Origin of the sequence: Pseudomonas sp. 313 (assembly GCF_000316965.1) — a bacterium.
Taxonomy (GTDB): Bacteria; Pseudomonadota; Gammaproteobacteria; order Pseudomonadales; family Pseudomonadaceae; genus Chryseomonas; species Chryseomonas benzopyrenica.
Genome location: NZ_ANBZ01000029.1, coordinates 1 through 50323 on the forward strand (window position 1 = coordinate 1; position 50323 = coordinate 50323).

Here is a 50323-nt window from a genome sequence, read left to right on the forward strand (position 1 = left end):
AGGCCTGACGCCGAGGCAATAGCCGTTGGGCTTCGCTACGCTCAACCCAACCTACCGCTGAACGCCTACGCAGACAGCTCCCACTCCCGTCGGGGAGCGGGTTGGGGTGAGGGCGTCCCGCTTGGCGGTATGATCAACTGCCTGATCGTGGCCCCGTGCCCGGCAATACCTCATCTACCCAGGAAAACCCATGACCGTCCACGGCTATCACGACCTGAGATTCGAATCCGTCCGCGAAGCCTTCGCCGAGTTGCTGGCCGCCGGCCAGACCCGCGGGGCGGCGCTGTGCGTCCAGGTCGGTGGTGAAACCGTGCTGGATCTCTGGGGCGGGATGGCCGACAAGGACGGCCAGACGCCGTGGCACACCGATACCCTGCTCAATCTGTTCTCCTGCACCAAGGCCTTCACCACGGTGGCGGCGTTGCAGTTGGTGGAGGAGGGCAAGCTGGCCCTCGATGCCCCGGTCGCCGAACGCTGGCCGGCATTCGCTGCGGCCGGCAAGGCCGACATCACTCTGCGCCAGTTGCTTAGTCATCGCTCCGGCGTCTCCGCCTTGCGCGAACGCCTGGCGGGTGACGCCCTGTACGACTGGGACACCATGACCGCCGCGGTCGCCGCCGAGGCACCCTGGTGGACGCCCGGCACCGCCCATGGCTATGCCCCTATCACCTTTGGCTGGCTGCTGGGTGAACTGATCCGTCGCGCCGACGGCCGTGGTCCGGGCGAGGCCATCGTGGCCCGGACCGCCAGGCGCCTGGATCTGGATTTCCACATCGGTCTGCCGGCGAGCGAAGACGCGCGCGTCGCCCATATCGTACGCGGCAAGGGGGTGCTGGGTGATGCCGCCGCGCAGCGCCTGCTCAAGACCACCATGAGCGATCCGGGCGCCTTGCCGACCCTGGCCTTTGGCAATCCATCCGGCGTGCTCACCAGCACCAACAAGGCGGAGTGGCGCCGCTTCCATCAGCCGGCCGCCAACGGCCACGGCCATGCACGCAGCCTGGCCGGCTTCTATGCCGGCCTGCTGGCTGGCGATCTGCTGGAATGGGAGACCTTGAGCGAGGCTTTGGTGGAGCACAGTCAGGGCGAAGACCGTACGCTCTTGACGCCGACCCGCTTCGGCCTAGGCTTCATGCTCGATCAACCGGACCAGGCCAACGCCACCTATGGCCTCGGGCCTCAGGCCTTCGGCCATCCGGGGGCGGGCGGCTCGACCGGCTTCGCCGATCCGGAGCGCGAGGTGGCCTTCGGCTTCGTCACCAACACCCTGGGACCCTATGTATTGATGGATCCGCGCGCCCAGGCCCTGGCACGCGCGGTAGGGGAGTGTCTTTGAGGCGCTGGGCTAGCGGGCGATGGCCGTCTCGATGTCCTTGAATTCGATCACCCGGACATAGGGCGCGATCTCGCCGCTGATAGAGAAGTGCGCGCCGATCACCGTGACCTCCACGCCTTCGTTTTCCACCAGGTATTGCACCACCTCGTGGAAATCGCCGTCGCCCGCCACCAGGTAGAGCTTCTTCCAGCCGCGCTTGGCATGGGAGCGCATCAGGTTGAAGGCCAGGCCGACATCGACGCCTTTCTGGCTCTTGGTGGTGTACTGCTCGCCCGTCACCGGATGCAGGATCGGCCCTCCGCCCGCCGAGGTAGGCCATTCGTGGGCCTTGCTCTGCAGCCAGTAGAGCTTGACCCTCAGGCCTGCACCCTTGGGCGGCGCCGAGCTGAGAAACTTGTTGAAGTTGGTCTGGGCGACGGTGGGCGGGTCGCTATCGCAGTTGAAGTAGTAGGCGTCGCCTATGGGTTCGCCCGCATCCTCTTCGATGAAGAGCCGTAGTTTGAGATAGTCGAATTTGGCGCCGTATACCGAGCCGTTCCAGGCGCTCAGGGCGTAGGCACCGTCGACAAACCAGGCGACGCCCGTTCGAGTTGTAGTTGCCATCGTATTGCTGGGACCAGGTCTTTTACCGTTGATGGGCGCACACCCGCACGCGGGATGCGCGGCGTCTATTGTGGGCTTAATTCCCGGTTTTCGCTGCAGCTAACGAGCGGCATCTTCCGATACCGCGAGCTAGAGCGGCTGCGGACGGGGGAGCGGACGGGGGAGCGGCCTTTGGATCGCCGTTTGCGTCGTGCCAGGTCGCCAGCGCCCGCATGATCGCCTAGCCATCGCGGGTGACAACTGGCATAGGTGAGGTCACGTCACAGTGGCTTCCCGCCCATCGTTGGCGTGGGCTGCATCGACGATCAGCGCCGGCTGCAGCAGCCGGATTCGTGGTGCCACATGGTAGGCCCCGTCGTCGTTATGCCTCAGGTAGAGACGCTGGCAGCCCAGGCACCGCCATAGCGTGCTCTGGTTGTAGGGATGGAAGCGCGGAGCGATGGGGGCGGCATTCGACCAGTAGTGGGTGCCTGCCGGATGATACTCCTCGAGGATCGCCTCCTCAGGCGCGTGGCGCCCCAGGGTGCCGATCTGCGCAAAGTCCGTTTCCCGGTAGCCCACCGGCCAGGCGGTCCATCCCGAAAGATCCCGCTGCTGGCAGCGGCACGCCTGCGTGATGGCGTCGGACCTGGCGGCCAGGTCCTTGAGCGTCGCGACATCGACGAAGCCTTCCATGATCAAGCCTCCTGCTGGCCTGGTGCCTTTGCTGGAAACGGATGCGGGCTCACGGCTGACCCCTTTTGTCGCTTCGGGCCCTCGGAGAACCATCGAGTGGGGTACGCAGGACCGAGCGGATTTTCCCCTTGTCTTGAGCAAGGACACGCCACTGGTCGGCATACACGCAAATTTCGTGACTCCACCGCTTTGCCCGGCGTAGGTTTGCGGCCACAATCTCGAAACTACTTTAAGTTCACTCATGCCGCCGGCTCTGGCCGGGGCATTGATTCACTCTGTCCTCCGGCTCGCCGATGGGAAACTTTGCATGAAGCTGATCAAATCCACCACCCTCATTCTCTGCATGGGCGTATCCGCCTGCAGTTCCTTCCAGGGCACTGGAGACCAGGCCACCGCGCCTGCCAAGCCGGGCACTGCTCAAGCCAGCACCGCCGCCAACGGCGGACACTGGTGGTGGCCGTTCGGCGGTAGCGACAAGGCTGCCGAACCGGTCAAGCCGGTGGCCAAGGCCGCCGAGCCAAAGGCCGACACCAAGGTCGTGGCGAAGGCACCGGCGGCCAAGCCGGAGCAGGCCGCTGTGGCGGGTGAGAAGGGCGGTCACTGGTGGTGGCCCTTCGGTAGCGAAGACGTCAAGCCCGTCGCCAAGGCGGAAGCGCTCAAGCCGGTACCGGTCAAGGTCAGCAAGGCCTGGCTGGACGAGCACGAGCAGAAGCTGCGCGTGGCCGTGGCCGGCAGCAACGTCAAGGTCGAACGTCGCGATGATGCGCTGGTGCTGGTGGCGCCGGTCGATAGCTCCTTCAACCCGGATCGCGCCGAGATGCTGCTGCCGGTGATGCTCGGCCCGCTGTCGCGCTCGGCCAAGTCGGTGAGCGTGGACGAAGACAGCGCCGTCATCGTGCTTGGTTTCAGCGACAGCACCGGTGCCGCGGCGCTCAACGACAAGATCAGCCTGCAGCGCGCCCAGGCCGTGGCGGCCATCTTCCGTCTCAGCGGCTACAGCGGCAATCGCCTGATCGTGCGTGGTCTGGCCGCCGCCCACCCGCGTGCCGACAACACCACCGCCGCTGGCCGTGCCGTCAATCGCCGGGTCGAGGTGCTGATCCAGCCGCGCGCGACCGTGCTGGCCAGTCTGCAGTCCTTGGCGGCGCGCTAGCTACAAAGCTTGTCCTGAAGCAGGCGAGCCAGGCGGGGCTTGGTTAAGCTAGGTCGATACCGACCTAGCAGGAGACTTCCATGTCACCGTCCCTCGCCGATATGCGTCGCGACTATACCCGCGACGGCCTGACCGAAGCCCAGGCACCCGCGGATCCCTATGCCCTGTTCGGGCAGTGGTTCGAAGAGGCGGTACGCACCGAGCAGCCGCCCGTCGAAGCCAACGCCTGCTGGCTGGCTACCGTCGATGACGAGGGGCAGCCCCATTGCCGCGTGCTGTTGCTCAAGGGCGTCGATCCCCAGGGCTTCGTCTTCTACACCAACTACGACAGCGCCAAGGGCCAGCAAATGGCCAGGCAGCCGCGCGCGGCCATGACCTTCTTCTGGCCGGCGCTGGAACGCCAGGTGCGCATCGAAGGCCTGGTGGAGCAGGTGTCGGCCGAGGAGTCCGACGCCTACTACCGGGTCCGCCCACTGGGCAGTCGCCTGGGGGCCTGGGCCTCGCCGCAGAGCCAGGTCATCGCCGACCGTCACGAACTGGAGCAGCGTCTGGCCTCGGTGCAACAGCGCTTCGCCGACGGCGAGCCGAGCCGACCGCCGTTCTGGGGTGGCTATCGCCTGAGGCCCCAGCGCATCGAATTCTGGCAGGGCCGCTCCAGTCGCCTCCATGATCGGCTGGACTACCAGCGCCTTGACGGTGAGTGGCAGCGCCAGCGCCTGGCGCCTTAAGGCGTTCGCAAGGTACCCGGGTTACAGTCACCGGAAACCTCCCTGGATGCCCTGGGTCAAGGATAATAGCGATCTGCGCCTGCATCCTTGTGGGTGCGGCCAGTGTCTTTCAACTGCCCTTGGAGTTGCCCCATGAACAGAGTCCTTCAGCTCGCCGCCTCCCTGACCGCCGTCGCCCTGCTGGCCGGCTGCGCCTCGGATCAGTCCGGCGATGTCTATTCGCGTGACGAGGCCCGGCAGGTGCAGACGGTCCGTACCGGTACCATCACCGCCCTGCGTCCGGTCACCATCGAGGGCACCAAGTCGCCCATCGGGGCCGGGGCTGGTGCCGTGGTCGGTGGTATTGGCGGGAGTGCCATCGGCGGTGGCCGTGGCAGTTTCGTGACCGCCATCATCGGTGCGGTGGCGGGCGGCCTGCTGGGCTCGGCCACCGAAGAGGGCTTTACCAAGGCCAACGGCGTCGAGATCACCGTGAAGGAAGATGACGGCGGCTCGCGTGCCTATGTGCAGGCGGTCAACAAGGGTGAGATCTTCCGCGTCGGCGAGCGGGTGCGCATCCTGACCGTCAACGGCACCAGCCGCGTCGCGCCCAACTGATTTCTCGGGCGTACCGGAAGGTACGTCCTTGCCCTTCCAGAGCGGGTGTCCGAATCGCTAGACTGCGGGTCGGACGCCCGTTTGCGTTTTCGCCCGTAAATAGTTGTCGCCTGGGCGCAATGCCGCGTCTGGAGGTCGTCCTACAATCCCCCTCAGTCACCGCCGTGATCGGCAGGAGAAATCCCGATGTCCGCTTCTCAACCCAACGTGCAACGCGCCGCCTTCGATGAGGTGATGGTCCCGACCTACGCCCCTGCCGCGTTCATTCCGGTGCGAGGAGAGGGCTCCCGCGTCTGGGACCAGGCCGATCGCGAGTACGTGGATTTCGCCGGCGGCATCGCCGTCAGCGCCCTGGGCCATGGCCATCCGGCGCTGATCAACGCCCTGACCGAGCAGGCCGGCAAGCTCTGGCACGTCTCCAACATCTACACCAACGAACCCGCCCTGCGTCTGGCGCGCAAGCTGGTGGATCACACCTTCGCCGACCGGGTGTTCTTCGCCAACTCCGGCGCCGAAGCCAACGAGGCGGCCTGCAAGCTGGCCCGGCGCTATGGCCATGACGTCAGCGGCGGCAGCCGCTACGAGATCGTCGCCGCCACCAACAGCTTCCACGGCCGTACCCTGTTCACCGTCAGCGTCGGTGGCCAGCCCAAGTATTCCGATGGTTTCGGTCCCAAGATCGAAGGCATCCGCCATGTGCCCTTCAACGACCTGGCCGCTCTCGAAGCCGTGGTGTCGGACAAGACCTGCGCCGTCATCCTCGAACCCATCCAGGGCGAGGGCGGCGTACTGCCGGCCGACCAGGCCTACCTCGAAGGCGCCCGCCGCCTGTGCGACGCCCAGGGCGCGCTGCTGATCTTCGACGAGGTGCAGAGCGGCGTCGGTCGTAGCGGTCATCTCTATGCCTACCAGCACTATGGCGTGGTGCCGGACATCCTCACCACCGCCAAGAGCATCGGCGGTGGCTTCCCGCTGGCGGCCATGCTGACCACCGACAAGGTCGCCCAGCATTTCAGCGCGGGCGTGCATGGCAGCACCTACGGCGGCAATCCGCTGGGCTGCGCCGTCGGCGCCGCGCTGCTGGACATCGTCGCCACACCGGAAACCCTGGCTGGCGTAGCCGCTCGCCATCAGCGCTTTGTCGCCGGCCTGGAGCAGCTCAACGCCCGCTATAGCCTATTCGAGCAGGTTCGCGGCCTGGGTCTGCTGATCGGCGCCGTGCTCAACGACAGCTGGAAGGGGCGTGCCAAGGACATCGTCACCGCCGCCAACGAGGAAGGCCTGATGATCCTCCAGGCCGGCCCGGACGTGCTGCGCATGGCGCCAAGCCTGATCATCCCCGAGGCGGACATCGACGAAGGCCTGGCCCGCCTGGATCGCGCCCTGGCGCGCCTCACCCAAGGCTAATCTCCGGACGCGGGACGCGTACCGCTGGCATCCAGGGATGGATCCGTACACAAGGAGTTCTCATGCTGGTAATGCGCCCTGCGCGCGCGGCGGATCTGCCCCTGGTCCAGCGGCTCGCCGCGGATAGCCCGGTTGGCGTCACCTCGCTGCCCGACAACCCCGAACGGTTGCGCGACAAGATCCGCACCTCGGAGTCGTCGCTGGCGGCCGAGGTGGGCTTTCATGGCGAGGAGAGCTATTTCTTCGTGCTCGAAGACACCACCAGCGGCGAGCTGCTGGGCTGTTCGGCCATCGTCGCCTCGGCGGGCTTCTCCGAACCCTTCTACAGCTTTCGCAACGAGACCTTCATCCATGCCTCGCGCGAGCTGAAGATCCACAACAAGGTGCATGTGCTGTCGCTCTGCCATGACCTGACCGGCAACAGCGTGCTGAGCAGCTTCTACGTCCAGCGCCCGCTGCTCGACACCCCCCACGCCGAACTCAACTCCCGTGCCCGGCTGCTGTTCATGGCCGCCCACCCGGCGCGTTTCGCCGAGACGGTGGTGGTGGAGATCGTCGGCCTGGCGGACGATGACGGCGAATCGCCGTTCTGGAACGGGGTAGGGCGCAACTTCTTCGACATGGACTACGCCGCCGCGGAGCGCCTGTCGGGGCAGAGGAGCCGCACCTTTCTCGCCGAGTTGATGCCGACCTATCCGCTCTATGTGCCCCTGCTGCCCGACAGCGCCCAGGAAGCCATGGGCCAGGTGCACCCGCGCGCGCAGATCACCTTCGACATCCTCAGTCGCGAAGGCTTCGAGACCGACAACTACATCGACATCTTCGATGGCGGCCCGACCCTGCACGCCCGCACCACGGCCATCCGCTCCATCGCCGAGAGCCGCCTGGCGCCGGTGAGAGAAGGTACTCCGGCCGGCGATGAGGCACCCTGGTTCCTGGTCGCCAATGACGGCCTGGAAAACTTCCGGGCGCTGGCCACGCCGCTGCGCTGGACGCCTGGCGAAGCCGTCGTCCTTTCCCCCGAGCAGATCGCCACCCTGGAGATCGCCGAAGGCGACCGGGTTCGTCTGGTAGCGCTGTAGCCGATTCTAGCGTCTTTGGAGGTCCGATGATCGTCCGTCCCGTCACCCGTGCCGATGTGCCCGCGCTGCTGCAACTGGCGCAGGCGGCCGGCGCCGGCCTCACCACCCTGCCGGCCAGCGAAGAACGCCTGGCGCAGCGGGTGGAAAATGCCGAGCGCAGTTTCCTGCAGCAGGTTGAAGCCGCCGATGCGGACTATCTCTTCGCCCTCGAAGAGGACGGCGAAGTCATCGGCATCGCCGGGATCGCCGCCGCCCTGGGGTTGCGCGAGCCCTGGTACAACTACCGGGTCGGCCTGACGGTGAGCGCCTCGCGCGAACTGGACATCCACCGGCAGATTCCCACGCTGTTCCTGGCCAACGACATGACCGGCAGCTCCGAACTCTGCTCGTTGTTCTTGCGCGCGGATCGGCGTGGTGGCGCGGCTGGGCGCCTGCTGTCCAAGTCGCGCTTCCTGTTCATCGCCGAATTCCGCGAGTTGTTCGCCGAGCGCCTCATCGCCGAGTTGCGCGGCATGTCCGACGACCAGGGCCAATCGCCGTTCTGGGAGGGCCTCGGGCGGCACTTCTTCAAGATGGAATTCTCCCAGGCCGACTATCTCACCGGCATCGGCAACCGCGGCTTCATCGCCGAGCTGATGCCGCGCTTTCCGCTCTACACCTGCTTTCTGTCTCCAGAGGCGCGCCAGGTGATTGGCAAGGTACATCCGGACACCGAAGCCGCCCGCCGCCTGCTGGAGGCCGAAGGCTTCAACTACCAGGGCTATGTCGACATCTTCGATGCCGGCCCGACCCTGGAGGCGGAAACCGCCAAGGTGCGCGCGATCCGCGACAGCCAGCGCCTGGTGCTGGCGGTGGGCACGCCTGGCGATGACGCCGAGGTGTATCTGATCCACAACCGCAAGTGCCAGGACTGCCGCATCACCAGCGCCCGCGCGCGCCTGGCTGCCGGCACCCTGGTGGTCGACTTGGCCACCGCCCGCGAGTTGCGCCTGATGGCCGGCGCCCAGGTGCGCGCCGTGCGCCTGATGCCCTGAGGAGAGTCCATGGATAGCCTGTACATAGCTGGCCAGTGGCGCCCCGGTAGGGGCGAGGTGTTCAGCTCGCTCGATCCGTACGACGGTATCTCGCTCTGGCAGGGCGCCGCTGCGGATGCCGGCGATGTCGACCAGGCGATCGTCGCGGCGCGCCAGGCCTTTCCCGCCTGGGAAAGACGCGGCCAGGCCGCGCGCCTGGAGATCCTGCAGGCCTTCGCCCAGGTGCTGCAGCAACGCCGCCCGGCGCTGACCCATGCCCTGGCCGAGGAAACCGGCAAGCCGCTGTGGGAAGCTGATACCGAGATCGGCAGCATGATCGCCAAGGTGGCCATCTCCGCCCAGGCGGAAGCCGCGCGTAACGGCGAACGTGCGGCGACGGTAGCCGATGCCCGCAGCGTGACGCGCCATCGTCCCCATGGCGTCCTGGCGATCTTTGGCCCCTACAACTTTCCCGGCCATCTGCCCAATGGGCATATCGTGCCGGCGCTGCTGGCCGGCAATACGCTGGTGTTCAAGCCTAGCGAGCTGACGCCGCGCTTCGCTGCCCTGACCCTGGAGTGCTGGATCGCCGCCGGGCTGCCAGCGGGCGTGCTCAATTTGATTCAAGGAGGGCGTGCCACGGGTGAGGCCCTGGCCGCGCATCCCGGTCTGGACGGTATCCTCTTCACCGGTTCCAGCGCCACGGGCGCGGCCCTGCACCGCCTCAATGCGGACCGTCCGCAGCGGCTGCTGGCACTGGAGATGGGCGGCAACAATCCGCTGGTGGTAGCGCCGGTGGCCGATCTGGACGCCGCCGTGGTGACCATCGTTCAGTCGGCCTTCCTTTCCGCCGGGCAGCGCTGTACCTGTGCCCGTCGCCTGCTTGTGCCCCAGGGTGACTGGGGCGATGCGCTGCTGGCGCGTCTGGCAAGCGTCAGCGCGGGTCTCAGTACCGGCCGCTTCGACGCCGATCCGGCGCCTTTCATGGGCACCGTCATCTCTCTCGCCGCTGCCCAGACCCTGCTGCGGACCCAGGCTCAGCGCCTGGCACAGGGTGGCCGCGCGCTGCTGGAGATGCGTCAGCCGGATGCGACGCGCGCGCTCCTTACCCCGGGCATCCTCGATGCCTCGGGGATCTCTGAATTGCCCGACGAGGAAGTCTTCGGTCCGCTGCTGCAGGTCCAGCGCTATACGGACTTCGACCATGCGCTGGCGCTGGCCAATGCCACCCGCTTCGGTCTGGCGGCCGGGTTGCTGGCCGACGATCCAGCCACCTACGAACGGTTCTGGCAGGGCGTGCGCGCTGGCATCGTTAACTGGAATCGTCCGCTTACCGGTGCGGCCAGCGCGGCGCCCTTCGGCGGCGTCGGCGCCTCCGGCAATCATCGTCCCAGCGCCTACTACGCCGCGGACTACTGCGCCTTCCCGGTCGCCTCGCTGGAGAGCGACGCCCTGAGCCTGCCTGCCCAATTGCCCCCAGGATTACACCTATGAGTCACCTCGCTCTCGCTGCGCGGGAGGTCAATTTCGACGGCCTGGTCGGTCCGACCCACAACTATGCGGGCCTGTCCTATGGCAACGTGGCCTCCCAGGCCAGCAAGCAGCAGTGTTCGAATCCGCGCGAGGCGGCACGTCAGGGCCTGGCCAAGATGCAGGCGCTGATGGAGCTGGGCTTCGAGCAGGGGGTCCTCGCGCCCCACGAGCGGCCCGACATCGCCTCGCTGCGCCGCCTGGGCTTCGCCGGCAGCGATGCCCAGGTGCTGGAAAGCGCCGCGCGCGAAGCCTTGCCGCTGCTGCTGTCCGCCAGCTCCGCTTCGGCCATGTGGACCGCCAACGCCGCCACCGTCAGCCCCAGCGCCGACACCCATGATGGCCGGGTGCATTTCACCCCGGCCAACCTGGCCTGCAAATTTCACCGCAGCCTCGAACCGACCACCACGGCGCGCATCCTCCAGGCGATGTTTCGCGATCCTGCGCATTTCCAGCACCATGCGCCGCTGCCCTCGGTGGCCCAGTTCGGCGACGAGGGCGCGGCCAACCACACCCGCTTCAGCCACGACCACGGCGCCCCGGGCGTGGAGTTCTTCGTCTTTGGCCGTAGCGCCTTCGATCCGCGCTATCCCGAGCCCCATCGCTATCCAGCTCGCCAGACTCTGGAAGCCTCCCAGGCCATCGCCCGGCTGCACGGGCTGAGCGAGGAGGGCGTGGTGTTCGCCCAGCAGAATCCGGCGGTGGTGGACCAGGGCGTCTTCCACAACGACGTCATCTCGGTGGGCAACGCCCAGGTGCTGTTCCATCACGAAGACGCCTTTCTTGACAGCGACCGCGTGCTGGACGAACTGCAAGGCAAGCTCGCCAGGCGCGGCGGCCAGCTGCAGCGCCTCTGCGTGCGCCGCAGTGAGATCAGCGTCGGCGACGCCGTGCGTTCCTACCTGTTCAACAGCCAGTTGCTGGATCGGCCGGGGCAGGGCGCGCTGCTGGTGGTACCCGACGAGTGCCGGCAGAATCCGGCGGTGTGGGATTACCTGCAGGCCCAGGTCAATAGCGCGGGGCCCCTGGGCGAGGTCAAGGTGTTCGATCTCAAGCAAAGCATGCAGAACGGCGGTGGCCCCGCCTGCCTCCGGCTACGGGTGGCCCTCAAGCGCGACGAGCTGGCGGCGGTGAATCCAGGGGTGCGCTTCACGCCGACGCTGCACACCCAACTACTCGACTGGGTGGACCGCCACTACCGCGACCGCCTGGCACCCGCGGATCTCGCCGATCCTCAGCTGCTGGGCGAGGTCCGTACCGCCCTCGACGAGCTGACCCAGTTGCTGGGCCTCGGCTCGGTCTATCCCTTTCAATTGACCTGACGTCCGGAGTTCCCATGAGCAACCGTCTCGATCTCATCCTCGAACCTACCGCCGACGAGCAGCAGACGCTGCAAGTCCAGCGCCTGGCCATCCGCCTGGCCGGCCGCGACCTCTGGCTGGAAGCCGACGGCAGCGGCGGTCTCAACATCTTCGCCGACTCCCAGGACGACGAAGAACAGACCCCGGTCCTGGTGCTGCGGCCCCAGGCCCTCAATGCCCTGGGGCTGTCCATCGCCCTGGAAACCTTCGCCGACGAAGGCGATGAGAATCATGTGCATGACGCCGATTGCGGTTGCGGCCACGATCATTGAGTATCTAGCTCCGACACGTCGCTCAGCGGAGTAGAGCATGGCTGCATCTGAACGTTATCGGTTGGCGCTTGGCCGCCTGCTGGACCTGACCCTGGCCGGCCGCGAGCCGACCGAGAAGATTCAACTGACTGCCGACGGCACCCGTCTCCACTGGCTGACCGAAGGCGTGCTGGAAGTCACTCCGCCGGTGGCGCGCGACAACCACCTGGACCTGCTGCTCTCGGCGGGTATCCATGGCAACGAGACGGCGCCCATGGAGCTGCTCGACGAGTTGCTCGGCGGCATCGCCAGCGGAGCCCTGCGTCCTGCCTGCCGAATGCTGTTCATGTTCGGCAATCCCGATGCCATGCGCCGCGGCACCCGCTATGTCGAGCAGGATCTGAATCGCTTGTTCAACGGTCGCCATGCCCAGGCCGAAGGCTCCGAGGCCCAACGTGCCAACGATCTGGAGCGCCTGTCCGCGCAGTTCTTCAGCAAGCCTGATCGGGCCCGACTGCACTACGACCTGCACACCGCGCTGCGCGCCTCGGCGCTGCCGCGCTTCGCCCTCTATCCCTGGAGTGCCGGGCGCGAGCATTCGGAAGCCGAGTTGCAGCGCCTGGAAGCCGCCGGCATCGAAGCCGTGCTGCTCTATGACAAACCCGGTATCACCTTCAGCGCCTACACCTACGCCGAATGCCAGGCCGAAGCCCTGACCCTGGAGCTGGGCCAGGCCCGTCCCTTCGGCGAGAACAGCGAACTCGACCTGAGCCGCCTGCGGCTGCTGCTCGAAGCCCTGATCGAAGGCCGTGAAGCCGAACTGCCGCCGCCGGATTCCTCGCTGCTGAGATTCCGGGTCGCGCGCCAGGTGTACAAGTCCAGTCCGCGCTTCCAGCTGCACCTGGCCGACGACGTGGCCAACTTCTCGCCGCTGCGCCAGGGTTCGCTGCTGGCCGAGGACGGCAGCGAGCGCTGGATCGTCGACGAGGCCGAGGCACGCATCATCTTCCCCAACCCCAAGGTCGCCGTCGGCCTGCGGGCCGGGCTCATCGTGGTCCCGGCATAAGGAGCGACCTGCATGATCGATCTGCGCAGCGATACCGTCACCCAGCCCACGCCGGCCATGCGCCAGGCGATGCTGGACGCCGAACTCGGCGATGACGTCTATGGCGAAGACCCGACCGTCACCCGGCTGGAGCAGCGTCTGGCGGGCGATCTCGGCCTGGAGGCCGGACTCTTCGTGCCCAGCGGCACCATGAGCAATCTGCTCGGCCTGCTGGCGCACTGCGAGCGGGGCGACGAATACCTCGTCGGCCAGCAGGCGCACACCTACAAGTACGAAGGCGGGGGCGCCGCGGTGCTCGGCTCCATCCAGCCGCAGCCCATCGAGATGGCCGCCGACGGCAGCCTGGACCTCGACCTGGTGCGCAGCTACATCAAGGCCGATGACTTCCACTTCGCCCGCACGCGATTGCTGGCGCTGGAAAACACCATGCATGGCAAGGTCCTGCCGCTGGCCTATCTGGCGGCGGCACGCGCCTTTACCCGGGAGCACGGTTTGGCCCTGCACCTGGACGGCGCGCGGCTGTACAACGCTGCGGTCAAGCTGGGCGTACCGGTGCGCGAGATCAGCCAGCATTTCGATTCGGTGTCGATCTGCCTGTCCAAGGGCCTCGGTGCGCCGGTGGGTTCGGTGCTCTGCGGCGATGCCACCCTGATCGCCAAGGCGCGTCGCTGGCGCAAGGTGGTCGGTGGCGGTATGCGCCAGGCCGGCATGCTTGCTGCGGCGGGGCTGCATGCCCTCGATCACCAGGTCGAGCGTCTGGCCGAAGACCACGCCCATGCCGCCCAGCTCGGCACTGCCCTGGCCGAACTCGGCTACCAGGTGGAGCCGGTGCAGACCAATATGGTCTACCTCGCCATGGGTAACGAAGCACCCGCCCTGCAGGCCTTCCTCGCCGAGCGCGGCATTCGTATCAGTCCGGCTCCACGCCTGCGGCTGGTCACCCATCTGGACGTCAGCGCCGCCGATATCGAGGCGGCCGTCGCCGCTTTCGCCGCCTACCGCCGCCGCTAAGTCTTCCGACGACGTTTTTCCTGCGCAACCGGGGCGACACCGGGGCGCAGGCGTCGATATACTCCCAGACATGCGTGTCCGTTTTCCGCACGTGCCGCGTCTGCGGCGCCCGCTCCGTTCGTCTCGTCTGCGATCCAGTCGGATGCCCGTCACGCGCGTCGAAAAGCCCATTGTCTGGAATGAATATGAAAAGCGCCGAAATCCGTGAAGCCTTCCTCCGCTTCTTCGAAGAGAAGGGGCACACCCGGGTCGCCTCCAGTTCGCTGATCCCCGCGAACGATCCGACCCTGCTGTTCACCAACGCCGGTATGAACCAGTTCAAGGACTGCTTCCTCGGCATGGAAAAGCGCAGCTACACCCGCGCCGCCACCAGCCAGAAGTGCGTGCGCGCGGGCGGCAAGCACAACGACCTGGAGAACGTCGGCTACACGGCGCGTCACCACACCTTCTTCGAGATGCTGGGCAACTTCAGCTTCGGCGACTACTTCAAGCGCGACGCCATCACCTTCGCCTGGGAATTCCTCACCTCGCCGCAGTGGCTGGGTCTGCCCCGGGAAAAGCTCTGGGTCACCGTCTACGCCACTGATGACGAGGCCTACGACATCTGGACCAAGGAAGTCGGGGTGCCCGCGGCGCAGATGGTGCGCATCGGCGACAACAAGGGCGCGCCCTATGCGTCGGACAACTTCTGGACCATGGGCGACACCGGTCCCTGTGGCCCCTGCACCGAGATCTTCTTCGACCATGGCCCCGAGATCTGGGGCGGCCCGCCCGGTTCGCCGGAAGAAGACGGTGATCGCTACATCGAGATCTGGAACAACGTCTTCATGCAGTTCAATCGCACCGCCGACGGCGTCCTGCATCCGCTGCCGGCGCCCAGCGTCGACACCGGCATGGGCCTGGAGCGAGTAAGCGCTGTGCTGCAGCACGTGCATTCGAACTACGAGATCGACCTGTTCCAGAATCTGCTGGCGGCTTCGGCCGAGGCCATCGGCTGCGCCAACGACGAGGCCCCGTCGCTCAAGGTGGTGGCCGACCACATCCGTTCCTGCAGCTTCCTCATCGCCGACGGCGTGCTGCCGTCCAATGAAGGCCGCGGCTACGTGCTGCGTCGCATCATTCGCCGCGCCTGCCGCCACGGCAACAAGCTGGGCGCCAAGGGCACCTTCTTCCACAGGATCGTCGCCGCCCTGGTGGCCGAGATGGGTCAGGCCTATCCCGAGCTGGTCCAGCAGCAGGCGCACATCGAGCGCGTGCTGCGCACCGAGGAAGAACAGTTCGCCAAGACCCTGGAGCAGGGCCTGAAGATCCTCGAACAGGATCTGGCGCAGCTTCAGGGCGACACCATCCCCGGTGACGTGGTGTTCAAGCTCTATGACACCTACGGCTTCCCGGTCGACCTGACCAACGACATCGCCCGCGAGCGCAACCTGAACCTCGACGAGGCCGGCTTCGAACGCGAGATGGAGGCCCAGCGCGAGCGGGCCCGTTCCGCGAGCGCCTTTGGCGTGGACTACAACAGCCTGGTCAAGGTCGAGGGCGAAACCCGTTTTCTCGGCTACGACACCACCAGCGCCTCGGGCATCATCGTCGCCCTCTACCGTGCCGGTCAGCCGGTCGATAGCCTGGCCGAAGGCGAAGAGGGCGTGGTCATCCTCGACCAGACACCGTTCTACGGTGAATCCGGTGGCCAGGTCGGCGATACCGGTTTCCTGGAAAGCGCCGGCGTTGGCTTTGCCGTGCGCGACACCACCAAGACCCAGGGCGCCTTCCTGCACCATGGCGTGGTGACCAAGGGCAGCCTCAACGTCGGCACCGCGCTCATGGCCCAGGTGGATGCCGGTCGCCGCCAGGGTATCGCCCTGAACCACTCCGGTACCCACCTGCTGCACGCCGCGCTGCGCCAGGTGCTGGGCGACCATGTCCACCAGAAGGGCTCCCTGGTCAACGACCAGCGCCTGAGATTCGACTTCAGCCACTTCGAGGCCATCAGGCCCGAGGAGCTCAAGCGCATCGAGACCATCGTCAACGAAGAGATCCGCAAGAACAGCGCGGTGACCACCGAGGTCATGGCCATCGACGAGGCCAAGGCCCGTGGCGCCATGGCGCTGTTCGGCGAGAAGTACGGCGACGTGGTACGCGTGGTCGGCATGGGCGGTGAATTCTCCGTCGAGCTGTGCGGCGGTACCCACGTCGCCCAGACCGGCGACATCGGCCTGCTCAAGCTGGTCAGCGAAGGTGGCGTGGCCTCCGGCGTACGCCGCGTGGAAGCCATCACCGGCACCGCGGCCCTGGCCTACCTCAACGGCGCCGAGGAGCAACTGCGCGAAGCCGCCAGCCTGCTCAAGGGCAGTCGCGACAACGTGCTGGACAAGCTGGCCGCGCTGGTCGAGCGCAATCGCCAGCTGGAGAAGGAAATCGAGCAGCTCAAGGCCAAGGCCGCCAGTGCCTCGGCCGGTGACCTGGTGGACCAGGCGCAGGATGTTAAGGGCGCCAAGGTGCTCACCGCGCGTCTCGACGGCCTCGACGGCAAGGCGCTGCTGGCGCTGGTCGACCAGCTCAAGAACAAGCTGGGCAGCGGCATGATCCTGCTCGGTGGCGAAGCCGACGGCAAGGTGGTGCTGGTGGCCGGCGTCACCGCCGACCTGACCGCCAAGCTCAAGGCCGGCGAGCTGATGAAGCGCGCCGCGGCCGTGGTCGGGGGCAAGGGCGGTGGTCGTCCTGACATGGCCCAGGGCGGCGGCACCGATGCCAGCCAGCTCGCAGCGGCCCTGGCCTGTGCCGGCCAGTACGCCGAGGAAAGCCTCTAAGAGCGCTGCGGGTCGCCGGGGAGGGCGGCCCGCTTCCTCCCTCAACAACATGAATCAGATTTTTCTGCGGACGGGCAGCAAGCAATGGCATTGATCGTACAGAAATTCGGCGGTACCTCGGTGGGTACGGTGGAGCGTATCGAGCAGGTCGCCGACAAGGTGAAACGCTTCCACGAAGCGGGCGACCAGATCGTCGTGGTGGTGTCGGCCATGAGTGGCGAGACCAATCGCCTCATCGGCCTCGCCAAGCAGATCATGGAGCAACCCGATCCGCGCGAGCTGGATGTCATGGTCTCCACCGGCGAGCAGGTCACCATCGGCCTGCTGACCATGGCGCTGCTCAAGCGCGGCGTCCAGGCGGTCTCCTACACGGGCAGCCAGGTGCGCATCCTCACCGACAGCGCCCACACCAAGGCACGTATCCAGCAGATCGACGATGCCCGCATCCGCGCCGACCTCAAGGCACGCAAGGTCGTGGTCGTGGCCGGCTTCCAGGGCGTCGACGAGCAGGGCAACATCACCACCCTGGGCCGTGGTGGCTCCGACACCACGGGCGTGGCCCTGGCGGCCGCGCTGAAGGCCGACGAATGCCAGATCTACACCGACGTCGACGGCGTCTACACCACCGATCCGCGCGTGGTGCCCCAGGCCCAGCGGCTGGACAAGATCACCTTCGAGGAAATGCTGGAAATGGCCAGCCTCGGCTCCAAGGTGCTGCAGATCCGCTCGGTGGAATTCGCCGGCAAATACAACGTGCCGCTGCGCGTGCTGCACAGCTTTCAGGAGGGTCCGGGCACCCTCATTACCCTTGATGAAGAGGAATCCATGGAACAGCCGATCATCTCCGGCATCGCCTTCAACCGTGACGAAGCCAAGCTGACCATTCGCGGTGTGCCGGATACCCCCGGCGTGGCCTTCAAGATCCTCGGCCCGATCAGCGCGGCCAACATCGAAGTCGACATGATCGTGCAGAACGTCGCGCACGATAACACCACCGACTTCACCTTTACCGTGCACCGTAACGACTACCAGGCGGCCCTGGAGATCCTCAAGCGCACCGGTGTCGAGATCGGTGCCCGTGAGTCCGTGGGCGACAGCAAGATCGCCAAGGTCTCCATCGTCGGCGTCGGCATGAGATCCCACGCCGGCGTGGCCAGCCAGATGTTCGAAGCCCTGGCCAAGGAGAGCATCAACATCCAGATGATCTCCACCTCCGAGATCAAGGTGTCGGTGGTCATCGAGGAGAAATACCTCGAGCTGGCCGTTCGCGCGCTGCACACCGCTTTCGAGCTCGACGCCCCCGCACGCGGCGCCGAGTGACCCGCCAAGCGAGGTCCCTGCCACAGGGGCCTCATCTATCGCGGCTCTTGCGGAACTTTACTTGCATGGACAGAGGTCAATAGCGACTAGAGGGTCCATTCAGGGATCGTTTCGGTTCATACGTGCAGACTGAGTTAAAGCTTAAGGAGAATGGAATGCTTATTTTGACTCGTCGGGTTGGTGAGACCCTGATGGTGGGTGACGAAGTCACCGTGACGGTACTGGGAGTCAAGGGCAACCAGGTCCGCATTGGCGTCAATGCACCCAAGGAAGTCGCGGTTCATCGCGAGGAAATCTACCAGCGCATCCAGAAGGAAAAGGACCAAGAACCAAACCACTGATTTTTTTTGAATTTTTCTCTTTGCAAACGGGCAAACCTTCGATATAGTTTCGCCCCGTTGCGGTGAGGTGGCCGAGTGGCCGAAGGCGCTCCCCTGCTAAGGGAGTACACCTCAAAAGGGTGTCGAGGGTTCGAATCCCTCCCTCACCGCCATTTGCTTCAAACTGGCTCCGCTGTACTGACCAAATGGTAAGTACCTGATAAACAAGCAAATTTGCTTGACACATCAGAAACGGAAGCTAGAATACGCAGCTTCAACGCACTCGTAGCTCAGCTGGATAGAGTACTCGGCTACGAACCGAGCGGTCGGAGGTTCGAATCCTCCCGAGTGCGCCAAATCGACGAAGCTTCTGGCTTCAGCAGTACCAGCGGTGTTCTGGCTAAACTCACCGAAACGCACTCGTAGCTCAGCTGGATAGAGTACTCGGCTACGAACCGAGCGGTCGGAGGTTCGAATCCTCCCGAGTGCGCCAAACATGAAGAAGGGCCTGCAGCGATGCAGGCCCTTTTTTATTGTCCGCGGATTCATGCCAGTATCCGCGACCGATGACCTGGCCAGGATCCCGTTCGGCCTGGCCTTCCGTCTTTCGACCTTGCCCGCGAGAGGGTCTCATCATGCAGTGGGACAGACCGACGCCCCATCTCCTGCCGCTGCGCATCGGTGCCGAGCACATCGACGGCCTGGGCCATGCCAACAATGCCGTCTACGTCAGCTGGCTCGAACAGTGCGCCTGGCAGCATTCGGCGGCCCTGGGCCTGGACCTGGCCACCTTCCAGCGCCTGGATCGCGCCATGGCCGTGGTGCGCCACGAGATCGACTACCTCAGCAGCGGTTACCAGGACGATGAGCTGGTGCTCGGCACCTGGCTGGTGGACTGGGATCGCCGTCTGCGCATGACCCGGCAATTCCAGCTGCAGCGTCCCGCCGATGGCGTGACCCTGCTGCGCGCCCGGACGACCTTCGTCTGCATCGAGCTGTCTTCCGGCAAGCCCAAGCGTATGCCGCCTGAGTTCCTGGCCGGTTACGGTCAGGCGCTGCCCGGCGAGGACGTCTGACCATGGAGATCGCCCTGGCGCCCATGGAGGGACTCGTCGACGACATCCTGCGCGAGTTGCTGACCGAAGTCGGTGGACTCGACTGGTGCGTGAGCGAATTCATCCGTGTCTGCGATCGCCTGCTGCCGGCGGCGGCCTTCGCCAAGCTGGCGCCGGAGCTGGGGCAGGGTGCGCGTACGCCATCGGGCACCCCCATGCGGGTGCAACTGCTGGGCTCGGATCCGGCCTGCCTGGCCGACAATGCGGCCTTCGCCTGCACCCTGGGCGCACCGGTGATCGACCTCAACTTCGGCTGCCCGGCCAAGACCGTCAACAAGTCCCGCGGCGGCGCGGTGCTGCTCAAGGAGCCGGAACTGCTCAACCGGATCGTCGAGAACGTGCGTCAGGCCGTTCCGGCGCACATTCCGGTCACCGCCAAGATGCGCCTGGGCTATGACAGTCCGAACAGCGCCCTGGCCTGCGCCGAGGCCCTGGCGGAAGGCGGTGCGGCGCAACTGGTGGTCCATGCACGAACCAAGGTCGAGGGCTATCGGCCGCCGGCGCACTGGGAGTGGGTGGCGCGGGTGGCCGACCGGGTGTCCGTACCGGTGCTGGCCAATGGCGAGATCTGGACTCTGGATGATTACTGGCGCTGCCGCAGTGTCAGCGGTCAGGCCTCGGTCATGCTGGGCCGCGGCCTGGTCTCGCGACCGGATCTGGCGCTGCAGATCGCCGCTGCCGTACGCGGCGAGGAGACGGCTGTGCAAAGCTGGGCCGAGATCCTGCCGCGAGTGCAGCGCTTCTGGGTCATGGCGCAGCGCAAGCTGGCGCCGCGCTACGCCCCAGGGCGCCTCAAACAGTGGCTGGGCATGCTGACGCGCAGCTATCCCGAGGCGGCGGCTCTGTTCGCCCAGGTGCGGCGTGAATCCGACTGCGCTCTGATCGACCGCCTGCTCGGCATGGCCGGGCAAAACCCGGGCAATCTTGATCTCGATCAAGAACGCCGGCTGCAACTCGTCTAGTCTGCAGCGAGTGGTGACGACGGAGCGTCGTCGCTCGAGCACGCAAGGCACTTCAGGCGACCCCCAGGTCGCCTTTTTTTCGTCCGGGCGACCCGCTGGAACTTCGCTCGGGTCGCGCGGCCTATGCTGGATCCCCTGCAGACCAAGAGCCAACGTGCGCCTACCCTGGACGGTCTTTCTCGCACCCACGCCGGCGGCGCTCCTCTTTGCCGGCAAGACCCTGTTCGCCGCCGGACTGGCGCTCTGGCTGGCCTTTCGTTTCAGCCTCGAGCAACCGGTCTGGGCCTGCATGACGGTGATGATCGTCTCCCAGCCGCTGTCCGGCATGGTGCTGGCCAAGGGATTGTTCCGCCTGCTCGGCACCCTCGCTGGCACCTGCATGGCGGTGGTACTCATGGGCTTCTTCGCCCAGACCCCCTGGCTGTTCCTGCTGGTCCTGGCGGGTTGGATGGCCCTCTGCACGGCCGCCTCGACCCTGCTGCGCAACCATGTCGCCTATGGCTTCGTCCTGGCCGGCTATACGGTGGCGATCATCGGTCTGCCCGCCATCGCCCATCCGCTGACGGTGTTCGACCAGGCGGTGGCCCGCTGTACCGAGATCTGCCTGGGCATCGTCGTGGCCTCGGCGGTCAGCGCGCTGTTCTGGCCGCAGCGCGTGGAGCAGAATCTGGCCGCTCAGGCGCGGCGCACCTGGGAGCAGGGCGTGGCCGCCGCGCGGGCGGAGCTGGCGGAGGCCCAGGACGCCACCCAGGGCCTGCTGGCCATGCTCGGCCAGGTGGTGGCGGTGGACGCCCAGCGCGACCATGCCTGGTTCGAAGGCCAGCGTGGCCGGCAGCGTGCCCGGGCGCTGCGCCTGCTCTCGCGCGACCTGCTCAGCCTGCTGCGCACCGCTCGCGGCGCCATGCGCCAGTGGCGTGGCCTGGACGAGTCGCGAAGGGGCGCGCTGCAGCCCTGGCGCGACGAACTGCTGGTGACCCTGGCCGACCCCCAGGCTCCCGCTCTGGAGGCCCTCCTGCAGCGTCTGCGAGAGGCTGCCGGCACCGCCCCGGAGCTGGACAACGACCAGCGCTACCTGCTGGCCCGCTTCGCCATCCTGCTGGACAAGATTTTGCTCGCCGGTCGAGCCCTGGACAGCGTCCATACGGCGCAGCTCAGCGCCGTGGCGCCCTCGGCATTGGCCCGCCATCGCGATGTCCAGACGGCGCTGCTCTATGGCCTGCGCAGCGCCTGTGCGCTGCTGGCCGTGGGCGTCTTCTGGCTGGCCAGTGCCTGGCCCTCGGCGCCGGGTGCCATGCTCATGGCCGGCGTCATCTGCAGTCTGTTCGCCAATCGCGACAACGCCGCGACCATAGGTCTCGGGTTCCTGCGCGGCATCCTCTATGCCGCACCGGTCGCCATCCTCGTCAGCCAGGTGCTGTTGCCGCAGATCAGTGGCTATCCGCTGCTGTGCCTGGTACTGGGGGTTCCGCTGTTCTTTGCCGCCCTGGGGATGGCCGGTCCACCCAGCGTGGTGGGCACCGCGACGGCCTTCGCCATCCACCTGCTGGTGCTGGTTTCGCCCAACAATCACGGCCAGGTGGAAATGGGCGCCTTGCTCAACCAGTTGCAGAGTCTGCTGATCGGGGTGGGCGCAGCGGTGCTGATGTTCCGGCTGATCAGCCTGCGGACGCCGCGGCGTACCAGTCGCCGGATCCTGGAGGCCACCACCTACGACCTGCAGCGACTGACCAGGGTCCCTCTGGCCAATGCCGAGACCTGGTTCGGTGGACGCATGGCGGATCGCCTGTTGCTGCTGGCGCGGCATATCGATCAGCTGTCGGCGGGCGAGCGCGGGCGCTGGGAGCAGGGATTGCTGGCGCTGGACCTGGGCAACGAATTGCTGCACCTGCGCGCCTGCCTGGCCGATGCCCAGGGCGAGGTGGAGCGGGCGCGGGATGCCTTTCTCGCGCGCTTTGCCGAACAGCTGGAAGTGGGCTTCGGTGACCTCCAGCCGGGCGCGCTGGACGCCGCAGCGGAGCGTTTGCGCCAGGCGCTGGACCAGGCGCCGGACGATGAGCCGCATCGACTGGCGCGCGGTGCCATCGGCCAGCTCCAGCAGACCTGGCGCAGCTGTTGTCTAGAGGCGGTAGTGGAGGAGGGCGCGGATGAATCTGCATGAATGGGCCATCGGCGGGGTCTACCTGGGGCCGCTGTTCGTCTATGGCGTCCTGGCGCTATTGCTGACGGCCCTCTCGCTGTGGCTGTTGCAGCGCAGCGGCCTCGGCCGCCATCTCTGGCACGGCGCCCTGTTCGGCTGCGCGCTGTTCGTGCTCTGGCTGGCCGGCATCGTGGCCGTGCTGGCCACCTGAGCCCTATGACAAGAGGATCGCAAAGGCGATGCACAAGACCCTGCGTGTGGCGATAACCCTGATCGTGGTACTGCTCGCCATCCTGGCCGGCACCTGGCTGTGGCATTTCTATCTCTATACGCCCTGGACGCGCGATGCGCGGGTACGGGCCGATGTGGTGGTGGTCGCGCCCGACGTGTCCGGCTGGGTGACCCGTCTGGCGGTGGTGGACAACCAATTGGTCAAGCCGGGAGATCTGCTCCTGCAGATCGATCAGCAGCGTTATCAGGCCAATCTCGCCCATGCCAAGGCGGTGGCCGAGACGCGCCAGCAACAACTGCGTCTGCGCGAGAGCGAGGCGGCCCGGCGCCAGCGCCTGGGTACCAGCGCCATCAGCGCCGAGGACCGCGAGACCGCCCAGGTCAATGTCGCCGTCGCCCGCAGCCAGTACCAGGAAGCCCTGAGCGATGTGAACCTGGCCCAGATCAACCTGGATCGCAGCCGGGTGCTGGCGCCGCGGGAAGGGCGGATCACCAACCTCAGATTCGCCGAGGGCAACTATGTGCAGACCGGCCAGGCGGTGATGGCGCTGGTGGATACCAAGTCCTTCTACGTCATGGCCTATTTCGAGGAGACCAAGATCCCCTCTATCCACCCCGGTGATGCGGTACGGGTGCGCCTGATGAATCAGGCGGCGCCGCTGCAGGGCCGGGTGGCGAGCATCAGCAGCGGCATCACCGATCGCAATGCGGCGAACGATGCCCAGTTGCTGGCCAACGTCGAGCCGACCTTCAACTGGGTGCGCCTGGCGCAACGCATTCCGGTGCGCATCGAACTGCTGGACGTACCGGCGGATATCCACCTCAGCGCCGGCATGACGGCGAGCGTCTCGGTGCTCGATGGCGAGGGTCACCACCCGCTGCAGGGCTGGCGTCGGCTCTGGGATTACTGAGGTCGGAGAAGGTACGACTAAAGTCGTCTGGAAGCCTTACCGGGCGGGCCTAGAGTAGAGCTCGACGCTCCCGTCATGCTGTAAGGAACAACAATAATGAATGACAGCACCTACCGGCGGATTGAAGCCAGTCCGCGTTTCCAAGAACTGGTGACCAAGCGCGGGCGCTTTGCCTGGACGCTCTCCGCCATCATGCTCGGACTCTATTCCGCCTTCATTCTCCTGATCGCCTTCGCCCCCAGGGTCCTCGGCACCCGTATCCATGCGGAGACCGCCATGACCTGGGGCATTCCCCTAGGCGTCGGTCTGATCCTGTCGGCCTTCGTCCTGACCGGTATCTATGTACGCCGGGCCAATGGCGAATTCGATCGGCTCAACGCGGAAATCCTCCGGGAGGTGCAGCCATGAGACGTCTTTCCCTGGCCGCTGCACTGCTGGCCCTCTCGCCTTCGCTGTGGGCGGCCGACGCCATCAGCGGCGCGGTCCAGCGCCAACCCCTGAACGTCTCAGCCATCCTGATGTTCGTGGCCTTCGTCGGCGCCACCCTGGGTATCACCTACTGGGCATCCAAGCGCAACCGCTCGGCGGCGGACTACTACGCCGCTGGCGGGCGCATCACCGGTTTCCAGAATGGTCTGGCCATCGCCGGTGACTACATGTCGGCCGCCTCTTTCCTGGGCATTTCCGCCCTGGTGTTCACCTCCGGCTACGACGGCCTGATCTACTCCATCGGCTTCCTGGTGGGCTGGCCGATCATCCTGTTCCTGATCGCCGAGCGCCTGCGCAACCTGGGCAAGTACACCTTCGCCGACGTGGCGTCCTATCGCCTCAAGCAAAAGGACATCCGTACCCTGTCCGCCTGCGGTTCGCTGGTGGTGGTCGCCCTCTACCTGATCGCCCAGATGGTCGGTGCCGGCAAGCTGATCCAGCTGCTGTTCGGCCTGGACTACACCCTGGCCGTGGTGCTGGTGGGCATCCTCATGGTGCTCTACGTCCTCTTCGGCGGCATGCTGGCCACCACCTGGGTGCAGATCATCAAGGCGGTGCTGCTGCTGTCCGGCGCCAGCTTCATGGCCTTCATGGTGATGAAGCACGTCGGCTTCGACTTCAACCGACTGTTCGCCGAAGCCATCGCCGTGCATCCGAAAGGCGAGGCCATCATGAGCCCCGGCGGCCTGGTGAAGGATCCGATCTCGGCCTTCTCCCTGGGTCTGGCGCTGATGTTCGGCACCGCCGGCCTGCCGCACATCCTGATGCGCTTCTTCACCGTGAGCGACGCCAAGGAAGCCCGCAAGAGCGTGTTCTACGCCACCGGCTTCATCGGCTACTTCTACATCCTGACCTTCATCATCGGCTTTGGCGCCATCCTGCTGGTCAGCACCAACCCGGCCTTCAAGGACGCCGCCGGCGCCCTGCTGGGCGGCAACAACATGGCGGCGGTGCACCTGGCCAACGCCGTGGGCGGCAGCATCTTCCTGGGCTTCATCTCGGCGGTGGCCTTCGCCACCATCCTGGCGGTGGTGGCCGGTCTGACCCTGGCCGGTGCTTCGGCGGTCTCCCATGACCTCTACGCCAGCGTGATCAAGAAGGGCAAGGCCAACGAGAAGGACGAGATTCGCGTCTCCAAGATGACCACCGTGGCGCTGGGCGTAGTCGCCATTGCCCTGGGCATCCTCTTCGAGAAGCAGAACATCGCCTTCATGGTGGGCCTGGCCTTCTCCATCGCCGCCAGCTGCAACTTCCCCATCCTGCTGCTCTCGATGTACTGGAAGCGCTTGACCACGCGGGGCGCCATGATCGGTGGCTGGCTCGGCCTGATCACCGCGGTGGCCCTGATGGTGCTCGGCCCGACCATCTGGGTGACCATCCTCGGTCATGCCAAGCCGATCTACCCCTATGAATACCCGGCGCTGTTCTCCATCGCCGTGGCCTTCATCGGCATCTGGTTCTTCTCCATCACCGACAAGTCGGCGGCTGCCGAAGAAGAGCGCGCGCGCTTCTACCCGCAGTTCGTCAGATCCCAGACCGGCCTGGGGGCCAGCGGCGCCGTCTCGCACTGATAGATACCTGCACCAAGACCGAGCCCGGATCCCTGATCCGGGCTTTTTTTTGCCGGGAACACCGGTGGATCGAGGGATGGCAGAGGTCGCCTGACGACTTCGGAATTTTCCGCCGCTGGCGCGGGTCCATGGAACAGGCCCGTCGCTTCGTAGCAACCTGTTACGACGGCGGTCGACCCCTGGCCTTCATGGAGAATGGCAGATGACTCTCTCGACCATCCTGGTTCTGGTGCTGCTGGTCCTGCTCATCGGCGGACTTCCGGTGTTCCCCCATTCGCGCAGCTGGGGCTATGGCCCGTCCGGCATCGTGGGCACCATCCTGGTGGTCCTGCTGGTGCTGCTCTTGCTCGGCATGATCTAGGCCGTAGCCGCGGCCTGAAAATGCCCCACAAGGGTGCATTGGACAAAGGTCTTGCCCAATGCGGTGCAGCGCGGTAACGTCGGCTTTCCGGCCTGCCTTGCCGAGTGCTGTAAACAAAACCGGCGTCTGCGTGAGCAGACGCCGGTTTTGTTTTGCGCGTCAGTTGGCGACCGCGCCGTCCTGGCGGCTGCGCAGATAGAGATCCAGCACGACCTCGTCCAGGATGGAGGAGGCACCCCAGGGACGGCTGCTGTTGAGGATGGCGACCACCACCCAGTTGCGGGCATTGGCGTCCCGGACGAAGCCTGCCAGGGCGCGCACGTTGTTCAGGGTGCCGGTCTTCATGTGCGCCTGGCCGGTCAGCGGCGAATTCTTCATGCGTTTGCGCAGGGTGCCGTCCATGCCGGCCAGCGGCAGCGAGGAGATGAACTCCGGCCCATAGGGGCTCTGCCAGGCCGATCTGAGGATCTCCGCCATCTCCCGCGCGCTGACCCGCTCGGCGCGGGACAGGCCCGAGCCGTTCTCCATGATCAGGTGGCTGGCATTGATGCCCTTGCGCGCCAGCCACGAGCGGATGACCCGCAGCGCCGCCTTGCCGTCGTCGGCATCCGCCGAGGTGCGGAATTGCGCGCCGATGGACAGGAACAGCTGCTGGGCCATGGTGTTGTTGCTGTACTTGTTGATGTCGCGAATGATCTCCACCACATCGGGCGAGAAGGCCCGCGCCAGTACCTCGGCGTTGCGCGGCACGCTGCCCTCGCGGGTGCGGCCCTTGATGCTGCCGCCCAGCTCCTGCCAGATGGCCCGCACTGCGCCGGCGGTGTAGGCCGGGTGATCGAGCAGCGACAGATAGCTCTGGGCGTTGCAGCCGTCCGGCAACTGGCCGCTGACGATGAGGCTAGTGCTGCCATCGGCCTGGGGCACCGGATTGAAACGCACATCCGGCCAGGCGGGGCAGCCGCTCTTGCCAGTGGCGCGCATCTGGTTATCGATGTTGACGTTGGTCAGCGGTGGATCCATGGAGACGCTGACGCGGCCATCGGCCGAGCGCACCACCATGCGTACCGATTTCAGGTTCACCAGCAGCGAATCCGGCCCCACCAGGAAGGTCTTGTTCTCGTCTTCGCCGTCATCGTTGAAGGCCGGCAGATTGGGTTTCACGAAGCGGCCACGATCCAGCACCAGGTCGCCGGTGACCTCCAGCACGCCATTGGCGCGCAGGTCGCGCATGAGCAGCCAGAGGCGCTCCATGTTCAGCTTGGGATCGCCGCCACCCTTGAGATAGAGGTTGCCGTTGAGGATGCCGTCCTTGAGGGTGCCGTCGGTATAGAACTCGGTCCTCCACTGGTAGGTGGGGCCCAGCAGTTCCAGGGCGGCATAGGTGGTGATCAGCTTCATGGTCGACGCCGGATTCACCGAGACGTCGGCGTTGTAGTAGTCGTTTTCGCCCGGGCCGTCGAGGGGCAGCATCACCAGCGACAGATCGCTACCGGGAATCTTGTTGGTCTGCATCGCCTTTTCGATTCGCGGCGGCAGGTAGGAGGTATCGGCACTGACGGGCAGGGAAAAGCCCAGGGCGCAGCAGCTCAGCAGCAGGCCCAGAGATCGGAAAGTCTTTCGCATCGGGACACACACCTTGGCAGGGTACCGGCCTAGTTGAAGAGAAAAGGGGCCGATAGACGTCGGAGTGCGGGCATTATGCAGTAAGGAGGGCGGGACGAGCCAATCCCAAGGGGCAGCACGCAGACAAAGAAACGACCGCCTTGGCGGTCGTGTCTGGAAAGGGCGGGATCAGTTGTAGCCCGTGGCGTCCTTGGTGCGGTCCGGACTGTTGGGCGAAGGCGGATCGCGTCCGTCATCGGTCTTGGCGTGCTCGGTGCGCAGGGGCTTTTCGTCCTTGGGCAGTTCGCGTTCGTCGGCTTTGCGCTTTTCTTCGGCCATGGGATCCTCGTCTGCTTGATTGCCGGTCAAGGTGTGACCGGTGCAGGCGTTTCGCCGTTCCCCTGGGGCGAGGAGTGGTCGGTGAACACGCCGGCGGCCTGCAATTGCCGCAGGGCCTCGTTGACCTGCCGCGCGAAGGTGTCCTCGATGGCGGTGCCGGCCTGATGGCTGGCGGCCAGGGGCAGGAACCAGACCCCCATCCAGGTGCGCACCGAGCTGGCATTGCGCACGCGGGTGGGCGTGCTGCCCCCCGGCGCCAGCCACTCGGCGGTCAGTACATAGTCGTCCCTGGCGGTACCCGGGACGAGAAAGAAGGTGGCACCAGTGATCAGGCCGCTGGCAATGGCCGCGGCATAGGAGGTGCTGTTGTAGAGCTTGAGGCGCAGCAAGGCGTCGTCCGGCCTGCCGGGCTCCGGCACCAGGATGATACGGTCGAACAGCTGGGAGTGCTCCAGGACTTGGCGCAGCCTGGGCTTCAGGCCTTCGCGGGCCACGGCGATGGAGGTCGCCTCCTTGGCGTCTTCGACCTCGCCTCGATAGAAATTGAACTCCACCAGGACATTGGGGCGCTGCTGTCGCTCGCTTGCGGGAGCGCGGAACGGCTGGGAAGGGAGTTCGTCACCGGGAAAGGCGGCGCAACCGGCGAGCAGGAGCAGGAAGAGCAGGGCAGCGAAGGTTTTCACAAGACGCACCTCATCCCTAGGTCGCTATTGCGAACGTTGGTTGGCCGACGTCCGCGCAAAAAAAAGCCCAACCGGGGGTTGGGCTTTTTCGAGAAGGCGGGTGATTAGATCACCTGCACCTCATCGGCCTGCAGGCCTTTCTGGCCTTGCACGACCAGGAAGGAAACGGCCTGGCCTTCTTGCAGGCTCTTGAAGCCGTTACCCTGAATGGAACGGTAGTGAACGAACACGTCCGGGCCGCTCTGGGGGGTGATGAAGCCGAAGCCTTTCTCGTCGTTGAACCACTTGACGGTGCCAGTTTGGCGAGTAGACATGGATTTCTCCTTGAATAAGATGACGTTGTTGTCCGAAGGACGACAGTTTTGAAACGAGGAGAAACCCATGCCGCGAAAGCTGGCCCTGATGTACTCCAGGTTCTCGACAGGTGAGCCGCTTTGTAGAGACAGCCTCACCTGACAGCGATGGATGGTCTCAGACTGGCTTGCGCAAAACAAGACCTTTGAGCTGCTCGATGTTGACTTTAGCGACCATGGTCGAAGTGGTGGCTAGAGCGGGCAAATGGCTGTTGGCGCAGGGGAGGCGTATCGCAATCCTGGGCATGGGCCTGTCGACTGCCGAAAAGGATCCGTGCTGAATCGTTTCCCTGACGCAAGGTGTCGTTGGCCGAGTCGCTGGGCAGTGCATCGTGCCCGGCAATCAGTAGTGCGTGAGGGCTGATTATTCAGGTTTTCAGGAGCCTGTGAGGATCTGTCTCTTCCACCCTATCGTGTTGCCCACCAGCATTCTGCCAAGGCCATCGTTCGGGGTTCCAGGCGGCGCGATTCGGCCAGCTGAGGTTTATCCGGAGTCTTTTCGTGACCGGTATGGTACCCAAGAGCGGGTCCCGGCTAGGGGAAGGTTTTCAGCCGGTCGAAGCAAACGCTCAGCGGTCGCGGGCAAAGGCTTTTCGTTTTCGCTGTCGCCATAGGCCAGTGGTGTCGAAACGGTGACGGCCTGCTCAATGCGGGTAGTGGCTAGATGCTATTATTTCGTTCGATTCATTACCCCGAACCGCAAGGGTTCAAGGATTTACCGTGAAAAACGGTCTCGAATGCGCAGGACGCGCATTGGGCCACGGACTCGCCGGATACCGGGTCGAGCTTCGTCGCCTGAACCTCAATGAAATACTGGTAGCTGTCTACCATGCCCAGCAGTCGATCAAGCTGACCCAGCGAATAGTGACCAACGAGCAGGCTACCAATCCGTTCTTGCTGAATGCGGTGGTGGCAGCCATGCGGGTCGAGGCTGACACCGTTGGTCTCTTCATCGAGATTCCACTCGCCGATGATTGCCTGACCGCCTGAATCTGGCGGTCACTGGATGCGGGTTGAGTTGGTGGGAAGGCATCTATCGAGCAAGCGCCGATCACTTTCATGCAGGCAGCGCTGCCCGGACGTCAGCAGGCTCCATCCGCTGTGAACGGCAGGTAGGTCTCCAGCAGGGTATGGCGCCAAACCGTGCCGGGATAGCGTCGCATCGGGTCGAGGTTCGCTACCCGGGCGACACCCGGCGGCCATCAAGGCTTCGCACGATGCTGAGCGATCCTTTCAAGGGGCCAGGGTAGCGAGCAAGCAGTGGCTTTGCTGATCGCGGTAAAATGCACCGCTTTCTACAGGAGTCTCCACTCATGGCCTTGTTGGGTCGCTTCAACAGCTTGCAGATTTTGCGCAATACCCCCATCGGCCTGTTCCTGGATGCCGGCAACGACGGCGAGGTGCTGCTGCCGCGTCGCTATGCGCCGAGGGACGAACCCTGCGCCGAAGGCGACTGGCTCAACGTCTTCCTCTATCTGGACAGCGAAGACCGCCTGATCGCCACCACCGAGAAGCCGAAGGTACAGGTCGGCGGATTCGCCAGCCTGCGGGTGGTAGAGGTGGGTCGGGTAGGGATCTTCCTCGACTGGGGGCTGCCCAAGGACCTGCTGTTGCCGCACTCCGAAGAGAAGCGGCCGCTGCAGGTGGGCGATCACTGCGTGGTGCACGTGCATCTGGACACCCGCACCCGGCGGATCGTCGCCACCGCGCGGCTGGATCGCTATCTGGATCGCGAGCAGGCGCGCTACAAGGTCGGCCAACCGGTACCGCTGCTGGTCGTCGAGCAGACCGACCTCGGCTATAAGGTGATCGTCGACAACAAGCACTGGGGGCTGGTGCATCGCAACGAGGCCTTCAAGCCGCTGCGCCTGGGCCAGCGCGAGCGCGGCTTCATTCGCGAGATACGGGCGGACGGCAAGATCAGCCTGACCCTGCAGCCCCAGGGGGCCGCCGCCGGTACCGATCTCGCCGAGCAGATCATCAGCTTGGCCAAGGCGCGGGGAGGGGTGCTGGAACTCAGCGACAGCAGTCCGCCGGCCCTGATCCATCAGCTGTTCGGCGTCAGCAAGGGCAACTTCAAGAAGGCCATCGGCCATCTCTATCGCCAGGGCCGGATCGTTATCGAGGACGACCGGATTTCTGTACGCGAGGACGCCGCGGACTAGCGCCGCGACGCGGCGTCAGATCGCTGTCGTGGCTGGGTTGCACCAGGGATTCGGGATCGAAGGCGCGGGCTCGCTCGTCCGGCCCGGCTTCGCGTTCCAGATCGCCGACCAGGCGGGTGATGCGGTCGGCCAGCTTTTCCGAACTCAGGCTCTCGCGCAGTCGCTCGACCATGAGTGGCAGGGCGAAGGGCGAGGGATGGTCCAGGGTGACCAGGCGCAGGGGTAGGGCGCCGGTCCGGGTCAGGGTCTGCTGCAAGCGGTCGGCATCGAGTTCCTGACGCAGGACCTCGGTCTGGGCCTGGCCGAGCAGCAGGTTGTCGGGATCGTATTGGCGAAACACCTGATAGAAGAGGCTGCTGCTGGCCTGCAACTGGCGATTGCTCTTGTGCGCCCCTGGGTAGCCGGAAAAGATCAGCCCGGAGATGCGGGCGATCTCGCGAAAGCGGCGCTGGGCGAGTTCGGCGGCGTTGAGGCTGGCCAGGGTATCGCTGACCAGGTTGTCGGTGGTGAAGAGACTGGCATCGAGCAGCTCCTGCCAGTCCAGGCTGACCGGCGAGACCAGTTCCAGGCCGTAGTCATTGACGGCGATGGAAAAGGTGCAGGGGCGCCGCTGCGCCAGGCGCCAGGCCAGCAGGCTGGCCAGCCCCAGGTGGGCATGGCGCCCGGCGAAGGGATAGAGGAACAGGTGCGAGCCTTCGCGGGATTCCAGGGTCTCGGCGAGCAGGTAATGGGCGCTGGGCAGGGCCGACCACTGCCGCTGTACATCCAGCAGCGGTTGCAGCAGGCGCATTTCCGGGCTCTCGTAGCGCTGCGCCTCGGCGTCTTCCAACAGCGCCAGGACGTGCTTGGCGAGGGTGTCCGAAAGCGGCATGCGACTGCCGCTCCAGCGCGGGATGGCGGCCTTGCGCCCGCTGGCACGGCGCACGTACACCGTCATGTTTTCCACCCGTACCAGTTCCAGGGTACGACCGGCGAAGAGAAAGTGGTCGCCGGGCCGCAGCCGGGCGATGAAGCCTTCCTCGATGTTGCCCAGGCGATTGCCGCCGCCGCCCTTGGACCAGAACTGCACATTGAGGCTGGTCTCGCTGACGATGGTGCCGATGCCCAGCCGATGCCGCTTGGCCAGTTGCTTGTCGGGGACGCGCCAGATGCCCTCGGCGTCCGGTTCGGCGCGGCGGTAATCCGGGTAGGCCGACAGGGAAGCGCCCCCGTTGCGAACGAAGGCCAGTGCCCAGATCCATTCGCCGTCGCTGAGGTGGCGATAGGCCCAGGCACTGCGGATCTCCGGCAGCAGATCGTCCGGCTCGAAGCCGCCGCCCAGGGCCACAGTCACCAGGTGCTGCACCAGGACATCCAGGGGCTTGGCGGGTGCGGTGCGCGCCTCGATCTCGCCCGCCGTGATGGCACGGCGGGTGGCCGCCGCATCCAGCAGGTCGAGGCTGTAGGTGGGAACCAGGGTCGCCCGCGAGGCGCGGCCCGGGGCGTGACCACTGCGGCCGGCGCGTTGCAGCAGGCGGGCGATGCTCTTGGGCGAGCCGATCTGCAGCACCCGCTCCACCGGCAGGAAATCCACCCCGAGGTCGAGGCTGGAGGTACAGATCACCGCCTTGAGCTGGCCATTCTTGAGACCGGCCTCCACCCATTCGCGGGCCTGCTTCTCGATGGAGCCATGGTGCAGGGCGATCAGACCGGCCCAGTCCGGGCGCGCCTGCAACAGGGCCTGGTACCAGAGTTCGGTCTGGGCGCGGGTGTTGGTGAAGACCAGGGTGGTGGGGCTGTCTTCCAGTTCGCGGATCACCTGCTGCAGCAGCCGCATGCCCAGGTGCCCGGCCCAGGCGAAGCGTTCGACGCCGCCTTCGGGCAGCAGGGTGTCCACCTGCAGGCGCTTGTCCTGACGACCCTGGACGAGCTGGCCCGGAGCACCGGCCAGCAGCACATCCAGCGCATGGGCCTGATTGCCGAGGGTGGCCGACAGGCCCCAGGTCTGCAGCCCGGGATTCCAGCGCCGCAGGCGGGCCAGGGCGAGCTGCGTCTGGGTGCCGCGCTTGTTGCCGAGCAATTCGTGCCATTCGTCGATGACCACCAGGCGGACCTGGCCCAGGGCTTCCTGGGCGTCCTCGCGGGAGAGTAACAGCGACAGGCTCTCCGGCGTGGTGACCAGGGCCGTCGGCAGGCGGCGATTCTGCCGGGCGCGCTCGCTGCTGCCGGTATCGCCGGTGCGCAGGCCCAGGGTCCACTCCAGTTCTTCGTCGAGCACCGGCCGCTCCAGGGCGCGCAGGGTATCCGCCGCCAGGGCGCGCATGGGCGTCAGCCAGAGCACCGTGAGCGGCGGTGGTGCCTGCTTGCGTTTGCTGGGCAGGCCCTTGGCGGTGATCGGCTTGGGCGCGACGAAGGCATCCAGGGCGGCCAGCCAGACGGCGTAGGTCTTGCCCGAGCCGGTGGTGGCGTGCAGCAGGCCGGATTCGCCGGCGGCGATGGCCTTGGCCACCTCGCGCTGGAAGGGAAAGGCCTTCCAGCCCTGGGCGGCCAGCCAGCGACTGCCTGGGCCCTTGCGCGTGCGGGGTGCGGTGGCCATCGTGGCGCTCCTTAGACCGGGTTCGAACGCCCGGTCATCTCGGCCGCCATGGCGGTGGCGTAGCTGTCGGTCATGCCGGCGATGAAATCGATCACCCGCATGAAGGCCTGGTGCAGGGTCCAGGAAGGGTCGGGCGCGCTGTTGCCCAGCAGGTCGAGGATGCGGCGACTCTTAAACGAGGGCTCGCGTCCGCGGTGCTGTTCCAGGGCGGCGCCGCAAAAGGCATTGAGCAGGATTTCCAGGGTGGTGTAGGCGCCGATCTCGTGCAGGGTCTTGCGCTTGTCGTGGAAGATCTTCTCCCGGGCCAGGGCCTTGGCGCGCTGCACGCAGAGCTTGGCCGGACCGGCCATGTGCTCGACCAGGTCATCGCCCAGGGTGCCGGCGAGCAGGGCGTCCTGCTGGTCGACGAAGGCACGGGCGGTGGCGTTGGTCAGGTGCTCGATGGCCTTGCCACGCAGGATGGCCAGCTTGCGCCGCCGCGAATCCTTGGGGCCGAGTTGCCGATAGGTTTCCGGTAGCTCGTCGCCGACCAGGCCCAGCAGCAGCGCCTCGACCTCGGCATAGTCCAGCAGCTCCATCTCCAGGCCGTCTTCCAGATCGATCAGCCCATAGCAGATGTCGTCGGCGGCCTCCATCAGGTAGACCAGCGGATGCCGTGCCCAGCGTTCCGGACCCAGCAGCGGCAGTTCGAGTTTCTCGGCGATCTGCTCCAGCAGCGGCAGCTCGCTCTGGTAGCAGCCGAACTTGTGCTTCTTGTAGCCAGGCGCCGCGGCATAGCGTGACGTCCAAGGGTACTTGAGATAGGTACCGAGGGTCGCGTAGGTCAGGCGGGTGCCGCCGTCGAACTGGTGGTATTCGAGCTGGGTCAGCACCCGGAAGCCCTGGGCGTTGCCCTCGAAGTGCAGGAAGTCCTGGCGCTCCGCCTCGCTCATGTCGTCCAGCCAGCCGCGGCCGGCGGCCTGGGTGAACCAGTAGCGGATGGCGTCTTCGCCGGAATGGCCGAAGGGCGGATTGCCGATGTCATGGGCCAGGCAGGCGGATTGCACCACCATGCCGAGGTCGCTCGGATCGCACCACTCGGGCAGGGCGCCTCTCAGACTCTCGCCCACGCGCATGCCCAGGGAGCGGCCGACGCAGCTCACCTCCAGGCTGTGGGTCAGGCGGGTATGAATGTGATCGTTGCTGGTGACGGGATGCACCTGGGTCTTGCGTCCCAACCGGCGGAAGGCGCCGGAAAAGATGATGCGATCGTGGTCCTTGTGAAAGGGGCTGCGCCCCAGTTCATCCGGGCTGTGCAGGGGTTTGCCCAGCCGTTCGCGGATAAGAAGTGTCTGCCAGTCCAAGGCCGTCCTCGAGCTATCACCGATAGGGGGAGCGCCGACGATTGCCGTTCGGCGCTTCTGCGTTCTGACCTCGGCAACATACGATCATCACCGCTTACTTGGCAAAGCCCGGCAATTGACTGGCATCCAGGTCGATCAGCAGCAGGCGCTGGCCGCTTTCCAGGAACTGGCTGGCGGTCAGGCAGTACTGGTTGGTGGTGGCATCGCGATAGACCGTCGAAAGCGCCAGGCGGCGCTCGTTCCAGCCTTCGGCCAGCAGGGCATAGAAGTAGGGGCGCCAGGACCAGTTGTGATTGAGGTAGCGGCGATTCTCGCGCCAGAACATGCCGTTCCACTCCAGATTCGGGGTGATCTGGGTGCCGGTGCGGTCGCACTGGTAGATGCGCAGCAGCCCGGGAAACGCCTGGGGATCGGGCAGGGCGCTCAGGGGACCGCCGTGTTCCGCCCAGGGTCTGAGCTGGGTGACGAATTCGGCTAACTGCTGGCGCAACTCCAGCAGCCGGGTCTGCTGGGCCAGCTTGCCGTCGACGAAGCGACTGCGCAGGCTGGCGAAGCGTTGCTGGTGACTGTCGCTTGCGCCCAATTCGGCGGTGGCCTCGGCGAAGAGGAAGCCCTGGACGTAGCGGGCGCCGCACTCCAGGGCGAAGTCGAGTTCGGTCTCGGTCTCGACGCCCTCGGCGATCAGCCAGCAACCGGTCTTTTCGGCCATCTGTGCCAGCGCCTTGACCGCCTCGCCCCGGGTGCCACCCCGCGCGGCGGCCTGGAACAGGCACATGTCCAGCTTGAGGATATCCGGCTGCAGATCCAGCACCCGATCCAGTTGCGAATAGCCGGAACCGAAATCGTCGATGGCGATGCGGATGCCGCGTTCGCGATAGCGGGCGACGGTTTGGGTCAGGCTCGGCAGATCGCCGCCTGCTTCGGTGATCTCGTAGACGATGCGCGTCGGCGCGATGCCGGAGCGCTGCAGCTGCGCCAGACTGGGTAACTCGACGCCATCGTCCAGCTGGCTGATCCAGCGCGGCGAGAGGTTGAGGCTGAGAAACCAGTCATCCGGGGCGCTGGCGAAGCGCTGCAGAGCGTCTTCCCGCAGGGTGCGGTCCAGCTGCAGCAGATCCGGGGTCGGGGTATGGGGATCGGCAAACAACGGACCGACAGAGGTGTAGGTGCCGTCGGCCTGCCGCAGTCGGCCAAGTGCCTCGACGCCGGCAATGCGTCCAGTCGCCGTATCGATGAAGGGTTGGAAGAAGGCAGTGGGTTGACCTGGTAGCACGGTGATTCCTTATCGTCTGACCGCAGTGGAATGCGTGGCGGGATAGCCAGCATGCGATAAGGATGCCACCCGTGAAAACGGCTCCCTGGGGAGCCGTTCGTTCTAACGAGGCGGTGGCAGTGGCTGGTCCGCCTGTTCGCGGTGCCGATTCTGCAGGCGATTGACGATGGGATAGAGCGCCAGACCGATACGGGCCAGGCGACCCACGGCGCCGAGGCGCTTGCCGAACAGCGACAGGAACACCGTGGCACCCAACATCAGAGGCTTCTTCGCTGAGCTGGTCACCTTGTCCCGGTTGGGTCTTACCAGATCGCCGATGAGGCTGATGGGATTGTGCAGGGGCTGAGCGTTGTAGATCAGCTGCTGGCGATACATCTCCATGCGCAGCCTGACCAGTTCCTTGCGCTTGGCCTGGCTGGTGGCGGAGCTGAGCGGCTGGTTCATGGCAGTAGGCGCTCCCGGTTGCGATTGAGTTCTTCCAGGGTGGCGTGGAAAGGGGCGGCGCCCTTGACCAGGCTCAGTGCCCGCAGGATGCAGATCACCAGCGCCACGGCATAGAAGGCGCACAGACCCAGGGTCGCGGTCATGCGGTAGGTATCCCAGAAGGCGATGATGATGGCCGCCGAAACACCCACCAGCACCAGCAGACCGAAGATCAGGCTCAGGCCGGTAAAGAGGAACAGCTGGAAGGTACGGACCTTCTCTTCCTGGACCTCGATGCCCAGCAATTCCAGGTGGCTCTGCAGCAGGCCTACCACCGCGCCGGCGAGACGCTTGACCGATGGCTTGGGCGCCTCGTCAGGCAGCTCCCGTGGAGGAGAGGAGGTGTCCATGGTGATCCCCCAGGCTTAGCGGCGCGAGGCCAGCAGGCCGATCAGGAAGCCAACACCGGCAGCGATGCCAAGGGCCTTGAAGGGATTGTCGACCACGTATTCCTCGGTGGTCTCCTTGGCGGCGACGCCCTGGCGGTAGAGGTCATCCTGCTTGGTCTTGAGCACGTCGCGGGAGCGCTCCAGGCTGGAGCTCAACTTGGCGCGCAATTCGTCCGCCTGCTCACCGGCCATGCTGGCGGTGTGCTTGAGCAGTTGCTCGGCGTCTGCCAGCAGGGTGTGGAATTCATCGGTCAACGCCTGCTCGGCCTCGCCCAGATGACGACGGACCCGGTCAGTGTTCTGCTTGTGTGCCTGCTCATGGATGTCAGCAGCAAGCTCGTCTTTGATCACGGGAGGGGTTTTGTCGTTCATGGCGCGCTCCTGATAGGCGATGGGTATCCGTTTCAGCCCTTTCGAGTGAGGGCTCCGACCAAAGGTTCCGCGGGCCAGAGCCGTCGTCAAGGGCGCGCTAGGCGGCTACAGGTCCAGGCACACAGCGGACGAATGGTCATACCTTACCCATTTCGCCCCTTTAAAAGTTCCCCGCTGATCGTCAATTAGAAGAGCTGGCTCACAAAACGGCGTACTACCGCCATTGGTCGTCTTATTCAAGTAGAGCGCTAGAACTTTGCTGTTTCTATCACTGTCAGTTGCGTCGTATTTGATCATCCATGCACTTCTAGACAAATAACAGGGGGAAGAATGGAAAACGCCATTGATAGACTGACCGCCGCTTTCAGTACTTATAAATGCTCGGTTACGGCACCTCGCCCCGATGGCAGTATCGTGCTGACGGTGCAGGATCAGCAGTGTGACGACGCTCGCGTGAACCGAGTGGTCAGTGCCCGGCAACTGGGCGAGAGCCAGCTGCTGAAGACGGTGATTGACGAGGTTCGCAAGGATGTTTCGCTGCGGGCCGGCGCCCTGGCGCCACAGTCCATGGCGGTGCTGCGTGCCACCGGCGCCAATATGCTGAGATATTCCGAGTAAAGATTCTGCATCAGAACGCTTCAGCGCGAGACTTGCAGTACGAATACCTGGGTATTCGTTGGTCTCGAACGTTGAAGAGTCAAAGAGGGCAAACAAGCCCTGAGCGTTTTTCCCGCGACTTTTCTCTTAGCTCTTGCACTTCAACAGGCGGCATCCCGCACAGGGAAGTTGAGTGGCAGGTAGCTCATACATAGGGCAGGCGACGTCCACTACACCCCAGGACGGAAAGCCCTGTCCAGCCTGCACGGCGGCCAGCCGCGCACTGGCGATCACACCATTGAGCAAATCCTCTTCTCGATACAGCGCCTGGCGCAAGGCCGGCGAGCGATAGAGGATGCGTCCGCATCTGTCCAACAGGGTGAAGGAAAATCGACCGGTACGGTCCGGCAGGGTCGGCCAGACCTTGAGCGGTGCCAGCTGTTCGTCGAGCCGCGCACAGGTCAGCTGATACAGCGAAGTCTGGGCGGATTGCAGCGTCGGTACCGTCTCCACGCCATCCAGTAACGTCGTGGGATTCGCCGTCTGCACGGGACTGCTGATCAGGCCTTCCATGGTTTGCATAGATCCTTGCTCAGTTCGCGACGGTCAGACGGTTGACGGTACCGCTGCCGCCTGCCAGCAAGGCCGTAACGCCGTGACCTTCGTCGATGGCGATACCCAGCCGGATGCTGTCGATCAGCCGCGCGAGGCGATTGTGGTCGTGCAGCTGCTGCTTGCTGATCAACCGCTTGACCTTGACGCCACTGTCGTCCGACAGCGTCAGACTGACGCTGCCGTCGAGGCGCTCGATGCGGAAATTGACCCGGAAGTCATGCTCGAAGGCTGCGGCGATGAGTTGGAAGGGGTTGTCCATGACGTACCTGACTGGCGTGAGCGGGGTCAGTGCCATTGACTTCAAGGGACAGGGGTAGTTCTGGGAGAGATCCCAGAAGTATGACCGGCGGCCCGTTTCAGCCGCCCACCTGAAGCTCGCGCTCGTTCCAGCACTGCTCGAAAGCCGCTTGCCAGTCGGGTAGCGGCTGGCCCAGCACCGCGGCCAGCTTTTCGGTGGACAGGCGGGAATTGATCGGGCGATGGGCCGGGGTGGGATAGGAGCTGCTGGGGATGGGATTCAGGCGTGCCTTCAACTGACCGGTCTCGCCCAGGCGCCGAGCGATCTGCTCGGCGAAACCGAACCAGGAAGTGGTGCCGTTGGCGGTCAGGTGATAGGTGCCCCAGAGATCGCCCCTGTCGCTGTGGGCCAGCAGGCGGTCAGTGGCATCGGCGATGGTACGCGTCCAGGTGGGCGCACCGATCTGGTCGTCGACGATGTTCAATTCGTCGCGCTCGCTGAGCAGCCGTACCATGGTGCGCAGGAAGTTGTTGCCCTGCCAGGAATAGACCCAGCTGGTGCGCAGGATGAGGTGACGCTCGGCGTGTTCGCGCACGGCATTCTCGCCGGCCAGCTTGGTCCGCCCATAGACATTGAGCGGGCAGGTCGGATCCTCTTCCCGATAGCGGCCGTCCTGGCTGCCATCGAAGACATAGTCGGTGGAGTAGTGGACCATCGGAATGCCGAGTTGTTGGGCCGCCCGGGCGAAGACTTGGGGTACCCGCTCGTTGATCAAGGTAGCGGTCTGGGCATCGTTCTCGGCAGCGTCCACGGCGGTATAGGCAGCGGCATTGATGATGACGTCGGGCTTTGCGGCCAGGACGCGGTCATGAAGCGCGTCCAGCTGGGTGAAATCCACCTGGGCCCGGCCAACCACGGTGACCTGGGCCTTGGCGGCCAGCAGCACTTGCAGTGCCTGGGAAAGTTGTCCGTGTTGACCCGCGATGAAGACGTTCATGAGACTGAGCTATTCCAGAAGGCTGACGCGTCCATGCCTGTTTGACCAGTTGGGCGTCGCCGTGACAGCCCTGAGCGAAAAGGGGCAGTCTACCCGATGACCGGCAGAGGACAAGGCTAGCCTTTCGCCTGCCTGCCGCTCTGAGCGTTGGCTCTAGCCTGCGGGCTGCCCCTGGGCCTCGGGTACGCAGGAGCCTGAAAAAATATGTTTCACGAATACTTGACAATTGTGCGACCGCTGACAGGTTTCCGTTGGTCATTTTTTCAGTGAGTTGTGCACAACCTGTGCTAGCGCTTGTCAAGCCCACTCGATGCCAGGGTTTTCCCAGCCAAAAATCCTGCTTTTGAATTAAGTTGTTGATTACGTTGAACTTATCAAAGTGATTAAAAAATGATCAACTTGTTCGGGGCGCCCGCAGAGCAAGGCTCCGGGTTCTTTTCCACCATGTTTTCAACAAAGTTATCAACAGAAGCTGTGGATTGTTCCGTGGGATGAGGGCCGCAGAACCTTAATCGACGCTGAACGAAAGACCTATCGAAGGCAACGTTCAGGCAGTGCTGTCCAGGTCAACCGGACAGGGCCAGCTGACGACTCAACAGGGCACGCAACGAGGCCGGCTTGACCGGTTTGGGCAGGAAATCCAGCCGCGCCTGGCGGACCTTGGCCAGGCATTCCGGGCGGCCATCGGCGCTGATGACGATGCCCGGGATATCCTGCCCCAGCCTCTGGCGAATCCATACGGCGACATCCGGACCGGTATCGGCGTCGCTCAGGTGGTAGTCGACGATGAGCAGGCGCGGCACCACGCCCTGTTCCAGCAGGGCGGCGCATTCTTCGCGACTGCGCGCGGTCCAGACCTGGCAGCCCCAGCGACCCAGCAGGCTGCGCAGGCCCAGCAGGATGCTGTCTTCGTTGTCGATGCACAGCACCGGATCACCGGCCAGGGGCTGGGCCGCTTCGCTGGCGGTCGCGGCTTGGATGGCCAAGGCGGGCGCCAGGGGCACCTTGACGCTGAAGACGCTGCCGTGGCCCGGCCAGGAGCGTACCGAGAGTTCGTGGCCGAGCACCCGGCAGAGGCGGTCGGCGATCGCCAGACCAAGGCCCAGGCCCTTTTCCGCTCGGGTCTGGTGGCTGTCCAGTCGCTTGAATTCCTCGAAGATCAATTCGAGCTTGTCCGCCGGGATGCCAGGGCCGCTGTCCCAGACCTCCAGGCTCACGCTCTGGCCCTGACGACGCACCCCGAGCAATACCCGGCCATGGGCGTATCTCAGGGCGTTGGTGAGGAAATTCTGCAGTACCCGACGCAGCAGCTTGCTGTCGCTGTTGACCACCAGCTGACTGCCGCGGATGCGCAGGCTGGTGCCCTGATCCTGCGCCAGGGCCTTGAATTCGACGCCCAGGGCGTCGAACAGAGTGGCCAGCGGGAAGGGCGCCGGCGTGGCCAGTATGCGCCCGTTCTCCAGGCGCGAGATGTCCAGCAGGTCGGCGATCAGGTCTTCGCTGGATCTCAGGGCACTGTCCATGTTGCGTACCAGCTCCTGGGCCTCCTGGGCCAGGCCGTCCTGGTGGGCGAGGGCGGCGGTGAACAGGCGGGCGGCGCTCAGCGGCTGCATGAGGTCGTGGCTGACCGCGGTGAGGAAGCGACTCTTGGACTGGTTGGCCGCTTCCGCGTGGGCCTTGGCTTCCTCCAGTGCCTGGTTGAGCTGGGAGAGTTCGCGGGTGCGTTCTTCGACGCGCTGCTCCAGGCCTTCGTTGGCTTCGCGCAGGGCGCGCTCGGCCTCGCGGAAGGCGGTGATGTCGGTAAAGCTCATCACGAAGCCGCGCCCGGGCATGGGGCTGCCGATCAGCTCGATCACCCGGCCATTGGGAAAGGTGCGTTCCGAGGTGTGGGGGATGCCCTGGCGCATCCGTTCCACCCGGCGGGCTACGTGCTCGTCGGCATCGCCCGGTCCGCAGAGGCCGCGCAGGGCGTTGTAGCGGATGATCTCGGCGATGGGCCGGCCAACCTGGATCATGCCGTCGGGATAGTCGAACAGTTCCAGGTAGCGCTGATTCCACGCCACCAGGCGTAGCGACTGGTCGACCACGCTGATGCCCTGGGAGATGTTCTCGATGGCGCCCTGCAGCAGCGCCCGGTTGAATTCCAGCACCTCCGAGGCTTCGTCGGCGATGCGCACCACATCGTCGACCTGCATGTCGCGGCCTTCGATGGCGGCCTTGACCACCGCGCGGGCGGAGGAGGCGCCGATCACCCCGGCCAGCAGTCGCTCGGTCTGGGCGATCCATTCGCTGTTGGCGTTCATTCCGGGGTGATAGGTCAGGCCGCTCTGCTCGGCGAAGCGGCTGAAGCTCAGGCGGGCGCGCTCATCACCCACGAACCGGGCCGCGAGCAGGCGCAGGTCCTCCAGCTTGACCGCCAGCAGGGCGCGATTGCGCGGTCGGGGCAGGGCGTACTGGGCGATGAAGCGCCCGGCCTGCCAGTATTCCGAGACCCGGGTGCGCGAGAGCAGCGATACCAGGGCGAACAGCAGGAAGTTGCCGGCCAGGGACACCAGGGCGCCGACGGTGGTCGGCTGCAACGTCCGCTCACCCGTGGGCTGCTCGAACCAGGCCAGGCCTGGAAAGGCCCCTAGTGGCCATTGCAGGCTGGTGGCCACCACCGGCAGCACCATCAGATAACCCCAGAGCAGCGCCCCGGCGGTGAGCCCGGCAAAGACGCCGCGGCGATTGGCGGCCTTCCAGAACAGCGCCCCGACCATGGCCGGTCCGAGCTGGGCGATGGCGGCGAAGGCGATCTGGCCGATGGTGGCCAGGCTGGCATTGGAGCCCAGCAGGCGATAGCTGCAGTAGGCCAGGACCAGGATGACCACGATGCTGGCGCGGCGCACCGTGAGCATCCAGTGGCTGAACACCGCATGGGGACTCTCCACCTGGCCCCGGCGCTTGAGCAGCCAGGGCAGGACGATATCGTTGGAGATCATGGTGGAGAGGGCGACGCAGGCGACGATCACCATGCCGGTGGCCGCCGAGGCGCCGCCCAGAAAGGCCAGCAAGGCCAGCCAGGGCCGCTCCTGGGCCAGCGGCAGGCTGATGACGAAGGAGTCGGGCAGCACGCCGCCGGGCAGATGCAGCTGGCCGGCCAGGGCGATGGGGATGACGAACAGGGCGGCCAGCGCCAGGTAGAGCGGAAACACCCAGCGCGCCAGGTTGACGTCCCGGGTATCGGTGTTTTCCACCACCGTGACATGGAACTGGCGCGGCAGGCACATCACGGCGATGAAGGCCACGCCGGTCTGGATCAGCAGGCCCGGCCAGTCCAGCGTCTCGCGCCAGTATTCCTGCAGCTGCGGCGCCTGCTGGGAACGGGCGAGCAGGTCGCTGAAGCCATCGTGCAGGTCGTAGGTGACCCAGAGGCCGACGGCGAGAAAGGCGGCGAGCTTGACCAGGGATTCGAAGGCGATCGCCAGCATCATGCCGCGATGGTGCTCGGTGACATCCAGGTTGCGGGTGCCGAAGAGAATGGCGAACACCGCCAGCACCAGGGAAACGAACAGCGCGGTGTCCTGGGCGCGGGTGCTCAGGGATTCGGCATTGATACCGGTCAGCAGATTGACGCCGATGACGATGCCCTTGAGCTGCAGCGCCAGGTAGGGCAGGACGCCGACCAGGCAAATGAGCGCGACGACGATGGCCAGGGTCTGGGACTTGCCATAGCGGGAGGCGATGAAGTCGGCGATGGAGGTGATGTTTTCCTTCTTGCTGATCAGCACCATCTTCTTGACCAGTTGCGGCGCCAGCAGCAAGAAGAGAATGGGGCCCAGGTAGATGGGCAGGAACGACCAGAGCTGGTCAGCGGCCTGGCCGACCGCGCCGAAGAAGGTCCAGCTGGTGCAGTAGACGGCCAGCGACAGGCTGTAGACCCAGGCCCGCAGGCGCGGCCTGAGCGGTGGGCGGCGATCGCCATAGAAGGCGATGGCGAACAGCAGGGCCAGGTAGCCGAGGGTAACGGTGATGATCAGCCCGCTGGGCAGGGACATGGCGACTCCAGACATTCCAGGCGCCCATCGCGCCCGGACAAAGTGTCGCACCTTGGGGTGCCAGACGTCAGTTCTGGCGCGCGATGGGATGACGGTGGGTTGAGCCAGACGGCCGGCCCTGTTAGGTTGGCGGGCTGATTCAAGCGAGAGAGACCGTCATGTTCCAAGCGCAGCCCATTTCCCTGCAACGTGGTGCGCTGCGCCTGGACCCCCTGGCGGAGGGCGACGTGCTGGAGCTGGTCAGCCTGGCCGAGCGCAATCGCGAGGCGCTGCACTACCTGAGCGGCCCCCTGCGGCCGGATTGGTATCGTCAGGCGCTGGCCGAGGGGCGCGAGGGGCGCGCCTTGCCCTTCGCCGTGCGGATCGCCGACCGGCTGGTGGGCACTACCCGCTTCGCCGACTTCCTGCCGGCGCTGCCCGCCGCCGAGATCGGCTGGACCTGGCTCGACAGCGAGCAGCATGGCAGTGGTCTCAACGGCAACATCAAGTACCTGATGCTACGCCATGCCTTCGAGCACTGGCAGCTGGTGCGGGTGCAGCTCAAGACCGCGGCGACCAACCTCAGGTCCCAGGCCGCCATCGAGAAGCTGGGCGCGGTCCGTGAAGGCCTGCTGCGTCATCATCGGCGGCTGGCCGACGGTCGTCTGGACGACACCGTGATGTACAGCATCACCGACCGCGAATGGCCCGAGGTGAAGGCGCGGCTGGAAGCGTCCTTCAATTAGGCGCAGGGCCTGGGCTACCGCTCGTCGGCAGTGCCAGGACCGCGAGGGGTCTATGTCGCTTGTTTGGCGTCAGTAATCCAGCGCGAAGTCCTTCCAGACCAACAGTTTTCCGCGAAACGGCCGACATGCCTGCTCAATGGCAAGAATTCGCCCGTCTCCTTTTGCGGATCGCTGTATGTCTTCACTGTCGCCTTCCTCTGCGCTGCGCACCCTGCGGGTCGTCTGGCCCTTTGTCATCATTCTGTCCTGCCAGGCGCTGGTCGCCATCGTCAGCCTGCAACTGCTGTCGACGGTGCGTGCCTATGTCTCGGCGGAAAGCCTGTGGAGCAAGAGCCTCGGCAACGCCATGCTGGCGCTGGGTGCCTACCTGGACGAAGGGCAGGCCGAGGCCTACCACGACTACCTGGCCTCCATCAGCGTCAATGACCTCGACCGTGCGGCGCGCGAGGCGCTCGACAGCGGCGGCCCGCCTGCCGAGGCGGCGCGGTTGCTGCGCCTGGCTGGCAATCACCCTGACGATATCGACGGCCTTATCGCGCTCTTTCAGATGGCTCGCCATGTGGAGCCCTTCGAAGGGGTGATCGCCCGTTGGCAGGTCACCGATCCCTACATGGACGAATTCCAGGCCCTGGCACGTACCGGCTTCGAGTTGATCAAGCTGCATGGACCGGGGCCGGCGCTGATTCCGCTGAAACGCCAGCTGCTGGATCTGCACGACCGGATGATGCCGGAAACGGTGGCCTTCTCGGAGCGTCTGGGGGTGGCGTCACGCCAGCTGGTCGCGGCGCTGTTCATCGCCAATGTCCTGGTCGGCGCCCTGCTGGTGCTGCTGGCGCTCTGGCGCATGCACAGCCTGGTGCAGCAGCGCTGGCGCTCCGAGCAGGCGCTGCAGGCCGAAAAGGAACACATCCAGGTCATCCTGGCCTCCCTTGGCGATGCGGTGCTGGCCCTCAATGCCCAGGGGCGGCTGCTCTATCACAATCCGGCAGCCGAACGCCTGCTGGCGCGGCGGGAGCTGGTCGCAGGCACGCCCGTCACCCACCTGTTCGATATCCAGACCGAAGACCAGCCGCCCTCGAACCTGCCCTTGGCCGAGCGGCTGCGCAGCCCGGACTGGTTGGCGGGCAACGAACCCCTGGCGCATCAGCTGGTGCGCGTCGATGGCACCCGGGTGCCGGTGGCCCTCACGGTGACCGCGCTGCCACGGGGCGAATCGGGTGCCGGTGTGGTGCTGGTGATGCATGACCAGACCCGCGAGCGGGCCTTTCTGCATGACCTGGCCTGGCAGGCCAGTCACGATGCCCTCACGGGATTGGTCAATCGCCGTGAATTCGAGACCCGGCTGGAACGCCTGCTGGCCCGGCAGGACCTGGCGCGAGCCTCCTTGATGTTCATCGATCTGGATCAGTTCAAGATCGTCAACGATACCTCCGGGCATTTCCATGGCGATCGCCTGCTGCGCCAGCTGTGCGAATTGCTCGGGCAGCAGCTGAGGGAAGAAGACTGCCTGGCGCGCCTGGGCGGTGATGAATTCGGCGTCTTGCTGGAGAACCGTGCGCCGGCTGAAGCCGAGGCCGTGGCGGAGCGTCTGCGCTGCTGCGTGGGCGCGCTGCAGTTCGAGGCGGCCGGGCAGGGCTTTCGCGTTGGCCTGAGTATCGGCGTGGTGCATCTGGGTGGTCAGGCTCTCGCACCGGAGGAAGCCCTGCGCCTGGCGGACCTGGCCTGTTACGCGGCCAAGGACAAGGGCCGCAATCGCATCCAGGTCTTTGCGCCGGGTGACGTGGAGCTGGACCAGCGCCATGGCGAGATGGCCTGGGTGCAGCGATTGCACCGGGCGCTGGCCGAGGACAGATTCCGCCTGTACGTCCAGCCGATCCTCGGGCTGGGTGGCGAGACGGCCACGGATCGCCATGTGGAGGTGCTGCTGCGACTGGAGGAGGGCGACCGCTTGATCGCACCCGGTGCCTTCATCCCGGCGGCGGAGCGCTATGGGCTGATGCCGGACCTGGATCGCTGGGTGATCGCCGCGGCGCTGGCCCGTTTCGCCGAGTTGCCCAGCGGACTGCTCGACACCCTGGCCATTAACCTGTCCGGGCATTCCCTGGGCGAGGCGGGGCTGGCGGATTTCGTCAGGGAGCAGCTGCACCGCTGGCAGATCGCGCCGACGCGGATCTGCTTCGAGATCACCGAGACCAGCGCCGTGGCCAACCTGGATGCGGCACGCCAGTTCATGGACGAGTTACGCGGCCTGGGGGTGCGATTCTCCCTGGACGACTTCGGCGCCGGGATGTCGTCCTTCACCTATCTCAAGCATCTGCCGGTGGACTACCTGAAGATCGATGGCAGCTTCGTTCGCCATCTGCTGGAGGATGCGGTGGACAGCGCCATGGTCGAGGCGATCAATCGGCTGGGGCATCTCACCGGCAAGAAGACCATCGCCGAGTTCGCCGAGAACGCCGCGGTGATCGCGGCCCTCGGCGCCCTGGGCGTCGACTATGCCCAGGGCTATGGCATCGCCCGGCCGCAGCCCTTCACCGAGGACACCTGCCAGGCGCTGCTCCGGCAGGTGTGGCACGAGTCCTCAGGGGCGGGCGTCGTCGTCCTTGAAGCGGCGGAAAAGGGTGGCCAGGAGCGCCCCGGAGATGTTGTGCCAGACGCTGAACAGGGCGCTGGGCACCGCTGCCAGCGGTGAGAAATGCGCGGTGGCCAGGGCGGCGCCGAGGCCGGAATTCTGCATGCCCACTTCCAGCGCCAGCGACTTGCGCTGGGCCACTGGCAGCTTGCAGCACTTGCCGGTGAGATAGCCGAGCAGGAAGCCGAAGCCGTTGTGCAGGATCACCACCGCCATGATCAGGAGGCCGGATTCGGCGATGCGCGCCTGACTGGCGGCCACCACGGCGGCGACGATCACCACGATGCTGACCACCGAGGCCAGCGGCAGCACCTCGACCAGGGCGCCGACACGATGACCGAGCAGGCGCTGGGCGACCAGGCCCAGGGCGATGGGCAGCAGCACCACCTGCAGGATCGACCAGAACAGGCCGCCAAAGGAGATCGGCAGCCAGGTGGAGGCCAGCAGCCAGATCAGCGCCGGGGTCAGCAGGGGGGCGAGCAGGGTGGTCACGGCAGCGATGGCCACCGACAGCGCCAGGTCGCCCTTGGCCAGCCAGGTCATCACGTTGGACGCCGTGCCGCTGGGGCAGCAGCCAACCAGGATGACGCCCACGGCGATCTCCGGCGGCAGGTGGAACAGCTGGCAGAGCGCCCAGGCCACGCCCGGCATGATGACGAAGTGGGCCACCACACCCAGCAGCACCCGCCAAGGGTGGCGACCGACGGCGGCGAAGTCCTCGACCTTGAGGGTCAGGCCCATGCCGAACATGATCACCCCCAGCAGCGGCACGATTGCCACGCCCAGTGGCTTGAACACCTCAGGGGCGAAGAACGCCAGCAGGGCGGCGAGCAGTACCCAGAAGGCGAAGGTATTGCCGACGAAGCGGCTGAAGGCGGCGAGCGCGCGCATGGGTTGAACTCCTGTCGAAAAGGCAGAAAAAAGGCCGGTCTCTGCCGGCCTTAGGGGCTGTCCACGTGATCGGATGAGCCTTGTGACTCAAGCGATCACGCGCAGGTCGTCATTACAGTCCCTGGGGCAGCTCTTCGCCACCCAGGGCTTCGATCAGCTGTGGCAGGAATTCCGCCAGGGTCATCATCATCAGCACGAAGCTGGCGTCCTGCTGGCCGAGGGCGTCTTCGCCACCGTCCTGTTCGGCCTGGTCCTGCAGGAGGTCCTCGAACTTCAGGCGCTTGATGGTGACCTTGTCGTCCAGCAGCAGGGCCAGCTTGTCCTGCCAGGCCAGGGCCAGCTTGGTGACCAGCTTGCCGGCGCCCAGGTGGTTCTGGATCTCTTCGCTGGTCAGGTCCTGACCCTTGCAGCGCACCACGCCGCCATCTTCGCCCGCATCGCGCAACTCGCACTCGTCGAGGATGTAGAGGCCATGGGTGGCGTCACCAGCCTTGACCCAGTCGGTGAAGGTGGCCATCGGCGCCTGCTTGACGCCCAGCGGCCGGACCGGCAGCGAGCCCAGGGCATCGCGCAGGGTGGAGAGCAGGTCCTCGGCGCGCTTGGCGCTGGAGGCGTCCACCAGGATCCAGCCCTGCTTGGGATCGATGGCGGCATAGGTGGTCTGGCGACGGATGAAGGCGCGGGGCAGGAAGGCCTGGACGATCTCGTCCTTGATCTGCTCCTTCTCCTTCTTGTAGACCTTGCGCATCTGCTGGTTTTCGATCTCGTCGACCTTTTCCTGCACGGCTTCCTTGACCACGCTGCTGGGCAGGATGCGTTCTTCCTTGCGCGCGGCGATCAGGAAGAAGCCCTGGCTTTCGTGCACCAGCGGCAGGTCCGGGCCCTTGCCGAAGGGGGCGACGAAGCCATAGGTGGACAATTCCTGGCTGGCGCAGGGGCGCGCTGGCTTGGCGGCGAGGGCGGCTTCGAGGGCTTCGGTCTCGAAGGCGACTTCCTGGGTGAGACGGTAGACGAGCAGATTACGGAACCACATGGTGTCACTCCCAAAAACGAAGCGCGCATTATCCGCGTCGCTCGCCCCGGAGGCCAACCCCGGATCGCGGTGGTCGTCGGGAATGCGCGCTTTCTCCAGTTGCCTGGAAGGGCAGCGCTAAGCCTTTGGAAGTGCTGGGAAATTTTTTTTCAAAAAGGGGTTGCCAGGTCGTAAGCCCCTCCGTAGAATGCGCCCCACTTCGAGAGCAAACGGGTGATTAGCTCAGCTGGGAGAGCATCTGCCTTACAAGCAGAGGGTCGGCGGTTCGATCCCGTCATCACCCACCACTCGAGGTAATGCGCAGCGGTAGTTCAGTCGGTTAGAATACCGGCCTGTCACGCCGGGGGTCGCGGGTTCGAGTCCCGTCCGCTGCGCCATTTAAAGGTTGTCTGGTCCTGAACGCCAGCAGCCATCGAAGAGCGGCCCTAGTGGCCGCTTTTTCGTTTGGGCGCGATTTTTTCTGGTCGTGTCCTCTGGTGTCTTCCTTCCTTTCCTAGCGCTCCGGTCGAGCGATCTGCCAGCAGGCGGGTCGAGCGTGTGTGTAGATGCGTGTAAAACGCCGTGCGGTTTTCCACCCTGCGGCTGTTGTTGGGCTTCGATGATGAAGCCGTCTCAGCCCAACCTACGAAAGGGGTCGCCCTTGTAGGTTGGGCTGAGCGCAGCGAAGCCCAACACTGCCCAGGGCTGAACTCCGGCTGTTGGGCTTCGACGATGGAGCTGTCTCAGCCCAACCTACGGCAGGAGTGCGTCCTTGTAGGTTGGGTTGAGCACAGCGAAGCCCAACACTGCCCCGGGCCGAGCTTCGGCTGTTGGGCTTCGACGATGGAGCTGTCTCATCCCAACCTATGGCAGGAGTGCGTCCTTGTAGGTTGGGCTGAGCGCAGCGAAGCCCAACATTGCCCAAGGTCGGGCGCCGGCTGTTGGGCTTCGACGATGAAGCT

46 protein-coding genes and 5 tRNA genes are annotated in these 50323 nt (G+C 65.5%); 33 read left to right on the forward strand and 18 right to left on the reverse strand.

Annotated elements, in window-relative coordinates; genetic code table 11:
* The first annotated feature begins 190 nt into the window (after positions 1–190).
* Complete coding sequence (locus C722_RS0106265) at positions 191–1336, forward strand: EstA family serine hydrolase (protein WP_017639688.1); 1146 nt, start codon at positions 191–193, stop codon at positions 1334–1336.
* Between the two features lie 9 nt (positions 1337–1345).
* On the opposite strand, the gene C722_RS0106270 is transcribed toward C722_RS0106265, so the two are convergent.
* Both C722_RS0106270 and C722_RS24665 read right to left on the reverse strand, forming a co-directional pair.
* Complete coding sequence (locus C722_RS0106270; RefSeq protein ID WP_017639689.1) at positions 1346–1939, reverse strand: NYN domain-containing protein; 594 nt, start codon at positions 1937–1939, stop codon at positions 1346–1348.
* 255 nt (positions 1940–2194) lie between these two features.
* Positions 2195–2614, reverse strand: a complete 420-nt coding sequence (locus C722_RS24665; protein ID WP_017639690.1) for a hypothetical protein — start codon at positions 2612–2614, stop codon at positions 2195–2197.
* A gap of 307 nt (positions 2615–2921) precedes the next feature.
* Here C722_RS24665 and C722_RS0106280 point away from each other — a divergent pair, with 307 nt between their 5' ends.
* From C722_RS0106280 to C722_RS25680, 25 genes are all read left to right on the forward strand, one after another.
* On the forward strand, positions 2922–3767 hold the full coding sequence (locus C722_RS0106280) for an OmpA family protein (RefSeq protein ID WP_017639691.1): 846 nt from the start codon (positions 2922–2924) through the stop codon (positions 3765–3767).
* Positions 3768–3847: 80 nt separating this feature from the next.
* On the forward strand, positions 3848–4495 hold the full coding sequence (gene pdxH / locus C722_RS0106285) for a pyridoxamine 5'-phosphate oxidase (protein WP_026083687.1): 648 nt from the start codon (positions 3848–3850) through the stop codon (positions 4493–4495).
* Positions 4496–4627: 132 nt separating this feature from the next.
* On the forward strand, positions 4628–5092 hold the full coding sequence (locus C722_RS0106290) for a glycine zipper 2TM domain-containing protein (RefSeq protein ID WP_017639693.1): 465 nt from the start codon (positions 4628–4630) through the stop codon (positions 5090–5092).
* A gap of 186 nt (positions 5093–5278) precedes the next feature.
* Complete coding sequence (locus tag C722_RS0106295; protein WP_017639694.1) at positions 5279–6499, forward strand: aspartate aminotransferase family protein; 1221 nt, start codon at positions 5279–5281, stop codon at positions 6497–6499.
* A 62-nt stretch (positions 6500–6561) separates the two neighbouring features.
* A complete protein-coding gene (gene aruF, locus C722_RS0106300; RefSeq protein WP_017639695.1) occupies positions 6562–7581 on the forward strand; it encodes an arginine/ornithine succinyltransferase subunit alpha in 1020 nt (339 codons plus the stop codon).
* A 26-nt stretch (positions 7582–7607) separates the two neighbouring features.
* Positions 7608–8615 carry an arginine N-succinyltransferase gene (gene astA / locus C722_RS0106305; RefSeq protein WP_017639696.1) on the forward strand — a complete coding sequence of 336 codons (1008 nt, stop codon included), beginning with the start codon at positions 7608–7610 and terminating at the stop codon, positions 8613–8615.
* A gap of 9 nt (positions 8616–8624) precedes the next feature.
* Positions 8625–10088 (forward strand): succinylglutamate-semialdehyde dehydrogenase, encoded by a 1464-nt coding sequence (gene astD / locus C722_RS0106310; RefSeq protein WP_017639697.1) that lies wholly within the window; start codon positions 8625–8627, stop codon positions 10086–10088.
* Positions 10085–11446, forward strand: coding sequence for an N-succinylarginine dihydrolase (gene astB / locus C722_RS0106315; RefSeq protein WP_017639698.1), 1362 nt, complete (start codon positions 10085–10087; stop codon positions 11444–11446). Before astD ends, astB begins: the two co-directional genes overlap by 4 nt.
* Before the next feature lie 14 nt (positions 11447–11460).
* The gene (locus C722_RS0106320; protein WP_017639699.1) at positions 11461–11757 is read left to right on the forward strand and encodes a hypothetical protein; all 297 of its coding nucleotides are present in this window, start codon (positions 11461–11463) and stop codon (positions 11755–11757) included.
* Positions 11758–11794: 37 nt separating this feature from the next.
* Positions 11795–12802 carry a succinylglutamate desuccinylase gene (gene astE, locus C722_RS0106325; RefSeq protein ID WP_037063295.1) on the forward strand — a complete coding sequence of 336 codons (1008 nt, stop codon included), beginning with the start codon at positions 11795–11797 and terminating at the stop codon, positions 12800–12802.
* 12 nt (positions 12803–12814) lie between these two features.
* Complete coding sequence (gene ltaE / locus C722_RS0106330; protein ID WP_017639701.1) at positions 12815–13813, forward strand: low-specificity L-threonine aldolase; 999 nt, start codon at positions 12815–12817, stop codon at positions 13811–13813.
* A 185-nt stretch (positions 13814–13998) separates the two neighbouring features.
* Complete coding sequence (gene alaS, locus C722_RS0106335) at positions 13999–16623, forward strand: alanine--tRNA ligase (protein ID WP_017639702.1); 2625 nt, start codon at positions 13999–14001, stop codon at positions 16621–16623.
* 84 nt (positions 16624–16707) lie between these two features.
* Positions 16708–17943 carry an aspartate kinase gene (locus C722_RS0106340; protein ID WP_017639703.1) on the forward strand — a complete coding sequence of 412 codons (1236 nt, stop codon included), beginning with the start codon at positions 16708–16710 and terminating at the stop codon, positions 17941–17943.
* 155 nt (positions 17944–18098) lie between these two features.
* The gene (gene csrA / locus C722_RS0106345; RefSeq protein WP_007159101.1) at positions 18099–18284 is read left to right on the forward strand and encodes a carbon storage regulator CsrA; all 186 of its coding nucleotides are present in this window, start codon (positions 18099–18101) and stop codon (positions 18282–18284) included.
* Positions 18285–18345: 61 nt separating this feature from the next.
* A tRNA-Ser gene (locus tag C722_RS0106350) sits at positions 18346–18436 on the forward strand.
* Positions 18437–18542: 106 nt separating this feature from the next.
* Positions 18543–18619: transfer RNA gene (locus tag C722_RS0106355), tRNA-Arg, on the forward strand.
* Between the two features lie 60 nt (positions 18620–18679).
* A tRNA-Arg gene (locus C722_RS0106360) sits at positions 18680–18756 on the forward strand.
* Between the two features lie 142 nt (positions 18757–18898).
* Positions 18899–19339: a thioesterase family protein gene (locus C722_RS0106365; RefSeq protein WP_017639704.1), complete on the forward strand. Its 441-nt coding sequence runs from the start codon at positions 18899–18901 to the stop codon at positions 19337–19339.
* 2 nt (positions 19340–19341) lie between these two features.
* Complete coding sequence (locus tag C722_RS0106370; protein WP_017639705.1) at positions 19342–20340, forward strand: tRNA-dihydrouridine synthase; 999 nt, start codon at positions 19342–19344, stop codon at positions 20338–20340.
* A 154-nt stretch (positions 20341–20494) separates the two neighbouring features.
* Positions 20495–22498: an FUSC family protein gene (locus C722_RS0106375; protein WP_017639706.1), complete on the forward strand. Its 2004-nt coding sequence runs from the start codon at positions 20495–20497 to the stop codon at positions 22496–22498.
* Positions 22485–22688: a DUF1656 domain-containing protein gene (locus C722_RS0106380; protein WP_017639707.1), complete on the forward strand. Its 204-nt coding sequence runs from the start codon at positions 22485–22487 to the stop codon at positions 22686–22688. Before C722_RS0106375 ends, C722_RS0106380 begins: the two co-directional genes overlap by 14 nt.
* A gap of 28 nt (positions 22689–22716) precedes the next feature.
* Positions 22717–23619: an HlyD family secretion protein gene (locus tag C722_RS0106385; RefSeq protein WP_017639708.1), complete on the forward strand. Its 903-nt coding sequence runs from the start codon at positions 22717–22719 to the stop codon at positions 23617–23619.
* 96 nt (positions 23620–23715) lie between these two features.
* Positions 23716–24027: a DUF485 domain-containing protein gene (locus C722_RS0106390; protein ID WP_017639709.1), complete on the forward strand. Its 312-nt coding sequence runs from the start codon at positions 23716–23718 to the stop codon at positions 24025–24027.
* A complete protein-coding gene (locus C722_RS0106395) occupies positions 24024–25679 on the forward strand; it encodes a cation acetate symporter (RefSeq protein WP_017639710.1) in 1656 nt (551 codons plus the stop codon). Before C722_RS0106390 ends, C722_RS0106395 begins: the two co-directional genes overlap by 4 nt.
* Positions 25680–25881: 202 nt before the next feature.
* Positions 25882–26040 carry a DUF3309 family protein gene (locus tag C722_RS25680; protein ID WP_017639711.1) on the forward strand — a complete coding sequence of 53 codons (159 nt, stop codon included), beginning with the start codon at positions 25882–25884 and terminating at the stop codon, positions 26038–26040.
* Positions 26041–26199: 159 nt separating this feature from the next.
* Here the strand turns inward: C722_RS25680 and dacB are convergent, their stop codons facing one another.
* From dacB to C722_RS0106420, 4 genes are all read right to left on the reverse strand, one after another.
* On the reverse strand, positions 26200–27663 hold the full coding sequence (gene dacB, locus C722_RS0106405) for a D-alanyl-D-alanine carboxypeptidase/D-alanyl-D-alanine-endopeptidase (protein WP_017639712.1): 1464 nt from the start codon (positions 27661–27663) through the stop codon (positions 26200–26202).
* Positions 27664–27831: 168 nt separating this feature from the next.
* Entirely contained in the window at positions 27832–27981 is a 150-nt protein-coding gene (locus C722_RS26410; RefSeq protein ID WP_017639713.1) for a hypothetical protein, read from the reverse strand.
* 26 nt (positions 27982–28007) lie between these two features.
* Positions 28008–28664 carry a hypothetical protein gene (locus tag C722_RS0106415; RefSeq protein WP_017639714.1) on the reverse strand — a complete coding sequence of 219 codons (657 nt, stop codon included), beginning with the start codon at positions 28662–28664 and terminating at the stop codon, positions 28008–28010.
* Between the two features lie 104 nt (positions 28665–28768).
* Positions 28769–28978 carry a cold-shock protein gene (locus C722_RS0106420; protein ID WP_007159089.1) on the reverse strand — a complete coding sequence of 70 codons (210 nt, stop codon included), beginning with the start codon at positions 28976–28978 and terminating at the stop codon, positions 28769–28771.
* A 759-nt stretch (positions 28979–29737) separates the two neighbouring features.
* On the opposite strand from C722_RS0106420, the gene C722_RS0106425 reads away from it, so the two are divergent.
* Both C722_RS0106425 and C722_RS0106430 read left to right on the forward strand, forming a co-directional pair.
* On the forward strand, positions 29738–30007 hold the full coding sequence (locus C722_RS0106425) for a hypothetical protein (RefSeq protein WP_231356421.1): 270 nt from the start codon (positions 29738–29740) through the stop codon (positions 30005–30007).
* A 323-nt stretch (positions 30008–30330) separates the two neighbouring features.
* A complete protein-coding gene (locus tag C722_RS0106430) occupies positions 30331–31182 on the forward strand; it encodes a S1 RNA-binding domain-containing protein (protein ID WP_017639716.1) in 852 nt (283 codons plus the stop codon).
* Here the strand turns inward: C722_RS0106430 and C722_RS0106435 are convergent.
* The 6 genes from C722_RS0106435 to C722_RS24675 form a co-directional block, all read right to left on the reverse strand.
* Positions 31136–33757, reverse strand: coding sequence for a ligase-associated DNA damage response DEXH box helicase (locus C722_RS0106435; protein ID WP_017639717.1), 2622 nt, complete (start codon positions 33755–33757; stop codon positions 31136–31138). The two genes, C722_RS0106430 and C722_RS0106435, sit on opposite strands and share 47 nt — an antisense overlap.
* An 11-nt stretch (positions 33758–33768) precedes the next feature.
* Positions 33769–35100 carry a deoxyguanosinetriphosphate triphosphohydrolase gene (locus tag C722_RS0106440; protein WP_017639718.1) on the reverse strand — a complete coding sequence of 444 codons (1332 nt, stop codon included), beginning with the start codon at positions 35098–35100 and terminating at the stop codon, positions 33769–33771.
* Between the two features lie 94 nt (positions 35101–35194).
* Complete coding sequence (locus C722_RS0106445) at positions 35195–36373, reverse strand: EAL domain-containing protein (protein WP_017639719.1); 1179 nt, start codon at positions 36371–36373, stop codon at positions 35195–35197.
* Positions 36374–36475: 102 nt separating this feature from the next.
* Positions 36476–36817, reverse strand: a complete 342-nt coding sequence (locus tag C722_RS0106450) for a hypothetical protein (RefSeq protein ID WP_017639720.1) — start codon at positions 36815–36817, stop codon at positions 36476–36478.
* Entirely contained in the window at positions 36814–37206 is a 393-nt protein-coding gene (locus C722_RS0106455) for a phage holin family protein (protein WP_017639721.1), read from the reverse strand. The genes C722_RS0106450 and C722_RS0106455 overlap by 4 nt, the downstream gene beginning before the upstream one ends.
* 15 nt (positions 37207–37221) lie before the next feature.
* Positions 37222–37617, reverse strand: a complete 396-nt coding sequence (locus tag C722_RS24675) for a YqjD family protein (protein ID WP_017639722.1) — start codon at positions 37615–37617, stop codon at positions 37222–37224.
* A 330-nt stretch (positions 37618–37947) separates the two neighbouring features.
* Here C722_RS24675 and C722_RS0106465 point away from each other — a divergent pair, with 330 nt between their 5' ends.
* Positions 37948–38235 (forward strand): DUF3509 domain-containing protein, encoded by a 288-nt coding sequence (locus C722_RS0106465; RefSeq protein WP_007159080.1) that lies wholly within the window; start codon positions 37948–37950, stop codon positions 38233–38235.
* 126 nt (positions 38236–38361) lie between these two features.
* Here C722_RS0106465 and C722_RS0106470 read toward each other — a convergent pair whose 3' ends face one another.
* The 4 genes from C722_RS0106470 to C722_RS0106485 all read right to left on the reverse strand — a co-directional run bounded on the left by C722_RS0106470 (position 38362) and on the right by C722_RS0106485 (position 44101).
* Positions 38362–38787 carry a hypothetical protein gene (locus C722_RS0106470; protein WP_017639724.1) on the reverse strand — a complete coding sequence of 142 codons (426 nt, stop codon included), beginning with the start codon at positions 38785–38787 and terminating at the stop codon, positions 38362–38364.
* Positions 38788–38806: 19 nt separating this feature from the next.
* Positions 38807–39088 carry a DUF3509 domain-containing protein gene (locus C722_RS0106475; RefSeq protein ID WP_017639725.1) on the reverse strand — a complete coding sequence of 94 codons (282 nt, stop codon included), beginning with the start codon at positions 39086–39088 and terminating at the stop codon, positions 38807–38809.
* A gap of 97 nt (positions 39089–39185) precedes the next feature.
* Entirely contained in the window at positions 39186–40064 is an 879-nt protein-coding gene (gene rfbD / locus C722_RS0106480; RefSeq protein ID WP_017639726.1) for a dTDP-4-dehydrorhamnose reductase, read from the reverse strand.
* 566 nt (positions 40065–40630) lie between these two features.
* Positions 40631–44101: a PAS domain-containing hybrid sensor histidine kinase/response regulator gene (locus tag C722_RS0106485; RefSeq protein ID WP_017639727.1), complete on the reverse strand. Its 3471-nt coding sequence runs from the start codon at positions 44099–44101 to the stop codon at positions 40631–40633.
* Between the two features lie 158 nt (positions 44102–44259).
* On the opposite strand from C722_RS0106485, the gene C722_RS0106490 reads away from it, so the two are divergent.
* Both C722_RS0106490 and C722_RS0106495 read left to right on the forward strand, forming a co-directional pair.
* Positions 44260–44826 (forward strand): GNAT family N-acetyltransferase, encoded by a 567-nt coding sequence (locus C722_RS0106490; protein WP_017639728.1) that lies wholly within the window; start codon positions 44260–44262, stop codon positions 44824–44826.
* 175 nt (positions 44827–45001) lie between these two features.
* Positions 45002–47518: a bifunctional diguanylate cyclase/phosphodiesterase gene (locus C722_RS0106495; RefSeq protein ID WP_017639729.1), complete on the forward strand. Its 2517-nt coding sequence runs from the start codon at positions 45002–45004 to the stop codon at positions 47516–47518.
* On the opposite strand, the gene C722_RS25685 is transcribed toward C722_RS0106495, so the two are convergent.
* Complete coding sequence (locus C722_RS25685; RefSeq protein WP_064306567.1) at positions 47408–48349, reverse strand: bile acid:sodium symporter family protein; 942 nt, start codon at positions 48347–48349, stop codon at positions 47408–47410. The two genes, C722_RS0106495 and C722_RS25685, sit on opposite strands and share 111 nt — an antisense overlap.
* Positions 48350–48461: 112 nt before the next feature.
* Entirely contained in the window at positions 48462–49382 is a 921-nt protein-coding gene (rdgC, locus tag C722_RS0106505) for a recombination-associated protein RdgC (protein ID WP_007159072.1), read from the reverse strand.
* A 211-nt stretch (positions 49383–49593) separates the two neighbouring features.
* On the opposite strand from rdgC, the gene C722_RS0106510 reads away from it, so the two are divergent.
* Both C722_RS0106510 and C722_RS0106515 read left to right on the forward strand, forming a co-directional pair.
* A tRNA-Val gene (locus tag C722_RS0106510) sits at positions 49594–49669 on the forward strand.
* Between the two features lie 13 nt (positions 49670–49682).
* Positions 49683–49759, forward strand: a tRNA-Asp gene (locus tag C722_RS0106515).
* Positions 49760–50323: the final 564 nt, after the last annotated feature.

Coding starts and splice junctions, on each gene's coding strand:
- rdgC (WP_007159072.1), bottom strand. CDS start 49,382: ATGTGGTTCCGTAATCTGCTCGTCTACCGTCTCACCCAGGAAGTCGCC.
- ltaE (WP_017639701.1), top strand. CDS start 12,815: ATGATCGATCTGCGCAGCGATACCGTCACCCAGCCCACGCCGGCCATG.
- C722_RS0106320 (WP_017639699.1), top strand. CDS start 11,461: ATGAGCAACCGTCTCGATCTCATCCTCGAACCTACCGCCGACGAGCAG.
- C722_RS0106420 (WP_007159089.1), bottom strand. CDS start 28,978: ATGTCTACTCGCCAAACTGGCACCGTCAAGTGGTTCAACGACGAGAAA.
- alaS (WP_017639702.1), top strand. CDS start 13,999: ATGAAAAGCGCCGAAATCCGTGAAGCCTTCCTCCGCTTCTTCGAAGAG.
- C722_RS0106490 (WP_017639728.1), top strand. CDS start 44,260: ATGTTCCAAGCGCAGCCCATTTCCCTGCAACGTGGTGCGCTGCGCCTG.
- pdxH (WP_026083687.1), top strand. CDS start 3,848: ATGTCACCGTCCCTCGCCGATATGCGTCGCGACTATACCCGCGACGGC.
- C722_RS0106395 (WP_017639710.1), top strand. CDS start 24,024: ATGAGACGTCTTTCCCTGGCCGCTGCACTGCTGGCCCTCTCGCCTTCG.
- C722_RS24665 (WP_017639690.1), bottom strand. CDS start 2,614: ATGGAAGGCTTCGTCGATGTCGCGACGCTCAAGGACCTGGCCGCCAGG.
- C722_RS0106365 (WP_017639704.1), top strand. CDS start 18,899: ATGCAGTGGGACAGACCGACGCCCCATCTCCTGCCGCTGCGCATCGGT.
- C722_RS0106495 (WP_017639729.1), top strand. CDS start 45,002: ATGTCTTCACTGTCGCCTTCCTCTGCGCTGCGCACCCTGCGGGTCGTC.
- C722_RS0106390 (WP_017639709.1), top strand. CDS start 23,716: ATGAATGACAGCACCTACCGGCGGATTGAAGCCAGTCCGCGTTTCCAA.
- C722_RS0106485 (WP_017639727.1), bottom strand. CDS start 44,101: ATGTCCCTGCCCAGCGGGCTGATCATCACCGTTACCCTCGGCTACCTG.
- C722_RS0106385 (WP_017639708.1), top strand. CDS start 22,717: ATGCACAAGACCCTGCGTGTGGCGATAACCCTGATCGTGGTACTGCTC.
- C722_RS0106265 (WP_017639688.1), top strand. CDS start 191: ATGACCGTCCACGGCTATCACGACCTGAGATTCGAATCCGTCCGCGAA.
- rfbD (WP_017639726.1), bottom strand. CDS start 40,064: ATGAACGTCTTCATCGCGGGTCAACACGGACAACTTTCCCAGGCACTG.
- C722_RS0106370 (WP_017639705.1), top strand. CDS start 19,342: ATGGAGATCGCCCTGGCGCCCATGGAGGGACTCGTCGACGACATCCTG.
- C722_RS0106450 (WP_017639720.1), bottom strand. CDS start 36,817: ATGAACCAGCCGCTCAGCTCCGCCACCAGCCAGGCCAAGCGCAAGGAA.
- aruF (WP_017639695.1), top strand. CDS start 6,562: ATGCTGGTAATGCGCCCTGCGCGCGCGGCGGATCTGCCCCTGGTCCAG.
- astB (WP_017639698.1), top strand. CDS start 10,085: ATGAGTCACCTCGCTCTCGCTGCGCGGGAGGTCAATTTCGACGGCCTG.
- C722_RS0106340 (WP_017639703.1), top strand. CDS start 16,708: ATGGCATTGATCGTACAGAAATTCGGCGGTACCTCGGTGGGTACGGTG.
- C722_RS0106295 (WP_017639694.1), top strand. CDS start 5,279: ATGTCCGCTTCTCAACCCAACGTGCAACGCGCCGCCTTCGATGAGGTG.
- astD (WP_017639697.1), top strand. CDS start 8,625: ATGGATAGCCTGTACATAGCTGGCCAGTGGCGCCCCGGTAGGGGCGAG.
- C722_RS0106455 (WP_017639721.1), bottom strand. CDS start 37,206: ATGGACACCTCCTCTCCTCCACGGGAGCTGCCTGACGAGGCGCCCAAG.
- C722_RS0106430 (WP_017639716.1), top strand. CDS start 30,331: ATGGCCTTGTTGGGTCGCTTCAACAGCTTGCAGATTTTGCGCAATACC.
- dacB (WP_017639712.1), bottom strand. CDS start 27,663: ATGCGAAAGACTTTCCGATCTCTGGGCCTGCTGCTGAGCTGCTGCGCC.
- C722_RS25685 (WP_064306567.1), bottom strand. CDS start 48,349: ATGCGCGCGCTCGCCGCCTTCAGCCGCTTCGTCGGCAATACCTTCGCC.
- C722_RS0106270 (WP_017639689.1), bottom strand. CDS start 1,939: ATGGCAACTACAACTCGAACGGGCGTCGCCTGGTTTGTCGACGGTGCC.
- astE (WP_037063295.1), top strand. CDS start 11,795: ATGGCTGCATCTGAACGTTATCGGTTGGCGCTTGGCCGCCTGCTGGAC.
- astA (WP_017639696.1), top strand. CDS start 7,608: ATGATCGTCCGTCCCGTCACCCGTGCCGATGTGCCCGCGCTGCTGCAA.
- C722_RS26410 (WP_017639713.1), bottom strand. CDS start 27,981: ATGGCCGAAGAAAAGCGCAAAGCCGACGAACGCGAACTGCCCAAGGAC.
- C722_RS0106290 (WP_017639693.1), top strand. CDS start 4,628: ATGAACAGAGTCCTTCAGCTCGCCGCCTCCCTGACCGCCGTCGCCCTG.
- C722_RS24675 (WP_017639722.1), bottom strand. CDS start 37,617: ATGAACGACAAAACCCCTCCCGTGATCAAAGACGAGCTTGCTGCTGAC.
- C722_RS0106470 (WP_017639724.1), bottom strand. CDS start 38,787: ATGGAAGGCCTGATCAGCAGTCCCGTGCAGACGGCGAATCCCACGACG.
- C722_RS0106475 (WP_017639725.1), bottom strand. CDS start 39,088: ATGGACAACCCCTTCCAACTCATCGCCGCAGCCTTCGAGCATGACTTC.
- C722_RS0106465 (WP_007159080.1), top strand. CDS start 37,948: ATGGAAAACGCCATTGATAGACTGACCGCCGCTTTCAGTACTTATAAA.
- csrA (WP_007159101.1), top strand. CDS start 18,099: ATGCTTATTTTGACTCGTCGGGTTGGTGAGACCCTGATGGTGGGTGAC.
- C722_RS0106380 (WP_017639707.1), top strand. CDS start 22,485: ATGAATCTGCATGAATGGGCCATCGGCGGGGTCTACCTGGGGCCGCTG.
- C722_RS0106435 (WP_017639717.1), bottom strand. CDS start 33,757: ATGGCCACCGCACCCCGCACGCGCAAGGGCCCAGGCAGTCGCTGGCTG.
- C722_RS0106280 (WP_017639691.1), top strand. CDS start 2,922: ATGAAGCTGATCAAATCCACCACCCTCATTCTCTGCATGGGCGTATCC.
- C722_RS25680 (WP_017639711.1), top strand. CDS start 25,882: ATGACTCTCTCGACCATCCTGGTTCTGGTGCTGCTGGTCCTGCTCATC.